Origin of the sequence: Nocardia sp. NPDC059154, from assembly GCF_042755705.1 — a bacterium.
In the GTDB taxonomy this organism is placed as follows: domain Bacteria; phylum Actinomycetota; class Actinomycetes; order Mycobacteriales; family Mycobacteriaceae; genus Nocardia.
Genome location: NZ_JBHZCS010000049.1, coordinates 1 through 56,221 on the forward strand (window position 1 = coordinate 1; position 56,221 = coordinate 56,221).

55 protein-coding genes (1 of these 55 cut by a window edge) are annotated in these 56,221 nt (G+C 68.9%); 34 read left to right on the plus strand and 21 right to left on the minus strand.

Annotated features, from left to right (window positions below; all coding sequences use genetic code 11):
• Window positions 1-1,038 (plus strand): aminotransferase class I/II-fold pyridoxal phosphate-dependent enzyme (locus ACFXN1_RS33910; RefSeq protein WP_379463759.1); only part of this gene is annotated, 1,038 nt, incomplete at its 5' end.
• Here the strand turns inward: ACFXN1_RS33910 and ACFXN1_RS33915 are convergent.
• Complete coding sequence (locus ACFXN1_RS33915) at window positions 992-1,960, minus strand: bile acid:sodium symporter family protein (RefSeq protein ID WP_364609476.1); 969 nt, start codon at window positions 1,958-1,960, stop codon at window positions 992-994. The genes ACFXN1_RS33910 and ACFXN1_RS33915 overlap by 47 nt on opposite strands.
• 104 nt (window positions 1,961-2,064) lie before the next feature.
• On the opposite strand from ACFXN1_RS33915, the gene ACFXN1_RS33920 reads away from it, so the two are divergent.
• Genes ACFXN1_RS33920 through ACFXN1_RS33945 form a run of 6 tightly spaced genes read left to right on the plus strand, consistent with a single transcriptional unit; the run spans window position 2,065 to window position 5,244 of the window.
• A complete protein-coding gene (locus ACFXN1_RS33920; RefSeq protein ID WP_379435456.1) occupies window positions 2,065-3,018 on the plus strand; it encodes a TIGR04222 domain-containing membrane protein in 954 nt (317 codons plus the stop codon).
• Window positions 3,015-3,923, plus strand: coding sequence for a DUF692 domain-containing protein (locus ACFXN1_RS33925; RefSeq protein WP_379435457.1), 909 nt, complete (start codon window positions 3,015-3,017; stop codon window positions 3,921-3,923). Before ACFXN1_RS33920 ends, ACFXN1_RS33925 begins: the two co-directional genes overlap by 4 nt.
• Window positions 3,920-4,270 (plus strand): hypothetical protein, encoded by a 351-nt coding sequence (locus ACFXN1_RS33930; protein ID WP_379435458.1) that lies wholly within the window; start codon window positions 3,920-3,922, stop codon window positions 4,268-4,270. The genes ACFXN1_RS33925 and ACFXN1_RS33930 overlap by 4 nt, the downstream gene beginning before the upstream one ends.
• A complete protein-coding gene (locus ACFXN1_RS33935; RefSeq protein WP_379435459.1) occupies window positions 4,260-4,700 on the plus strand; it encodes a hypothetical protein in 441 nt (146 codons plus the stop codon). Before ACFXN1_RS33930 ends, ACFXN1_RS33935 begins: the two co-directional genes overlap by 11 nt.
• 14 nt (window positions 4,701-4,714) lie before the next feature.
• Window positions 4,715-4,993: a GNAT family N-acetyltransferase gene (locus tag ACFXN1_RS33940; RefSeq protein ID WP_379463760.1), complete on the plus strand. Its 279-nt coding sequence runs from the start codon at window positions 4,715-4,717 to the stop codon at window positions 4,991-4,993.
• Complete coding sequence (locus tag ACFXN1_RS33945; RefSeq protein WP_379463761.1) at window positions 4,990-5,244, plus strand: GNAT family N-acetyltransferase; 255 nt, start codon at window positions 4,990-4,992, stop codon at window positions 5,242-5,244. The genes ACFXN1_RS33940 and ACFXN1_RS33945 overlap by 4 nt, the downstream gene beginning before the upstream one ends.
• 18 nt (window positions 5,245-5,262) lie before the next feature.
• Here the strand turns inward: ACFXN1_RS33945 and ACFXN1_RS33950 are convergent, their stop codons facing one another.
• Window positions 5,263-5,667 carry an SdpI family protein gene (locus ACFXN1_RS33950; RefSeq protein WP_379435461.1) on the minus strand — a complete coding sequence of 135 codons (405 nt, stop codon included), beginning with the start codon at window positions 5,665-5,667 and terminating at the stop codon, window positions 5,263-5,265.
• Between the two features lie 101 nt (window positions 5,668-5,768).
• On the opposite strand from ACFXN1_RS33950, the gene leuS reads away from it, so the two are divergent.
• On the plus strand, window positions 5,769-8,642 hold the full coding sequence (leuS, locus tag ACFXN1_RS33955) for a leucine--tRNA ligase (protein ID WP_379435571.1): 2,874 nt from the start codon (window positions 5,769-5,771) through the stop codon (window positions 8,640-8,642).
• 61 nt (window positions 8,643-8,703) lie between these two features.
• Here the strand turns inward: leuS and ACFXN1_RS33960 are convergent, their stop codons facing one another.
• From ACFXN1_RS33960 to ACFXN1_RS33970, 3 genes are all read right to left on the minus strand, one after another.
• Window positions 8,704-9,498: a polysaccharide deacetylase family protein gene (locus ACFXN1_RS33960; RefSeq protein ID WP_379435462.1), complete on the minus strand. Its 795-nt coding sequence runs from the start codon at window positions 9,496-9,498 to the stop codon at window positions 8,704-8,706.
• Between the two features lie 56 nt (window positions 9,499-9,554).
• Window positions 9,555-10,358: a polysaccharide deacetylase family protein gene (locus ACFXN1_RS33965; protein WP_379435463.1), complete on the minus strand. Its 804-nt coding sequence runs from the start codon at window positions 10,356-10,358 to the stop codon at window positions 9,555-9,557.
• Between the two features lie 139 nt (window positions 10,359-10,497).
• Entirely contained in the window at window positions 10,498-11,202 is a 705-nt protein-coding gene (locus ACFXN1_RS33970) for an SDR family oxidoreductase (protein WP_379435465.1), read from the minus strand.
• Between the two features lie 154 nt (window positions 11,203-11,356).
• Between ACFXN1_RS33970 and ACFXN1_RS33975 the strand changes: the two genes are divergently transcribed.
• A complete protein-coding gene (locus ACFXN1_RS33975) occupies window positions 11,357-12,697 on the plus strand; it encodes a glycogen debranching protein (protein ID WP_354841085.1) in 1,341 nt (446 codons plus the stop codon).
• Between the two features lie 94 nt (window positions 12,698-12,791).
• Complete coding sequence (locus ACFXN1_RS33980; RefSeq protein WP_379435573.1) at window positions 12,792-13,502, plus strand: glycoside hydrolase family 25 protein; 711 nt, start codon at window positions 12,792-12,794, stop codon at window positions 13,500-13,502.
• 40 nt (window positions 13,503-13,542) lie between these two features.
• On the opposite strand, the gene ACFXN1_RS33985 is transcribed toward ACFXN1_RS33980, so the two are convergent.
• From ACFXN1_RS33985 to ACFXN1_RS33995, 3 genes are all read right to left on the minus strand, one after another.
• A complete protein-coding gene (locus ACFXN1_RS33985) occupies window positions 13,543-14,268 on the minus strand; it encodes an amino acid ABC transporter ATP-binding protein (RefSeq protein WP_379402948.1) in 726 nt (241 codons plus the stop codon).
• Entirely contained in the window at window positions 14,265-16,088 is a 1,824-nt protein-coding gene (locus ACFXN1_RS33990) for an ABC transporter substrate-binding protein/permease (RefSeq protein ID WP_379435466.1), read from the minus strand. The genes ACFXN1_RS33985 and ACFXN1_RS33990 overlap by 4 nt, the downstream gene beginning before the upstream one ends.
• An 84-nt stretch (window positions 16,089-16,172) precedes the next feature.
• Complete coding sequence (locus ACFXN1_RS33995) at window positions 16,173-16,949, minus strand: LLM class F420-dependent oxidoreductase (RefSeq protein ID WP_379435468.1); 777 nt, start codon at window positions 16,947-16,949, stop codon at window positions 16,173-16,175.
• 118 nt (window positions 16,950-17,067) lie between these two features.
• Between ACFXN1_RS33995 and ACFXN1_RS34000 the strand changes: the two genes are divergently transcribed.
• Window positions 17,068-18,138, plus strand: coding sequence for an ABC transporter ATP-binding protein (locus tag ACFXN1_RS34000; protein ID WP_379435470.1), 1,071 nt, complete (start codon window positions 17,068-17,070; stop codon window positions 18,136-18,138).
• Window positions 18,139-18,186: 48 nt separating this feature from the next.
• On the opposite strand, the gene ACFXN1_RS34005 is transcribed toward ACFXN1_RS34000, so the two are convergent.
• A complete protein-coding gene (locus tag ACFXN1_RS34005) occupies window positions 18,187-18,699 on the minus strand; it encodes a winged helix-turn-helix transcriptional regulator (protein ID WP_379435471.1) in 513 nt (170 codons plus the stop codon).
• A 123-nt stretch (window positions 18,700-18,822) separates the two neighbouring features.
• On the opposite strand from ACFXN1_RS34005, the gene ACFXN1_RS34010 reads away from it, so the two are divergent.
• On the plus strand, window positions 18,823-19,992 hold the full coding sequence (locus tag ACFXN1_RS34010) for a thiolase family protein (RefSeq protein WP_379384284.1): 1,170 nt from the start codon (window positions 18,823-18,825) through the stop codon (window positions 19,990-19,992).
• A 99-nt stretch (window positions 19,993-20,091) separates the two neighbouring features.
• Here ACFXN1_RS34010 and ACFXN1_RS34015 read toward each other — a convergent pair whose 3' ends face one another.
• Complete coding sequence (locus ACFXN1_RS34015) at window positions 20,092-20,697, minus strand: hypothetical protein (protein ID WP_379435473.1); 606 nt, start codon at window positions 20,695-20,697, stop codon at window positions 20,092-20,094.
• A 633-nt stretch (window positions 20,698-21,330) separates the two neighbouring features.
• On the opposite strand from ACFXN1_RS34015, the gene ACFXN1_RS34020 reads away from it, so the two are divergent.
• On the plus strand, window positions 21,331-22,314 hold the full coding sequence (locus ACFXN1_RS34020; RefSeq protein WP_379435474.1) for an o-succinylbenzoate synthase: 984 nt from the start codon (window positions 21,331-21,333) through the stop codon (window positions 22,312-22,314).
• Here the strand turns inward: ACFXN1_RS34020 and ACFXN1_RS34025 are convergent, their stop codons facing one another.
• Both ACFXN1_RS34025 and ACFXN1_RS34030 read right to left on the minus strand, forming a co-directional pair.
• The gene (locus ACFXN1_RS34025) at window positions 22,315-22,827 is read right to left on the minus strand and encodes a TIGR04338 family metallohydrolase (RefSeq protein WP_379435476.1); all 513 of its coding nucleotides are present in this window, start codon (window positions 22,825-22,827) and stop codon (window positions 22,315-22,317) included.
• A gap of 11 nt (window positions 22,828-22,838) precedes the next feature.
• Window positions 22,839-23,678 carry a DUF2786 domain-containing protein gene (locus tag ACFXN1_RS34030; protein ID WP_379435477.1) on the minus strand — a complete coding sequence of 280 codons (840 nt, stop codon included), beginning with the start codon at window positions 23,676-23,678 and terminating at the stop codon, window positions 22,839-22,841.
• 252 nt (window positions 23,679-23,930) lie between these two features.
• On the opposite strand from ACFXN1_RS34030, the gene ACFXN1_RS34035 reads away from it, so the two are divergent.
• The 6 genes from ACFXN1_RS34035 to ACFXN1_RS34060 all read left to right on the plus strand — a co-directional run bounded on the left by ACFXN1_RS34035 (window position 23,931) and on the right by ACFXN1_RS34060 (window position 30,881).
• Complete coding sequence (locus tag ACFXN1_RS34035) at window positions 23,931-25,235, plus strand: ABC transporter substrate-binding protein (RefSeq protein WP_379437230.1); 1,305 nt, start codon at window positions 23,931-23,933, stop codon at window positions 25,233-25,235.
• A gap of 124 nt (window positions 25,236-25,359) precedes the next feature.
• The gene (locus tag ACFXN1_RS34040) at window positions 25,360-26,334 is read left to right on the plus strand and encodes a carbohydrate ABC transporter permease (protein WP_379437231.1); all 975 of its coding nucleotides are present in this window, start codon (window positions 25,360-25,362) and stop codon (window positions 26,332-26,334) included.
• Window positions 26,334-27,233: a carbohydrate ABC transporter permease gene (locus tag ACFXN1_RS34045; RefSeq protein WP_379437233.1), complete on the plus strand. Its 900-nt coding sequence runs from the start codon at window positions 26,334-26,336 to the stop codon at window positions 27,231-27,233. The genes ACFXN1_RS34040 and ACFXN1_RS34045 overlap by 1 nt, the downstream gene beginning before the upstream one ends.
• A 136-nt stretch (window positions 27,234-27,369) precedes the next feature.
• On the plus strand, window positions 27,370-29,658 hold the full coding sequence (locus tag ACFXN1_RS34050; RefSeq protein ID WP_379437234.1) for a transglycosylase domain-containing protein: 2,289 nt from the start codon (window positions 27,370-27,372) through the stop codon (window positions 29,656-29,658).
• A gap of 334 nt (window positions 29,659-29,992) precedes the next feature.
• Window positions 29,993-30,448 carry an effector binding domain-containing protein gene (locus tag ACFXN1_RS34055; protein ID WP_354841042.1) on the plus strand — a complete coding sequence of 152 codons (456 nt, stop codon included), beginning with the start codon at window positions 29,993-29,995 and terminating at the stop codon, window positions 30,446-30,448.
• Window positions 30,449-30,455: 7 nt separating this feature from the next.
• Window positions 30,456-30,881, plus strand: coding sequence for a GyrI-like domain-containing protein (locus ACFXN1_RS34060; RefSeq protein WP_354841040.1), 426 nt, complete (start codon window positions 30,456-30,458; stop codon window positions 30,879-30,881).
• Window positions 30,882-30,941: 60 nt separating this feature from the next.
• On the opposite strand, the gene ACFXN1_RS34065 is transcribed toward ACFXN1_RS34060, so the two are convergent.
• Together ACFXN1_RS34065 and ACFXN1_RS34070 are read right to left on the minus strand one after the other, a co-directional pair.
• Window positions 30,942-32,039 (minus strand): inositol-3-phosphate synthase, encoded by a 1,098-nt coding sequence (locus ACFXN1_RS34065; protein WP_379400674.1) that lies wholly within the window; start codon window positions 32,037-32,039, stop codon window positions 30,942-30,944.
• Window positions 32,032-32,589 (minus strand): PadR family transcriptional regulator, encoded by a 558-nt coding sequence (locus tag ACFXN1_RS34070; protein WP_040862623.1) that lies wholly within the window; start codon window positions 32,587-32,589, stop codon window positions 32,032-32,034. The genes ACFXN1_RS34065 and ACFXN1_RS34070 overlap by 8 nt, the downstream gene beginning before the upstream one ends.
• A 279-nt stretch (window positions 32,590-32,868) precedes the next feature.
• Here ACFXN1_RS34070 and ACFXN1_RS34075 point away from each other — a divergent pair, with 279 nt between their 5' ends.
• From ACFXN1_RS34075 to ACFXN1_RS34085, 3 genes are all read left to right on the plus strand, one after another.
• Window positions 32,869-33,282 carry a DUF5318 domain-containing protein gene (locus ACFXN1_RS34075; RefSeq protein WP_354841034.1) on the plus strand — a complete coding sequence of 138 codons (414 nt, stop codon included), beginning with the start codon at window positions 32,869-32,871 and terminating at the stop codon, window positions 33,280-33,282.
• Between the two features lie 313 nt (window positions 33,283-33,595).
• Window positions 33,596-36,253, plus strand: a complete 2,658-nt coding sequence (locus ACFXN1_RS34080; RefSeq protein ID WP_379437237.1) for a transglycosylase domain-containing protein — start codon at window positions 33,596-33,598, stop codon at window positions 36,251-36,253.
• A 93-nt stretch (window positions 36,254-36,346) separates the two neighbouring features.
• Entirely contained in the window at window positions 36,347-37,960 is a 1,614-nt protein-coding gene (locus ACFXN1_RS34085; RefSeq protein ID WP_379437247.1) for a glycosyltransferase family 87 protein, read from the plus strand.
• Here the strand turns inward: ACFXN1_RS34085 and ACFXN1_RS34090 are convergent.
• Entirely contained in the window at window positions 37,957-39,519 is a 1,563-nt protein-coding gene (locus ACFXN1_RS34090) for a TerD family protein (protein WP_379437239.1), read from the minus strand. The two genes, ACFXN1_RS34085 and ACFXN1_RS34090, sit on opposite strands and share 4 nt — an antisense overlap.
• Window positions 39,520-39,638: 119 nt before the next feature.
• Here ACFXN1_RS34090 and ACFXN1_RS34095 point away from each other — a divergent pair, with 119 nt between their 5' ends.
• The 5 genes from ACFXN1_RS34095 to ACFXN1_RS34115 all read left to right on the plus strand — a co-directional run bounded on the left by ACFXN1_RS34095 (window position 39,639) and on the right by ACFXN1_RS34115 (window position 43,561).
• On the plus strand, window positions 39,639-40,379 hold the full coding sequence (locus ACFXN1_RS34095; protein ID WP_379400677.1) for a hypothetical protein: 741 nt from the start codon (window positions 39,639-39,641) through the stop codon (window positions 40,377-40,379).
• An 81-nt stretch (window positions 40,380-40,460) separates the two neighbouring features.
• On the plus strand, window positions 40,461-41,462 hold the full coding sequence (dhaK, locus tag ACFXN1_RS34100) for a dihydroxyacetone kinase subunit DhaK (RefSeq protein ID WP_379463762.1): 1,002 nt from the start codon (window positions 40,461-40,463) through the stop codon (window positions 41,460-41,462).
• Entirely contained in the window at window positions 41,462-42,079 is a 618-nt protein-coding gene (gene dhaL, locus ACFXN1_RS34105) for a dihydroxyacetone kinase subunit DhaL (RefSeq protein ID WP_379435993.1), read from the plus strand. The genes dhaK and dhaL overlap by 1 nt, the downstream gene beginning before the upstream one ends.
• Window positions 42,076-42,822, plus strand: a complete 747-nt coding sequence (dhaM, locus tag ACFXN1_RS34110) for a dihydroxyacetone kinase phosphoryl donor subunit DhaM (protein WP_379435979.1) — start codon at window positions 42,076-42,078, stop codon at window positions 42,820-42,822. Before dhaL ends, dhaM begins: the two co-directional genes overlap by 4 nt.
• Window positions 42,803-43,561, plus strand: coding sequence for an isocitrate lyase/phosphoenolpyruvate mutase family protein (locus tag ACFXN1_RS34115; protein ID WP_379435991.1), 759 nt, complete (start codon window positions 42,803-42,805; stop codon window positions 43,559-43,561). Before dhaM ends, ACFXN1_RS34115 begins: the two co-directional genes overlap by 20 nt.
• On the opposite strand, the gene ACFXN1_RS34120 is transcribed toward ACFXN1_RS34115, so the two are convergent.
• From ACFXN1_RS34120 to ACFXN1_RS34135, 4 genes are read right to left on the minus strand one after another with little or no spacing between them, the layout of a single operon-like run.
• Window positions 43,562-44,365 carry an HAD family hydrolase gene (locus tag ACFXN1_RS34120; RefSeq protein WP_364609748.1) on the minus strand — a complete coding sequence of 268 codons (804 nt, stop codon included), beginning with the start codon at window positions 44,363-44,365 and terminating at the stop codon, window positions 43,562-43,564. It abuts the gene before it with no gap.
• Between the two features lie 18 nt (window positions 44,366-44,383).
• Complete coding sequence (locus ACFXN1_RS34125; RefSeq protein ID WP_379435978.1) at window positions 44,384-46,834, minus strand: phosphoribosyltransferase; 2,451 nt, start codon at window positions 46,832-46,834, stop codon at window positions 44,384-44,386.
• Window positions 46,831-48,042 (minus strand): HpcH/HpaI aldolase/citrate lyase family protein, encoded by a 1,212-nt coding sequence (locus ACFXN1_RS34130; RefSeq protein WP_379435989.1) that lies wholly within the window; start codon window positions 48,040-48,042, stop codon window positions 46,831-46,833. Before ACFXN1_RS34130 ends, ACFXN1_RS34125 begins: the two co-directional genes overlap by 4 nt.
• Before the next feature lie 40 nt (window positions 48,043-48,082).
• A complete protein-coding gene (locus tag ACFXN1_RS34135; protein ID WP_379435976.1) occupies window positions 48,083-49,285 on the minus strand; it encodes a hypothetical protein in 1,203 nt (400 codons plus the stop codon).
• Between the two features lie 213 nt (window positions 49,286-49,498).
• Between ACFXN1_RS34135 and ACFXN1_RS34140 the strand changes: the two genes are divergently transcribed.
• A complete protein-coding gene (locus ACFXN1_RS34140) occupies window positions 49,499-50,074 on the plus strand; it encodes a TerD family protein (RefSeq protein WP_379400682.1) in 576 nt (191 codons plus the stop codon).
• A 100-nt stretch (window positions 50,075-50,174) separates the two neighbouring features.
• Window positions 50,175-51,299: a DUF475 domain-containing protein gene (locus ACFXN1_RS34145; RefSeq protein WP_379435975.1), complete on the plus strand. Its 1,125-nt coding sequence runs from the start codon at window positions 50,175-50,177 to the stop codon at window positions 51,297-51,299.
• Between the two features lie 58 nt (window positions 51,300-51,357).
• Here ACFXN1_RS34145 and ACFXN1_RS34150 read toward each other — a convergent pair whose 3' ends face one another.
• Window positions 51,358-52,284: a DMT family transporter gene (locus ACFXN1_RS34150; protein ID WP_379435973.1), complete on the minus strand. Its 927-nt coding sequence runs from the start codon at window positions 52,282-52,284 to the stop codon at window positions 51,358-51,360.
• Window positions 52,285-52,368: 84 nt separating this feature from the next.
• Between ACFXN1_RS34150 and ACFXN1_RS34155 the strand changes: the two genes are divergently transcribed.
• Window positions 52,369-52,929 (plus strand): CGNR zinc finger domain-containing protein, encoded by a 561-nt coding sequence (locus ACFXN1_RS34155; protein ID WP_379435972.1) that lies wholly within the window; start codon window positions 52,369-52,371, stop codon window positions 52,927-52,929.
• Here ACFXN1_RS34155 and ACFXN1_RS34160 read toward each other — a convergent pair.
• The gene (locus ACFXN1_RS34160) at window positions 52,831-54,246 is read right to left on the minus strand and encodes a glycosyltransferase family 87 protein (RefSeq protein ID WP_379435970.1); all 1,416 of its coding nucleotides are present in this window, start codon (window positions 54,244-54,246) and stop codon (window positions 52,831-52,833) included. The genes ACFXN1_RS34155 and ACFXN1_RS34160 overlap by 99 nt on opposite strands.
• Window positions 54,247-54,492: 246 nt before the next feature.
• Here ACFXN1_RS34160 and rpsF point away from each other — a divergent pair, with 246 nt between their 5' ends.
• The 4 genes from rpsF to rplI all read left to right on the plus strand — a co-directional run.
• Window positions 54,493-54,783, plus strand: coding sequence for a 30S ribosomal protein S6 (gene rpsF, locus ACFXN1_RS34165; RefSeq protein ID WP_083869414.1), 291 nt, complete (start codon window positions 54,493-54,495; stop codon window positions 54,781-54,783).
• Window positions 54,784-54,917: 134 nt separating this feature from the next.
• Window positions 54,918-55,469, plus strand: a complete 552-nt coding sequence (locus tag ACFXN1_RS34170; protein WP_356996014.1) for a single-stranded DNA-binding protein — start codon at window positions 54,918-54,920, stop codon at window positions 55,467-55,469.
• Between the two features lie 64 nt (window positions 55,470-55,533).
• Window positions 55,534-55,803 (plus strand): 30S ribosomal protein S18, encoded by a 270-nt coding sequence (gene rpsR / locus ACFXN1_RS34175; protein WP_040814320.1) that lies wholly within the window; start codon window positions 55,534-55,536, stop codon window positions 55,801-55,803.
• A 17-nt stretch (window positions 55,804-55,820) separates the two neighbouring features.
• Window positions 55,821-56,221, plus strand: the 5' portion of a protein-coding gene (gene rplI, locus ACFXN1_RS34180; RefSeq protein WP_354841000.1) for a 50S ribosomal protein L9. The gene runs 55 nt beyond the window's last position; 401 of the gene's 456 nt are visible here — the first part of the coding sequence; its start codon is at window positions 55,821-55,823; its stop codon lies beyond the right edge, outside the window.

Sequence of the window (56,221 nt, forward strand, 5' to 3'; positions counted from 1 at the left end):
AACCCGTTTCCGCCACTGCCTTCGGTGGTCGCCGCGCTCGACGACTGCCTCGGCAAGGCGAACCGGTATCCGGAATTCCTGCCCCGGCGGCTGCCGCGGCTGATCGCCGACCACCTCGGCGTCTCGGCCGACCAGGTGGTGGTGGGTTCCGGCGCGACCGGGGTGGCCATGCAGATCATGCAGACCCTCCCCCGCGCCGGAACCGAATTCGTGTACGCCACACCGACCTTCGACGGTTACCCGATCATGGCGACCATGACCGGGCTGCGGCCGGTGGCGGTGCCGCTGGACGGCCACGGCCGCCAGGACCTGTGGGCCATGGCCCGCGCGGTGAACGAGCGCACCGGGCTGATCGCGGTGTGCCGTCCGCACAATCCGACCGGAACCGTGCTCCCGGCCAGCGAAGTCAAGGCGTTCCTGTGTTCCGTCCCACCCCGCGTGCCGGTGATACTGGACGAGGCGTACGTCGAATTCCTCGGCGCGAGCGACTCTCTCGACGCCGTCGAGCTGGTCGACCGCCACCCCAATGTGCTGGTGCTGCGCACCTTCTCCAAGGCCTACGGACTGGCCGGGCTGCGCATCGGCTACGCGTTCGGAGCGGCGGAACTGGTGCACCGGGTGCATCGGCTGCAACTGCCGTTCGGGGTGCCCGCCCTCGCGGTCGCCGCGGTGCGCGCGTCCTATGCCGCGGAAGCCGAACTGGGTGAACGGATTCTGCGCATCACCACCGAGCGCGAACTACTGCGCACCGAACTGCGGCGCGGCGGCATCCGGGTGCCGCGCAGCAGCGCCAACTTCCTGTACCTGCCCGGCCGCGATATCGCGCCCGCGCTGGCGCGCGCCGGGATCGTGGCCAAGCGCTACCCGGACGGCAGCGCCCGCATCGCGGTGGGCGATCCCGGATCGGACCGGGCCGTGCTGCACGCGCTGGCCGCCCGGCCCTCGGCGGGCACCCGTTCGCTGCGGCGCGACGACAGCCGGCTGCTCTCGCTCACGGCGCGCTACGAGCCCACCGCTGCGCGAGGGCGGCACACGTGATCAGCTGAATCTGGTGGAACATCATGAGCGGCAACACGACCAGTCCCACCGAGTGCCCCGCGAACAGCACCGTCGCCATGGGCAGCCCGGTGGCCAGGCTCTTCTTGGATCCGCAGAACACCACCACGATCCGGTCGGCACGATCGAATCGCACCGCCTCGCCGAGGAATCCGGTCGCCACCAGCACGATGGCCAGAATCGCGCAGCACACCACGGCCAGCAGCAGAATCCGCCACGGCGACATGGCATGCCAGATGCCCTCGACCATGCCCGCGCTGAAGGCGCTGTAGACCACCAGCAGGATGGACCCGCGATCCACCAGCTTGGTGGGCTCGGCGTAGCGGGCCAGGAAACCCTTGACCTTCGGCCGGATCAGCTGGCCCAGGAAGAACGGCACCAGTAGCTGCAGCACGATGTCCACCACCGCGGACGGGTCCACACTCGCCTGCCCGGTGGTGTTCATCAGCAGGATCACGAGTGCGGGAGTCAGGAAGACGCCCAGCAGGTTCGACACCGTGGCGCTCACGATCGCGCCCGCCACATTGCCTTTGGCAATGGAGGTGAAGGCGATCGACGACTGCACCGTGGACGGCACCAGGCACAGGAACAGCACACCGGTGTAGAGATCGCTGGTCAGCACGTGCGGAACCAGCACCCGGGCGGCGAGACCGATCACGGGAAAGAGCACGAAGGTGCAGACCAGTACGGTCAGGTGCAGTCGCCAGTGCTTGAGGCCCGCGATCGCCTCCTGCGGCGCCAGGCGCGCGCCGTAGAGCAGGAACAGAAATCCGATGGCGATCTTCGTCAGCCAGCTCACGACCTCGGCCGCCTCGCCCCGAGCCGGGAAGATACTGGCGAGGACGACCATCGCAAGGATCGACAGGATGAACCCGTCTATGTAGAACTTGCTGAGAAATCGCACCGAAACAGGCTAAACACCATGCTTCCTTGGGATAACACAGCACCCGCGCTGCCGCGATACTGGTGGTGATCGACAGTCACGACGACTCCCGAGGTGGAATCGCCATGGTCCTTCGGACCGACGCGGCCGCGGCCGCAACCGATACGTGGGGGATATCCGGCCCGGCCTTCCTCCTGTTCTATGTCCTCGCCGGCCTTTCGGCCATCGCCTTCGGCTACGCACGGCGCGCGGCGGTGATGCGCGCGGTCGACCCGGCCTGGCCGCCGGCCGGGCCGCTGCGCCCCAGCGAAACCGCCATGCTGGTCGACGACCGGCGTCCGGTGCTGGCCGGGCTGGCGCAATTGCGCGGCCACCAGATCATCGACTCCGCCGGCGCGCCGGTCCGGCCGCTGACCGCCGCCGAGGAACAGCAGCTGGATCCGATCTCCCGCGCGCTGCATGCACACCTGCACAGATCCGGGCAGGCGCGGATGCCCGGCATGCTCGTGGGAACGGCCGGGGTGTCGATGGCGATGCGCGGCGACCTCACCGAGCGCGGCTATCTGTTCGGCGAGAAGCAGCGAAAAGCACTGCGGACAGCGCGGTTTCCGCTCTTCGTATTGCTCGTGCTCGGACTGGTCCGGCTGATCGCGGGCGCGGCCACCCATCATGCGGTCGGCTTCCTGGTGTTCGCCATGATCGTGCTGGCGGTCCTCACCGTCGCGGTGGGCCGGCCGCCGCGCCTGACACAGCGCGGCCGCGACGCCCTCGCCGCCGCCCAGGCCGGCAACCGGCACCTGCGGCCCGCCAACTCGCCCGCCTATTCCGCCTACGGACCCGACAGTGCCGCGCTCGCCGTCGCGCTCTACGGCGGGCTGGTGTTGTGGACCCTCGACCCGGCGCTCGCGGGGGCAGCCAGCGTGGTCGCAGGTGGCGGCGGTGGCGGGAGTGACGGCAGCTCCTGCGGCAGCGACAGCGGAAGCACCTGTAGCAGTAGCAGCAGCAGTTGCAGCAGCGGCAGTAGTTGCGGCAGCAGCAGCAGTTGCGGCAGCAGCTGCGGAGGAGGCTGCGGGGGATGACCGGTTCACCACTTCCCGAGGGGTCGCTGGGCATCGGCTGGCGGCGCGAGATCTGCGGTCTGGTGGCGGCGCTGGAGGGCATCGGATTCTGCGAGGTCATCGCGGAAACGCTGGCGCCCAGGGATTCCGGCGGCCGGGCCGGCGCGTTCCTCCGGCGCGGTCGCGGGTCCCGGCCCGGTGTCGACGTGCCCGAGGAGCTGGCCGCGCTGGTGGCCCGGGGCATTCCCGCGGTGCCGCACGGTATTTCGCTGTCGCTCGGCGGTGCGGAGTCGGTGGACGACCGGCGGGTCGCCCATCTCGCCGACTGCGCGCGGGCCCTGGGTTCGCCGCTGGTGAGCGAGCACATCGCCTTCGTGCGCGCGGGCGGCCTGGAGGCCGGGCACCTGCTGCCGGTGCCGCGCACCCGCGAGGCGCTGGACGCCCTGGAGCGCAATATCTTTCGCGCGAGCCGGCAGTTGGATGTGCCGCTGGCGGTGGAGAACATCGCGGCGCTGTTCGAATGGCCGCACGGCGAGTACACCGAGGCGGAATTCCTGCAGGAGCTCGTCGAGCGCACCGGCGTCCATCTCCTGCTCGATATCGCGAATGTCTATGCCAATGCCCGCAATACGTCACGTGATCCGCTCACGGAGCTGTCGCGCCTGCCCGCCGAGCGGGTGGCCTACTGCCACATCGCGGGCGGCCACGAGTCCGGCGGCCGCTATATCGACACCCATGTCCATCCCGTCCCCGCCGAGGTGCTGGCCCTGGTCGCCGAGTTCACGGCCGGCCGCGCCGTCCCCCTCATGCTGGAACGCGACGGAAACTACCCGCCCGCAGCCGAACTCACCGCCGAACTGAACGCCATCGCCACCGCCTCCGGCCGCCCGCCCATCACCCTGCGCCCGGAGGCGATCCCGGCATGACCATCGAATCGGCCCGGACGGCAGGGACACTCGCCGAACAGCAGGCGGCCGTGGTGCGCGCGCTGGTCGCCGGCGCGCAGCCGCCGCCCGGTTTCGACGCGGACGATCTCGCCGCCACCGCGCACGGCCTGCTGCACAAGCGGGCCGAGGAGGCGGCGCGGCGGTTCCCGCGCCTGGCGCAGGCCGCCGGGCCCGACTTCCGGGCCCGCTACCTGGGCTGGGCGCGCATCCGGCCGAAGACCACCACCAGCGAGGACGCCGCCGCCTTCGCCCGCGACCTCGGACTACCCGATCCGCGGCCGCAACCCGGCAGGCGGCCACGGTGGCCCGGCCGCCGTGGACGATGATGCGTGGGTGGCCTTCCTCACGCGCGATCCACACCACGGCTACCGGCCGAACCCGGCCCCGGCGACCCGGACGGCCAGCCGGATCCTGCTTCGATTCGGGCCGGCACGCTGGGATTTCGTGCTGCGGCAGACGGTCCTCGCGCCCGGCGGGCAGTCCGGGTGGCACTACCACGACGGGACCCTGTTCGTGCTGGTCACCGGCGGTGCGCTGGATCATCCGAAGGCCGATTGCACCCCGGTCACCATCCGGCCGTGGCGGGTCTTCCGGGAGCCGAGCGGTCCCGGGCACGCGCACCTGGCCCGCAACAGCGGCCCGCGACCGGTGAAACTGACCGTCTTGTACGTGAATCCGAAGGGGAGCCCGCTCGCGCGCAGCATTCCGCCGCCCGCGTGCGCGGGCGAACCCTCGGCAAGTGATCCGGATCATTGAGGCAAGCTGGGCCCATGATCGAAGTCGTCACCGTCAGCACCGAGCAGGAACTAGCCGACGCCTATGCGGTGCGCATGAAGGTCTTCGTGGACGAGCAGGGCGTGCCCGCGGACATCGAGATCGACGAACTCGACGAGACGGCCGATCATTTCCTGGCCCGGCTGGACGGCAGGCCAGCCGGGGCCGACAAGGAGGGTACGTCCCCACCACCCTCCACCCAACCGACCTCCAAAAACTGCCCCCCCTTCCCCCCCACGACGGAACACGACGCCCCCCCGGGGCCGGGCGGTTGATCGTACGGGACGGTGTCGGGGTGCTCGGGCGGCTGGCGGTGCTGGCGGACACGCGCGGCACCGGGCTCGGCGTGGCGCTGGTGCGCGCCATCGAGGAGCGGGCGCGCGAACGCGGCCTGGGCGCGGTCGAACTGCATTCGCAGACCCACGCGCAGGGCTTCTACGAGAAGCTCGGGTACGAGGCGTACGGCGAGATCGGCATGGACGCGGGCATCCCGCACATCTGGATGCGCAGGTCGCTCACGAACTGAGACTAGGCGGTCTCGAACCTAGGCGGTCTCGCAGGCGTCCCGCAGCGAGCACGCGCCGCAGGCGCTGCCGCAGCCGCCGACCTTCTCCTCCGGGAACGCGGTGGCGAGCGCCTTCTCGGCGGCGGCCGCACCGGCGCCGAGGGTGAACACCGCGATGACCACGGCCACCACCGCCACGACCAGGGCCGCGATGCCGCCGGCGACCAGCGCGACCGCGCCGGCGGCCGCGAGCAGCAGCCCCGCCACCACGGAGGTCGGCGCGGCCACCCGGTTGGCCAGCTCGAAGGATTCCTCGGACTTCACCGCGGCCTCGGAGTGCACCCCGAAATACCGGTTGCCCGGCAGCGTCCCGGTGAATCCGAGCACGCCCGTGACCACGGCCACAACCGCGAGGACAAAGAGGATCAGCGCCACGACGAACACCCGGTAAACGGTACCCCTACCCTTTTTGGGCTCGGGTGAGGCTACGTTTTACCCTGGTGAGCGACCTTATCGGGGATTGGCTGGACAAAGAAGGCAGGACCGTGCAGGACACCCGTGCATCCGAAACACCCACCGCGACCGCGGATGGGGGCGGCGACGTTCCCGCACACCGCTACAACGCCGACCTCGCCGGCCGCATCGAACAGAAGTGGCAGGGCAACTGGCAGCAGCGCGGTACCTTCTACGCGCCCAACCCGGTCGGTCCGCTGCAGGGCGAGACCCCGGCCGACAAGCTGTTCATCCAGGACATGTTCCCCTACCCGTCGGGTGCGGGCCTGCACGTCGGTCACCCGCTGGGCTACATCGCCACCGATGTCTTCGCCCGCTACCACCGCATGCACGGCCGGAATGTGCTGCACGCCCTGGGTTATGACGCCTTCGGCCTGCCCGCCGAGCAGTACGCGGTGCAGACCGGCGCGCACCCGCGCGACACCACCATGGCGAATATCGCCACCATGCAGCGGCAGCTGGACCGCCTGGGCCTGGGCCACGACCGCCGCCGCACCTTCGCCACCACCGATCCCGAGTACTACCGGTGGACGCAGTGGATCTTCCTGCGCATCTACAACGCCTGGTACGACACGGGCCTGGGCAAGGCCCGGCCGATCGCCGATCTGATCGCCGAATTCGAGGCCGGCAAGCGGGAAGCCGTCGCGGGCCGCGCCTGGAACGAGCTGTCCCCGTCCGAGCGCAATGCCGCCATCGACTCCCATCGCCTGGTCTACCAGACGGATTCGATGGTCAACTGGTGCCCGGGCCTGGGCACCGTGCTGTCCAACGAGGAGGTCACCGCGGACGGCCGCTCCGAGCGCGGCAACTTCCCGGTGTTCCGTAAGCGCCTGTGGCAGTGGATGATGCGCATCACCGCCTACTCCGATCGCCTGGTCGACGACCTGGACGAGCTGGACTGGCCGGAGAACGTGAAGGCCATGCAGCGCAACTGGATCGGCCGCTCGCGGGGCGCGCAGGTCAAGTTCGAGGCCGGCGCGGATCTGATCGAGGTCTTCACCACCCGCCCCGACACCCTGTTCGGCGCGACCTACGTGGTGCTGGCCCCCGAGCACGAGCTGGTCGGCAAGCTGACCGCCGCCACCTGGCCGTCCGGCACCGACGCGCGCTGGACCCTCGGCAATGCCGACACCCCCGTGGAAGCCGTTGCGGCCTACCGGAAGTCGATCGCCGCCAAGTCGGATCTGGAGCGCCAGGAGAACAAGGAGAAGACCGGTGTCTTCCTGGGCACCTACGCCACCAACCCGGTCAACGGCGCACGCGTGCCGATCTTCATCGCCGACTATGTGCTGAGCGGCTACGGCACCGGCGCGATCATGGCCGTCCCCGGCCACGACCCGCGCGACTGGGACTTCGCCACCACATTCGGCCTGCCCATCATCGAGGTCGTCGCGGGCGGCGATGTCGCGGAGGGGGCCCACGCCGGTGACGGTGTCATGGTGAACTCCGGCTACATCGACGGCATGGACATCGAGTCCGCCAAGGCCAAGGTGATCGCCGAACTGGAGGCCAACGGCCACGGCAGGGGCACCGTCCAGTACAAGCTGCGCGACTGGCTGTTCGCGCGTCAGCGCTACTGGGGCGAGCCGTTCCCCATCGTCTACGACGAGGACGGCGCGCCGCACGCGCTGCCGGAATCCATGCTGCCGGTGCGTCTTCCGGAGATGGACGACTTCGCGCCGGTCACCTTCGACGCGGACGACGCCGACTCCGAGCCGTCCCCGCCGCTGGCCAAGGCCACCGACTGGGTGCACGTCGAACTGGACCTGGGCGACGGCGTCAAGAAGTACCGCCGCGACACCAATGTCATGCCCAACTGGGCGGGCAGCTCCTGGTACCAGCTGCGCTACGCGGACCCGACCAATACCGAAACCTTCTGCGCCCCCGAGAACGAACAGTACTGGCTGGGCCCGCGCACGGCCGAGCACGGCCCGAAGGATCCGGGCGGCGTGGACCTGTACGTCGGCGGCGTCGAGCACGCGGTGCTGCACCTGCTGTACGCGCGCTTCTGGCAGAAGGTGCTCTTCGACCTGGGTGACGTGTCCGGCTCCGAGCCGTACCGCCGCCTGTTCAACCAGGGCTACATCCAGGCCCACGCCTACACCGACGCGCGCGGCGCCTACGTGCCGGCCGCGGAGATCGTGGAACGGGACGGAAAGTTCTTCTGGACCAATGCCTCCGGCGTGGAGGAGGAGGTCTTCCAGGAGTACGGCAAGATCGGCAAGTCGCTGAAGAACGCCATCTCCCCCGACGAGATGTGCGATCTGTACGGCGCCGACACCTTCCGCTTCTACGAGATGGCGATGGGCCCGCTGGACACCTCGCGGCCCTGGGCCACCAAGGATGTCGTGGGCGCGCACCGCTTCCTGCAGCGCGTGTGGCGACTGGTGGTGGACGAGGAGACCGGCGCGGTGAAGGTCACCGACGGCGAGCCGTCGGCCGAGGCCCTGCGCCTGCTGCACAAGACCATTGCCGGTGTCGACGACGACTACGCCAACCTGCGCGACAACACCGCGGGCGCCAAGCTCATCGAGCTGACCAACTTCCTGACCAAGAACTACGGCGACGGCGCGCCCCGCGCGCTGGTGGAACCCCTGGTCCTGATGCTGGCCCCGATGTCCCCGCACGTGGCCGAGGAACTGTGGGAGCGCCTGGGTCACACCACGGCCCTGGCCCACGGTCCCTTCCCGGTCGCGGATCCCGCACTGCTGGTGGCGGATTCGGTCGAGTACCCGATCCAGGTCAACGGCAAGGTCCGCAGCCGCGTCAGCGTCGCCGCCGACGCCGACCAGGCCGCGGTCCAAGCCGCCGCGCTGGCGGACGAGAAGATCGCGGAACTGCTGGGCGGCAAGGCGCCTCGCAAGATCATCGTGGTGCCCGGCCGTCTGGTGAACATCGTCGCCTGAGGTGACCGCGTTCGGCCCGGTGCGCACCGCGCACCGGGCCGAATTCATGTGCGGCGCAGTCCTACCGGGGTGGGATCAGGACGTCGTCGAGGGTCACCAGCTGCAGGCTGCGTTCCCGGATGATGTCGGTGAGCTGGTCGTAGAGGTGGGTGACCGTCGGCCGGTTGGCGTGACCGATGACGATGGACTGGGCCCGGAACCACTGGCGCGCGGCATCGAGGAGCATGCCGTCGTTGATCACCGGATTGGTGTCGTTCAGGGTGCCGTACCACATGGTCGGCACGGTGTAGCCGCAGTCGGCGGCCACGGCGTCGACGCTGCCGTTGTGGTGGCCGTAGGGCGGGCGGTAGTAGGGCGTGCCGTCGGTGCCGTACTGGTTCCAGAGGAAGTCCTTGCACCGCTCGAGCTGGTCGGCGATGGCGCCGCCGGACAGCTTGGTCAGGTCCGGGTGGTCCCAGGTGTGGTTGCCGAGCTGGACCTGGCCCGAGTCGACCAGGGGGCGCAGCACATCCCGATGGTCGAGCCAGCCGGGATAGTAGGCGGTCACGAAGAAGGTCAGCCGAGCCCCGGTGTCCCGGGCGAAATCGATGAAGCCGCGGATGGTTTCGGAACTGGCGCCGTCATCGATGGTGAGCGCCATATGGTTTCCGGCACCGGGCAGCGCGGTGATGGTGCCCGGCCCGATCGGCGTCTTGGGTCCGAAATCCGGTGTCACCTGCGGTATCCCGGGCAGCTGGGGAATGATCCCGCTGCCGGATCCGGTGTCGAAGGGGAAGTCGGCGCGCGATTCGCCCGTGCCCAGCAGGGTGGCGGCCGTACCCGCCGCCAGCATCGTCAGCAGCCGTCGTCTGTCCATTGCGACCCTCATTCAATTCACTACGGTTGAAACTTCCGCTCCCCGGCGAAAACCGGCTACGTCGGCGAGACCAGCACATCGTTGAGCGTCACCATGGACAGGTTGCGCTCCCGGATGATCTCGGCCAGACGGTCGTAGCAGTGCGTCACGGCGGGATGATTGGCATGTCCGATGACAATGGCCTGCGCGTTGAAATACTTTCGCGCACACTCGATCAGGTAGTCCTCGGTAATGACACCGGAGTCGGACAGCGAGCCGTACCACATGGTTGGGACGGTGTATCCGAGATCCGCTGCCACCTTGTCGACCGTAGCATTGTGGCGGCCGTAGGGAGGACGGAAATACGGCGTCCCGTCCACGCCGAAGGTGTTGCGCAGGAACGTCTTTGCCTGGGTGAGCTGCGTGGCCACCTCGGTGGCGGACAGTTTGGTGAGATCCGGGTGGTCCCAGGTGTGATTGCCCAGCTGGATCTGCCCGGCGTCCACCAGCGGCCGCAGCTCGGCCCGGTGCGTGGTCCAGGAGTCGTAATTCGCGGTGACGAAGAAGGTGAACCGCGCGCCGGTGTCCTTGGCGAATTTGATATACGCGCCGACCACGGCCGGATCGGCGCCGTCGTCGACGGTGAGTGCCAAATCGTTGCCGGTGCCGGGCAATCCGGTAATCGTCCCGGCGGGAATGCGGGATTTCTGCGCGGCCGGCGGCGCGGCGAGCACCTTCGGAGTCGGTGCCGTCGACGGCGTTCCGGCGGATCCGCTGATGCGTGGCGTCACCTTGTGGGAGGGGCCGGACTCCACAGAGCAGCCGGTCAGCGCCGCCGCAGTGCCCGCGGCGAGCATCACGAGCAGCTGTCGTCTATCCATCTCTGTCGTTCACTCCGAAGATATATATTTCTCTGCCTCGCCTCCCTCGCAGGGCCTACCCGTTATATCTACGCGCCGTGAACTGAGCACCAATTCTGTGCGAAATGATCGAAATTCAGGACGGAATTTAAGGCTGCTCTCAGTGTGGGATGGGGCGCAGCACGATTTCGGTGGGATGCGCGTCACGCGGGGTCTCGACGGCCTGCCGCACGGCACGGGCAACCGTTTCGGCCCTGAGGAATTCGCCCGGCCGGTACTCGCGGTCCTCCCCCGCGATGATCTCGCGCTGCATGTCGGTGTCGATGCGCCCGGGATGCACCGAGGTCACCCGCAGCGCGGGCTCCTCCAGGCGCAGTGCGTCGCCGAAGGCGCGCAGCCCGAACTTGCTGGCCGCGTACACGCCCCAGCCCGGATTGGCCCGCAGCCCGGCTCCCGAATTGATCAGCACCACATGGCCGTTGGCGGCGCGCAGCGCCGGCAGCAACACCCTGGTCAACTCCGCGACCGCGATCAGGTTGGCTTCCAACGTATTCCGCCACTGCGCCACCGAGGAATCGGCTATCGTTCCCAGGTCGGCGATTCCGGCATTGTGCACCAGTACATCCAGCCGTTCGATGCCCGCTACGGCGCGCGCTACGGCGGCGTAGTCGGTGAGATCCACCGGCCATCCGGCGCTGCCGGGCAGTTCACGCAGTATCGGTTCCAGGGCCCGGGGCGTGCGCGCGCCCAGCAGCAGCCGATGCGTGGGCGCCAGTTCGCGGGCAATGGCCGCGCCGAGCCCCCGGCTGGCTCCGGTGATCAGCGCGGTCGGCTGGTCGGTGCTGGACTTCGCGGAATTCGCCATGTGATGACCGTAACCGCGTTACCTCGGCCTGCGATGCTCCGGTCGGGCACACCACCGCTAGCTGATCCACGAGAAGGCGAACGAAGTGCAATCTGGCGATCAGGACCCACCCGTCCATCGCGCATACCTGCGGGTGGGGGCGCAGAATAGGGCGATGACACACCCGGGATTCACGCCCACCCAGCTCGCGGCCCGCGCCGCCTACCTGCTGCGCGGCAATGACCTGGGCACCATGACCAGCGCCGCGCCCAAGCTGTATCCGCACATGTGGAGCTGGGACGCGGCCTTCGTGGCGGTCGGCCTGGCCCCGCTCAGCGTGGAGCGCGCCGCGCTCGAACTCGACACCCTGCTCTCGGCGCAGTGGCGCAACGGGATGATCCCGCACATCGTCTTCGCCAATGGCGTGGACGGCTACTTCCCCGGACCCGCGCGCTGGGAATGCCGCCGCCTGGCCGCCGACGCCCCCGACGGCCCGGACACCTCGGGCATAACCCAGCCGCCCGTGCATGCCATTGCGGTGCAACGGATTCTGGATCACTCCCGCCGGCACGGCCGCAGCACCCGCGCGGTCGCCGAGGACTTCCTGAACCGGCGCTGGCCCGATCTGATGCGCTGGCACCGCTGGCTGGCCTACGCCCGTGACCCCAAGCAGCACGGCCGGATCACGCTGTACCACGGCTGGGAATCCGGCATGGACAATTCGCCGCGCTGGGATCGCGCCTACGAGAACGTGATTCCCGGTCCGGACCTGCCGCCCTACGAGCGCGCCGACACCCAGGTGGTGGGCGATCCCACACAGCGGCCCTCGGACCGCGAGTACGACCGCTACCTGTGGCTGGTCGAGCAGATGCGCCGGGCCGGCTACGACGACTACCAGCTGGCCTCGACCATGAGCTTCGCGGTCGAGGACGTGTTCGTGACCGCCATCTTCGCGCTGGCCTGCGATGTGCTGGCCAATATCGGCGAGGACTACAAGCAGCCGCACGCGGATGTGCGCGAGCTCTACGAGTGGGCCGACTACTTCCGCGCGGGCGTGGTCGCCACCACCGACGCCCGCACCGGCGCGGCGCGCGACTTCGATGTGCGCGCGGACCAGTGGATCGACACCGAGACCCTGGCCCTCTTCGCACCGCTGCTCAGTGGCGGGCTGCCGCGCGATGCCGAACGACGGCTGCTGCGCCTGTTCGAGGGCCCGCGCTGGTGCGGGCATCCGGATCTGCGCTACGCGCTGCCGCCCTCGACCTCCCCGGTGTCCAGGGACTTTCGCCCACGCGAGTACTGGCGCGGGCCGGTGTGGCCGGTGATCAGCTGGCTGTTCTCCTGGGTCTTCGCCCGTCGCGGCTGGGCGGAACGCTCGTTCATGCTGCGCGCCGAGGGGCTGCGGCAGGCCAGCGACGGCAGTTTCGCGGAGTACTACGAGCCCTTCACCGGCGAGCCGCTGGGCAGCATGCAGCAGTCCTGGACCGCCGCGTCGGTGCTGGACTGGCTGGGCTGATTCGAGTTAACGATTGGCAAACATCACCGCCCTGCCTTCCCGGCCATAGCGGGCGATCGGCCTAGCCTTTCGGGGCATGACCGGACGCAGCCTGATGAAAGCGCTAACAGTCGCAGCTACAAGCATCCTCATGGCAACCCCGGTTGGGGTGGCCGCCGCCGATATCGACGGCCCAGATGTGGCCTCCTGGCAACACCCGGGAGGCGGGGGCATCAACTGGTTCGCGGTGCGCGGAGCCGGATACGAGTTCTCCATGCTCAAGGCCACCGAGGGCCTCAGCTACGTGAACCCGTTCTTCGTGCAGGACAGCCTGGCCATGCGGGTGGCCGGAGTCGCGCGCGGCACTTACCATTTCGCGCGCCCGAACCTGCCGCCGGAGCCCCAGGCCGCCTTCTACTCGACGATGGTGCTCGGCCAGAACGGGATGCTCGACCTACCGCCGGTGCTGGACCTCGAAGACTCCGGCGGGCTGCCGCCCGCCGCGCTCATCGACTGGACCCACCGCTATCTCAACACGGTCCGGGCCCTGACCGGCCGTATGCCGATCATCTACACCTATCCCCGCTTCTGGCAGACGGCCATGGCCGACACCAATCAGTTCACCAACTACCCACTGTGGATCGCCGACTACCGGGGCAATGACAAGCCCGAGGTGCCGGGCGGCTGGCCGGCGTGGACGTTCTGGCAGACCACCAGCTCGGGCAATATCCCCGGCATCGGCGGAGCCGTGGACCTCAATGTCTACAGCGGCGCCCAGGGTGATTTCGCGCGCTTCGCGAACATGCCCTTCAGCGGCAGCAGTTAGCCGCACCCGCAGGCGCGGTGATCCCCGCCCCTGGCGTCGTTCACAGCACCTGCGACAGGAACTGGCGCAGCCGCGGGGTTTCGGCGTTCTCGAAAAGCGCCTCGGGCTTGCCGGTTTCGACCACCTGGCCGTGATCCATGAACACCACCTGGTCGGAAACCGAACGGGCGAAGCTCATCTCGTGGGTCACCACGATCATGGACATCCCGCCCCCGGCGAGCTCGGACATGAGCGCGAGCACGCCCTTGACCAGTTCGGGATCCAGGGCCGAGGTGGCCTCGTCGAAGAACATGATGTCCGGCTTCATGGCCAGCGCCCGCGCGATGGCCACCCGCTGCTGCTGACCGCCGGACAGGTTGGCCGGGCGCACATCCGCCTTGCCGGCCAGGCCGACCGCCTCCAGCTGCTGGACCGCCAGCGTGCGCGCCTGCTCCTTGGACAGGCCGTGCAGTTTGCGCGGGCCGAGCGCGATATTGTCCGCGACCGTCATGTGCGGGAACAGGTTGAAGTGCTGGAACACCATGCCGATCCGCTGCCGCAGCCGGTCCGGGTTCTCGCCCAGCACCGACTTACCGCCGAGCAGGATGTCGCCGGAATCGGGTTCGTGCAGGCGGTTGAGCACCCGCAGCAGCGTGGATTTGCCGGAGCCGGACGGCCCGATCACCGTGGTGGTCTTGCCGGCATCCACGTGCACGTCCACGCCGCGCAGAATCTCGTTGCGGCCCAGCGTCAATCGCAGGCCGGTGCCGGTGAGGGAGGCACTCATGCTCCACGCCCTTCCGTGATGACGGCCTGTTCGACCGGGTCCGCGGGATCGTGCCCGCCCTGGGGACGGCCCTCGCGCATGCGCTTGTCGATGTAGTTGACGAGGTGGGTGAGCGGCACCGTCAGCAGCAGGTACATCAGGCCCGCCGCCACCAGCGGCGACAGATTCCCGGTCTGCGCGTTGAGATCCCGGCCCACCGCGAACAGTTCGCGCTGGGTGGCCAGCAGGCCCAGGAAGTAGATGAGCGAGGAATCCTTGATCAGCGCGATGAACTGGTTCATCAGCGCGGGCAGCACCCGGCGCACGCCCTGCGGGATCACCACCAGCGTCATGGCCTGCCGGTAGCCGAAACCGATGGCGCGGGCGGCCTCCAGCTGTCCGGCTTCCACCGACTGGATGCCGGAGCGGAAGATCTCACCGATGTAGGCGGCGGCCAGCAGCGCCAGCGCGATCGCGCCCAGCCAGTAGGGATTGTTGCCGGTGACGTTCTTGACCACCGGTCCCACGCCCAGGCCGATGATCAGGATGATCACCACGGCGGGCAGGCCGCGGAAGATGTCGGTGTAAACCCGTGCGGGCCAGCGCAACCAGCGGGTGCGGGAGATGCCCGCCACCGCGAGCAGCATGCCGAGCACGCTGCCCAGCAGGCCCGAGACCAGCGCCAGGATCAAGGTATTGGGCAGACCGGTCTTGATCAGGTCCGGGAAGGCCTTGCGGTACAGCGACCAGTCGAAGAAGGTGTCCTTCAGCTGCTGCAGCGTGGATTTCGGTTGCACCGCGCTGTTGTCGGGCCGGTTGCCCACGTTCTCGGCCGCGATCTTGGCGAAGTCCGGCAGCTGTGGCGCCGCAACGGCTTTGGAGCCCGGCTTCCAGCCCGGCGGCAGCTCCCGCGGCACCCAGTCCTCGTACAGCTTGGCGTAGGTGCCGTCGGCGATCACCGCGTCCAGCCCGGCATCGAGCGCGTCGGTGAGCGGCTGATTGCCCTTGCGCACCGCCCAGGCGGTGAAGTTGTTGACGCTGAAGGTGTTCTGCACGATCGAGGTCGGATCACCCGGCTTGATGGCGCCGATGGCCTGCTGCGACGGCGCGACCCAGGCATCGATCTGGCCGGTCTTCAGATTCGCGTAGGCGGTGTTGTAGTCGGGGAACTTCACCGGGTCCAGGTGCAGTTCGTTGACGACGTACTCGTCCTGCACGGTGCCCTGCACGACGCCGACCCGATTGCCCCGGTGCAGACCCGCGAAACCCTTGATGGCACTGCCGTTCGGCACCACCAGCGAGAAGTAGCCGAAGTCGTAGCCATTGGTGAAGTCGACCAGCTGCCGCCGCGCGTCGGTGGTGGTGATGCTGGAGGAGCCGATGTCGAAGCGGCCGTTGGCGACCTGGGCCAGCAGGCCGGCGAACTCGGTGCCGGTGAACTCCACCTGCAGGCCGAGCTTCGCGCCGATGGCCTTCAGCAGCTCGTTGTCGAAGCCGGTGAACACGCCCTTGGAGTTGACGCAGATGCTCGGCGGCGCGTCGGAGAGGGTGCCGACGCTGAGCTTGCCGGGCGTCAGCAGGCCCAGCTTGCTGATATCGATCTTGGCCGGCGGCTCGGTGGTGGCGGTGGTGAACCGGTCCGCGCCCGCGTTCTGCTGCCCGGAGGCCAGATTGGTCGGTGCGGCGCTGGCCGCGGCCTGGCCGGGCGGCGAACACAGATCGCGATCATCGGCACCGGCACTGCCCGCGAGCGTCGCGATGCCGAGCAGACCGACCAGCACAACTCCTGCCAATGCCGGCAAGCGCGGGGGACGATCTGGGCGCTGCCGCAAGGAAACCATGGCAGACCACCCTAGTGGGGGTGGTCTGCCAGGCCAGAGTTAGCCTCGGCCTGATTCGGCGGAAATCACAGTTCAGGCGCGTCCCTACCGCTGATTGAAGCCGTCCCGCCAGGCCACGGCCTCCTGGATCCGGCTCATGTCGTAGTCCGGCCCGCCCGAGCTCACGGTGAACAGTGTCACGCCCGCGTCCGCGTAGCCCTCCACCTGATCCAGGCCCGGCCAGGCCACGGACTTCTCGATGGCGGTGGGGTCGGTGCCGACCTCGGCGCAGTGCTCGCCCAGGATGCCGATCTTGCGCTGCAGCTCGCCGATGTCGGAGAAGCTGTGCCAGATATCGCCGTACTGGGCGACCAGCCGCAGCGTCTTCTTCTCGCCGCCGCCACCGATCAGGATGGGGATGTCGCGCACCGGCTGCGGGTTCAGCTTGGCCAGCCGGTCGGTGAGGCGGGCCATGGAATCCTTCAGCAGCGCCAGCCGACTTCCGGCCGTGCCGAATTCGTAGCCGTACTGGTCGTAGTCCTTCTGGAACCAGCCCGCGCCGATACCGAGAATGAGGCGCCCGTTGCTGATGTGGTCCACGGTGCGGGCCATATCGGCCAGCAGATCCGGATTCCGGTAACCGCCGCCGGTGACCAGCGCGCCGAGCTCCACCCGCTCGGTCTGCTCGGCGATGGCGCCCAGCATGGTCCAGCACTCGAAGTGCGCGCCCTCCGGGTCCCCGTACAGCGGATAGAAGTGGTCCCAGTTGAAGACGATGTCGACGCCGATGTCCTCACACCGCCGCACCGCGTCCCGGATCAATCCATAGTTGGGCGCGTGCTGCGGCTGCAACTGAACTCCGATACGAACCGGTCGGCTCATGAGGTGCTCCTCCGTCGGTGATCACTGCGCCCCATTCTGCCCCTCGGCTACGCTCTGGGCCGACCCTCTACTACGGATCGTCCGGCACGTTCCTGCCGGTGAAGGGAAGTGTGAAACCGTGGCAACGGTGACTTTCGACCAGGCCACCCGGCTCTACCCGGGCTCGGCCAACCCCGCCGTCGATGCCTTGAACCTGGAGATCGCCGACGGCGAATTCCTGGTTCTCGTCGGCCCTTCCGGCTGCGGCAAATCCACCTCGCTGCGCATGCTCGCGGGGCTCGAGGAGGTGAGCGACGGCCGAATCCTGATCGGGGACAAGGACGTCACGCACGCCGAGCCCAAGGAACGCGATATCGCCATGGTGTTCCAGAACTACGCGCTCTACCCGCACATGAGCGTGGCCGAGAACATGGGCTTCGCGCTGAAGATGGCCAAGGTCGCCAAGGAGGAGCGGCAGCAGCGCGTGCTCGAGGCCGCCAAGCTGCTCGACCTGGAGCCCTACCTGGACCGCAAGCCCAAGGCCCTGTCCGGCGGTCAGCGCCAGCGCGTGGCCATGGGCCGTGCCATCGTGCGCCAGCCACAGGTCTTCCTCATGGACGAGCCGCTGTCCAACCTGGACGCCAAGCTGCGCGTGCAGACCCGCACCCAGATCGCCCAGCTGCAGCGCCGGCTCGGCACCACCACCGTCTATGTCACCCATGATCAGGTCGAGGCCATGACCATGGGCGACCGGGTGGCGGTGCTCAAGGACGGGCTGCTGCAGCAGTGCGCCTCCCCGCGCGACCTGTACCGCGACCCGGCCAACCTGTTCGTCGCGGGCTTCATGGGCTCGCCCGCCATGAACCTGTTCACGCTGCAGGTCGGCAATGGCTCGGTCACGCTGGGCGGCTGCCCGCTGCCGTTGCCGCGGTCGGTGGCGGCGGCCACCGGCGAGCGGGTGGTGGTCGGCATCCGGCCCGAGCACCTCGACTCGGTCGGCGACGGGGCCGGGATCGCCATGGAGGTGGATGTGGTCGAGGAGCTGGGCTCCGACGCCTACATCTACGGCCGCACCCTCGGTGACGGGGAAACCATTGTGGCGCGCGCGGATTGGCGCAACCCGCCCGCGAAGGGCACCAAGCTCGCGCTGGTCGCGGACTCGGACCACACGTACTTCTTCCACCCCGAGGACGGACGCCGCCTGAACTGACCTTCGGTCAGTTCCAAGGGGTTCCGGGGGCCGAGCCCCCGGGCCCCCTTATTGACGGGCGCGGGGGCTCCGCGTCTGCTTCCGCCGCCATTCGTCGTTCACCCGGATGCGCAGATTCTCCAGGGGGACTTCGTTTCCCGACGCGCTGCGCAGTTCCGCGCGCACGGGTTCGCCCGTGGCATCCTCGAGCCGCTCCAGTGGCGCGGTGCCGTTCTGCAGGTACTTGTCACCCCACTGCCACAGCGCCACGACCGCGGGCAGCAGATCCAGACCCATCGGGGTGAGCACGTATTCGTTGCGGGTGCGCTTGCCCTCTTCCTGGTAGGGCCGCTTCTCCAGCAGTCCCGCATCGACCAGTTTGCGCAGCGCGCTGGAAGCCGCCGCGTCGGTGATGCCGATCCGCGCCGCGAAGCCGTCGAACCGCGTCGTGCCGTAGTACGACTCGCGCAGGATGAGGATCGCCGAGCGCGTCCCGACGATGTCCATCGCCTTCGCGATCGAACAGGCCTCGGGCTTCCACGAGCCCAGATCGCTGAGTTTTCCCTCCAGTACTGCCGACATGACACACATCATACAACGCTGACTTGCCTTCACTATGGTCAGCTCCTACTCTGACTTTAGAGCGATCAAGTCAGACGCCGTTGTCGGACTCGAATCCGGGGCGGCGCGCCTGGAAGGAACGTCATGAGAGACGCAGTCATCGTCGAAGCGGTCCGCACCCCCATCGGCAAGGGCAAGGCCACCGGCGCCCTGCACGGTGTGCACCCCGCCGATCTGCTCGCCCACAGCCTGCGGGAGGTGGTGCGGCGCACCGAGATCGATCCGGCCCTGATCGACGACGTGATCGGCGGCGTGGTCACCCAGGTCGGCGAGCAGGGCTCCAACCTCACTCGTCGCGCGGCCCTGGCCGCCGGCTATCCCGAATCGGTCCCGGCCACCACCGTGGACCGGCAGTGCGGCAGCAGCCAGCAGGCCATCCACTTCGCCGCCCAGGGCGTCATCGCGGGGGCCTACGACATCGTGGTCGCCGCGGGCGTGGAGTCCATGAGCCGGGTTCCCATGGGCGCCAACCTGATCGGGGCCGAGGACATCGCGGGTGCCGGCTTCGCCGAACGCTACCCGGAGGGCCTGGTACCGCAGGGCATCAGCGCCGAACTCATCGCCGCCAAGTGGGGCCTGAGCCGCACCCAGCTCGACGAGTTCGCCCTCGCCAGCCACGAGAAGGCCGCCGCCGCAACCAAGAACGGCTCGTTCGAGGCCCAGCTCGCCCCCTACGCCGGGCTCTCGCACGACGAGGGCATCCGCGTCGGCAGCACGCTGGAGGCGCTGGCCGGGCTGCGACCCGCCTTCTACAGCGAGGAGATGGCGGCCCGTTTCCCGCAGATCGGCTGGAACATCACCGCCGCCAACGCCAGCCAGATCAACGACGGCAGCGCCGCCACCCTCATCATGACCAGTGAACGCGCCGCCCAGCTCGGACTGCGCCCGCTGGCCCGGCTGCACAGCTTCTCCGTCGCCGGCGACGACCCGCTGCTCATGCTCACCGCGGTCATCCCCGCGACCCGGAAGGTCCTGCAGCGCTCCGGACTCGAACTCTCCGACATCGACCTGTTCGAGGTGAACGAGGCCTTTTCCTCGGTGGTCCTGGCCTGGGCGCAGGAGACCGGGGCCGACCTGTCGAAGGTCAATGTGAACGGCGGCGCCATCGCCCTGGGCCACCCCCTGGGCGCCTCCGGCGCGCGGCTGGCCACCACGCTCGTGCACGCCATGCACGAGCGCGGCGCCCGCTACGGCCTGCAAACCATGTGTGAGGCAGGCGGTCTCGCCAACGCCACCATCTACGAGCGCCTCTGACCCGGTCCGGGCGGCCTGGCAATCCGCGGCCGTGATCGGCGGTCGCCGCTACCCGGCCACCCTTCCAGGATGCCGGGTGCTGGGCAGCAGCGCTGGAGGTCAGTTGACGGCGGTGGCCACCAGGATGTGCCCCGCCCCGCCCGCGACGAGAATCACGGGCAGCGCCATCGCGGTCCAGATCCAGCCCCGGCGGCCCGTCATGGCTGCCACCGAGGCCAGCACCAGCGCGCCGACCAGGGCCAGGAACATGCCCCCACCGCCGATCAGCAGGCCCCACAGCGCCGATGCGGGTGGGCGGATCACCACGCACTGCACCGAGAAGTCCTTCTTCGCGGTGCAGCGATTGTGGATCAGGTCGAACAGCTTCGCGAACAGGTCGTAGGCCCAGCCGAAGGCCATGGCGACCCCCGCCAGATACAGCACCGCCGAGATCAGAATATCCTTGCGGTGCAGCGGCTTACGATCCGGCGCGGCACTCGGCGGTGCCGCCGCGGCCGCCTCCGCCGGGGGCAGTGTGGCGGGCATGGTCCGATCGGCCTCGCCGGGCGCCTGCGCGGAACCGCCGCCGACCACGTACTGCGGACCCGAAGCCCACGGCTCCGGCAGCGCCTCGGTGCCCATGGGCGGCGGGACCACTCCGCCGGGCGGCGAGTAGTTCCCGCTCGGCGGGCGGGGGGAATGCTGCTGCGGCCCAAGGGAGCTCACGGGCGCCTGCCCCGGATGACCGGGACCGGCGGGCGATCGTGGTGCGCCGCCCGACACCGAGTGCGGGCGCGGATCCTGCGGCGAACCGACCGGTCCGCCCGGCCGCGGCGGGGCACCGGCATTCCCGTGAGCCTGGGGCGGTACCGGCGGTGGTGGGCTCTGCCGCCCGGCCTTGGGCACGGTTGGCCCGGCCGGGTCCATCGCGCCGGGCCGCGGCGCACCGGCGGGCGGCTGCGGTGGCGCGGGCGGTGGGGGCGGACCCTGGCGGCTCCCACCGGGCAGGGTCGGTCCCGCCGCATCGATCGGTTCCCCGGACCGCGAGCCCGGCGCGGGTGGCTGCGAACGTCCGGGTCGCTGCGGCGATCCCGGACCCGCGGGATTCCGTGGTCCCCCCGGCGGCGCGGGCGCGTGTGGCTGACCCGGCGCACGCGGCGGAGCCGGGGAGAAGCCGGGATCGGACGGAGAATGATCGTCGCGGCCCGGACGGCGGGGCTCGTTGGGCGGGTTCATGTTTGCGGTCTCCCCCAAGGCGCAGGTCTATGGAGCCGGGATCGGCTTCATTCGGCATTGTCGCCGGGCCCGGGCCGCGCCGCCACCTCTTACCGGAACGAGGCGGTGAGTAGGGTGCGGTGGATGAGCGACAGCGGCGATGCGGTGGATTTCGAGTCGGCGGTGGTCTACGCGATTCCCATGCGAACCCGGTTCCGCGGGATCACCGTTCGCGAGGGCATGCTGATTCCCGGTCCCGCCGGCTGGGGTGAGTTCTGCGCCTTCCCCGAGTACGACGACCGCGAGGCGGCGGCCTGGCTGGCCACCGCGGTCGAGCAGGCCGCGGCCGGATGGCCGGATCCGGTCCGGGATCGGATTCCGGTGAACTGCATCGTGCCCGCGGTCGGCCCGGAGCGGGCGCGGGAGATCGTAACCGGATCGGGCTGCCGCACAGCCAAAGTGAAGGTCGCCGACCATCCGGATTCCCTGGCCGAGGATCTGGAACGGGTGGCGGCGGTCCGCGAGGCGCTCGGGCCGGACGGCGCGGTGCGCGTCGACGCCAATGCGGTCTGGGATGTGGACACCGCGGTCGACCGGATCCGGCTGATCGACCGCGCCGCAGGCGGTTTGGAATACGTCGAGCAGCCCTGCCGGACCGTCGAGGAGCTGGCCGCCGTCCGCAGGCGGGTGGACGTGCGCATCGCCGCCGACGAATCCATCCGCCGCGCCGAGGACCCGCTGCGGGTGGCGGTGGCGGGTGCGGCCGACGTCGCCGTCCTGAAATGCACTCCGCTGGGCGGGGTCCGGCGCGCGCTGGAGGTCGCCGCGGCCGCCGGACTCCCCTGCCTGGTGTCCTCGGCCCTGGAAACCAGTGTGGGCCTGGCCGCCCAGGTCGCCCTCGCCGGCGCTCTCCCCCACCTCGACTTCGCCTGCGGCCTCGACACCCTGTCCCTGCTCACCGGCGATGTGGTGACCGAGCCGCTGCGCCCGGTGAACGGCTACCTGCCCGTCCCGCGCACCGGGCCGGCACCCGATCCGGACCTGCTCGAGCGCTACCGGCACCCCGACCCGGAACGGACCGACTGGTGGCGGCAGCGCCTGGCCCGGGTCCGGAAACTTCTGCCCTGATCAGGCAATTCGCACGCCGCACGAATACATGGTGGTGCGCAGCAGCAGCGCGGCCTCCGGCCCGATGACGCCGTCCGTCAGTTCGAGGTAGCGACCGCAGAATTCGGGCCCGTGCGGCGCGACCCCGGTGTGCTCCGGCTCGAGGTGGTGGGCGAGTTCGTGCAGGATCACCAATTCGCGCAGGGCCCAGGCGGTTCCATGGGCGTGCAGCGGCACCGCGAGCACCGAACCGGCCGTCTCGTAGTGCGCCGCCTGCGCCCCGGCGCGCGCTCGCACCGTGACCGGCCGCGCCGCCGCGTCCCACCGGGCGCGCACCCAGTTCAGCGCGAGTACCCGATCCACGTACGCCTGTACCGATTCCACCGACGCGAACCGCCGCTCGATCGGCAGCGTGAGATGGGACCCGTGCACTTCGACGGTTCGTGCGCCGAATTCGTCGGCGCGATCGAACATTCCGCGCACCAGCCCCTCGGCGTCGTACACCCGGGACCGCTGCGCATCGCGGACGGCCATGCGCGCGTTCGCTATTCGCCCGCGCCGCGGGGCAGCTGTCCCCGCACGCCGCCCAGCTCCGGCGAATCACCCAGCCGCGCGGCCTTGCCCGCCCGGTCACCGGCCCGCCGCGCGGCCGCCGAGTACCCGGCCGAGGCCTGCGGGCCGCGCCAGGTACCGCGCGCCTCGGAGGTCCGGGTGTAGAAGTCGGTGAGCGCGAGCTCCTTGTCGCGCAGGGCGAGCGCCGTTCCGGTGGGCACGGATTCGGCGGCGTCGGCCCGCACCGCCTCGGTCTCCACATCCGCCTTGACCTCGGCCAGGCGGCGGCCGATGCGGGCGGCGAAGGCCATCTGGAAGTTCAGGCGCGCGGTCACCGCGGCCACCGGCACCTCCACCGGCCGGTGGAAGGTGCGGCCGTAGCGGCGCTCGATCACGACCTTCTCGGTGGTGGCCGAACGGTAGGCGCCGGACTTGATGTACTGGTCGGAGGCACGCACCATCTGGATCAGCAGGCTGGTGTAGAGCGCCTCGCAGGTGTCGATATCGGTGTCGAATCCGTAGGCGTACACCGTCGTCGACGATCGGGCCACATCGCAGCGCACGTCATTGGCCGCGGCGATGGCCACGAACAACTGCACATAGGTTCGCAGCCCGCGCTTTCCGGCCGCGCCGATCGGAATCACCCGCTGCGCCGGCGTGGGCCGCCGCTCCCGATTCGCGATATGTGCCCGCGCCACCGCCAGATCCACCGACGAGCTGGTCGCGAGCCGCTGCGCGGCGGCCAGGAAGGCCTCAGCCTCGTGCTCGTTGTCGGTCGATTCGGCCTGCCGCAGCAGTCCCCCGATCCGGGTGAGCTTCTTGTCTGTATCCAATGGCCCTCCGCTTCGCTCCGGGCGGGTTCGCGGCCCCGAGGTCTCGATTCTTCCCTCCTCCGCTCCTCCGCTTCGCTCCCCCGCTCCAAGGCGGAGGTCTATTCCAGCCGCAGTCCAGAATCGAGACGGCCGCGAACCTCTGGGATGATCAACAAGGTAGCCCCGGCGGACGATAGCGTCACCATGTATCTTGCCTTGTGCACCCCCGGCTGAGTGTGCCACTGGTCACTCATCAACCCTGGAGTATCCGCGATGGCTTTGAAGAAGGTGTCGTCCCTACGATCGACGCTGGTTCCGCGTGCCGTGCTGGCCGTGACCTCGGCGGCATTGCTGACGGCGACATTCGCCAGCGGTTGCTCCAGCAGCAACAGCGGCAGCAACTCCACCGCCGAAAACCTCACCGGCCGTGGGCCGATCACCTATGTCGAGGGCAAGGACACCACCGAGACCGGCGCCGTCAAGCAGCTCATCGAGCGCTGGAACGCCGCGCACCCGGACGAGAAGGTGACCTTCAAGGAGCAGTCCAACGACGCCTCCCAGCAGTACGACGACCTGGTGCAGCACCTGCGCGCCAAGGAATCCGACTACGACGTGGTGGCACTCGACGTGCCGTGGACCGCGGAGTTCGCCGCCAAGGGCTGGATCCAGCCGCTGAAGGACTCCTTCTCCATCGACACCTCCACGCTGCTGTCGCCGCCGGTGGCCTCGGCCACCTACAACGGCACGCTGTATGCGGCCCCGCGCAACACCAACGGCGGCCTGCTGTTCTACCGCAAGGACCTGGTGCCCGAGCCGCCCAAGACCTGGACCGAGCTGCTGGCCGACTGCCCGAAGGCCAAGGACGCCGGAATCGGCTGCTACGCAGGACAGTTCGCGCAGTACGAGGGTCTGACCGTGAACACCGCCGAGGTCATCAACGCCTTCGGCGGCAGCTTCGTCGGCTCCGACGGCAAGACCCCGACCGTGAACAGCCCGCAGGCCAAGCAGGGCCTGCAGACCCTGGTCGACGCCTACAAGAACGGCGACATGCCGAAGGAAGTCATCACCTTCAAGGAGCCGGAGTCGCAGAACGCCTTCGTCACCGGCAAGGTCATGTTCATGCGCGGCTGGCCGTCCTCCTTCGGTGAGGCGGGCTCCGACGCCTCCGCGGTCAAGGACAAGTTCGGGGTCGCCCCGCTGCCCGGCAAGGACGGCATCGGCGCGTCCACCCTCGGTGGCTACAACGCCGCCATCAGCGCCTTCTCCAAGAACAAGGCCACCGCGCTGGACTTCCTGCGCTTCCTGATCAGCGAGGACGCCCAGCACATCGTGGCCGCCGGCGCGCTGCCGCCAGTGCGGGCCTCCGTGTACGACGATCCGGCCCTGATCGCCAAGATGCCGTACCTGTCCGCGTTGAAGGACTCCATCGCCTCCGCGGTGCCGCGGCCGGTGACCCCCTTCTACCCGGCGGTGTCGAAGGCCATCCAGGACAACGCCTATGCTGCGATCACCGGAACGGAATCTGTCGACGCCGCGATCGATGCCATGCAGAAGGGCATCGAAACCGCCGGATCCTGAGCCGCGCTCGCACCCGATGCGCGCACCACGATCCATCGCGTAGCCCCGTAGGAGAGAAGAAAAGGTGTCACGTCCTTCGGGAGCGACCGATGTCGCGCCGCCACCCGACCTGACGGAACAAACAATGCGAAACGGACAGCCACGACCGAAACGCCGCGGGGCCGCCCTCGGGGTTTCGGCTCGGGCGTGGCTGTTCGTCACCCCGGTGCTGCTCGCACTGACGGTTGTCATCGGGTATCCGGTGGGCCGGGCAGTGTGGATGTCCTTCCAGAAGGACGCGGGCCTGGACAAGTCCACCGGCATGTTCGTCGAAGGCGGCAGCGCCGGATTCGGCAACTACAGCCACTGGCTGCTGCAGCAGTGCACCAACTCGCTCGGCGAGACCGTGTCCTGCCCGCCCGGCAACACCGGCTCCCAGTTCTGGGCCGCCGTCGGGGTCACGCTGCTGTTCACCGTGGTCACGGTGGCGCTCGAGACCACCATCGGCCTGGGCATGGCGGTCATCATGGGCAAGACCTTCAAGGGCCGCGCGCTGCTGCGCGCCGCCGTGCTGATCCCCTGGGCCATCCCGACCGCGGTCACAGCGCGGTTGTGGGAGTTCATGTTCCAGTACAACGGCGTGGTGAACCGGGTGCTCGGCACCCACATCCTGTGGACCGCCGACGCCTGGCCCGCCCGCTTCGCGGTGATCATCGCCGACGTGTGGAAGACCACCCCGTTCATGGCGCTGCTGATTCTGGCCGGCCTGCAGGTGATCCCGGAGGACGTCTACGAGGCCGCCCGGGTCGACGGCGCGTCCGCCTGGCAGCGCTTCGTCAACATCACGCTGCCGCTGCTGAAACCCGCTCTGCTGGTGGCGGTCCTGTTCCGCACCATGGACGCGCTGCGCCTGTACGACCTGCCCGCCATCATGACGCGGAACCTGGCCGCCACCCGCACCGTCTCGATGCTGGTGACGGAATCGAAATCGCTGCCCAACAGCGCCTCCGCGCTGTCGGTCATCACCTTCCTGCTCATCTTCACCGTCGCGTTCTTCCTGGTGAAGGTGATGGGGGCGAACGCCGTTCGCACCCAGGAAGAGCAGCGGGAGGCGCACTGATGAGCATCGAACTCACGAAGGATGTCGCGGCCGAGCCGAAAAAGCCGATCCGGCAATCGGTTTCGTGGACCAAACGCCTGGCCTCCGGGCGCGTGTACGTGGGCGCGCTGATCGTGCTGGTGTGGGGGCTCGGCCCCTTCTACTGGATGGTCGTCACCGCCCTGCGCGATCCGGCCTACACCTTCGACAACACCCCGTGGCCCACCCACGTCACCCTCGAGAACTTCCGCAACGCCTTCGACACCAGCCGCGGCAACAACTTCGGCCGGGCCCTGGTCAACAGTGTGATCATCGGCAGCGCCACCACGGCGGCCGCGCTGATCCTCGGCGTGATGGCGGCCTACGCGCTGGCGCGGCTGACCTTCAAGGGCAAGTACCTGGTGTCCGGGCTGGTCCTCTCGGCCTCCATGTTCCCGGCCGTCGTGCTGGTGACGCCGCTGTTCCAGCTGTTCACCAATATCGGCTGGATCGGTCAGTACCAGGCCATGATCATCCCGAACATCTCGTTCGTGCTGCCCATGACGGTGTACATCCTGGCCTCGTTCTTCGCGGAACTGCCATGGGAATTGGAGGAGGCCGCCCGCATCGACGGCGCGTCCCGCTTCCAGGCGTTCCGGCTGATCATGCTGCCGCTGGCCGCGCCGGCGGTGTTCACCACCGCGATCCTGGCGTTCATCGCCGCGGTCAACGAGTACCTGCTGGCCTCCCTGCTCTCCAGCGACAAGACCGAACCCGTGACCAAGGCGATCGCCCGCTTCTCCGGCAACGATCCGCTGGTGCCGCCGTACACCGCGATCATGGCCGCGGGCACCATCGTCACCATCCCGCTGGTCATCATGGTGCTGCTGTTCCAGCGCCGCATCATCTCCGGACTCACCGCCGGCGGCGTCAAGAGCTGAGTGTTCGGGTAGGTGGTTCGGGGCCGTTGTCCCCGAATCACTTACCCGCTTCGTCCGGGCGCGTCGATTAGCATTGGTCCCGCCGCGCGGGGTGGTCGCGGCCGTCTCGAAAGCTTTGTCGACGCTCCGGAAGGAGATGCTCGTGAGCTCGTCCCGCAGCAGGCGGCGTGGAAGATCCGCGTCATCGGCCGGCACCGCCGGGGCGTCATCGAGCACCGCCGGGTGGAACGAGCTGGCCACAGCGGCCGCGCATCGGCAGCGTCCCCACCCGCACAGCCGGCCCCGGCGCCGCCCGAAGCCGCCCCGGGATCCCGACCAGCCCGAACCCGCGCCGAAACCGCCCCGCACCCGCGGGCAGCGCATCCGGCGACTGCTGCTGGCACTGTTCCTGGTCCTGGTGATCATGCCGACCACCCTGGTGGGCATCGCCTACTGGAGCGCCGAGATCCCGGACCCGGATACGGTGCAGACCAACCAGATCGCCACCATCCTCGGCTCCGACGGCACCACGGTGATCGCGAAGGTCGTTCCGCCGAAAGGCAATCGGGTGCCGGTGCCGCTGACCGACGTACCCCTGCAGGTGCGCCGGGCCGTGCTGTCGGCCGAGGACCGCAACTTCTACCGCAATCCGGGCTTCTCCACCGCCGCGTTCCTGCGCGCGGCCCGCGACAACCTGCTCGGCCGCGACGACGCGGGCGGCGGCTCCACCATTACCCAGCAGTATGTGAAGAACGCCTTCCTGACTTCGGAACGCACGCTGAGCCGCAAGATGCGCGAACTCATCATCTCCGCGAAGATGGCCCGCGAATGGAGCAAGGACGACATCCTCGCGGCCTACCTCAACACCATCTACTACGGTCGCGGCGCCTACGGCATCGCGGCCGCGGCCAAGGCGTACTTCGGCAAACCCGCGCCCGAACTGACCCTGGCCGAGGGCGCGGTCCTGGCCTCGGTGATCCGCACCCCCTCGCTGCTGGATCCGGAGACCCACCTCGACCAGCTGCGCGCCCGCTGGGGATACGTCCTCGACGGCATGGTCGAGATGGGGGTTCTGAACCGCAATGACCGTGCCGCCACCCAGTTTCCGGCCATCGTCCCGGTCGCCCAGGTGGACGACAGCACCCCGCGCGGCCCCGAGGGGCTGATCCGCGCGCAGGTCCTGCGTGAACTGCGCGCCTCCGGCATCAGCGAAAGCGAGCTGAATACCGGTGCGCTGCAGATCATCACGACCATCGATGCGAAAGCACAGCAGGCCACCCTGAACGCGGTCGGCAAGGTACTGGGCGGGCAGCCGGGCGAACTGCGCACCGCAGTGGTGTCGATCGACCCGCGCTCGGGGGCGGTACGCGCTTACTACGGCGGACCCGACGGCACCGGCTTCGATTTCGCGCAGGCCCCGCTGCAAACCGGTTCGGCCTTCAAGACTTTCGCCGTGCTGGCCGCACTCGAGCAGGGCATTTCCCTGTCGTACCGGCTCGACAGCGCACCCCTGACCGTCAATGGGGAGAAGATCCAGAATGTGGACGGCGAGTCCTGCGGCATCTGCTCGCTCGGCGAAGCGTTCAAGCGCTCTCTCAACACCAGCTTCTACCGGCTGGCCCAATCCCTGTTCGAGGGCCCGAAAGCCATTGCGAACGCGGCACATCAGGCCGGTATCCCCGACCAGATCCCGGGCATGCCCGGCAAGACACTCACCGAGGACGGCGGCGGCCCACCGCTGCCCGCCATCGTGCTGGGCGCCTACTCGGTGCGCCCCATCGACATGGCCTCGGCCTACGCCACCCTCGCCGCCTCCGGCACCTACCGCGCCCCCTATTTCGTCCAGAAGGTGGTGACCGGCGACGGCCGCGTCCTCCTCGACCGCGGCGCCGACCCGAACAAACCCGACCAGCGCATCCAGTCCTCGATCGCCGACACCGTCACCCAGGCCATGCTCCCCATCGCCGCCTACTCCAACGGCCACACCCTGGCGGGCGGCCGCCCCTCGGCCGCAAAGACCGGCACCACCCAGCTCGGCGACACCGGCCAGAACAAGGACGCCTGGATGGTCGGCTACACCCCCACCCTCTCCACCGCCGTCTGGATGGGAACCGAACAGTCCCAGCCCATCCGCACCGCCCGCGGCGCCCCGATCTACGGCTCCGGCCTCCCCGCCGACCTGTGGAAACAAACCATGGACGCCGCCCTCGACGGCACCCCCATCGACCAATTCCCCAACCCCACCCCCAACTCCACCCCCAACAACCTGATCCCCAACCAGCCCCCCGACCCACCCTCCGGAACGCCCCCCGGCAACGGCAATTACGACATTCTCAACCCACCCACCCCGTCCCCCCAACAGCAACCAGTCCTCGTCATCCCCCCAGCCCCCACCCCCAAACAAGTAGAAATCTTCCCCGGCCTCAGCGTCCCCGTCCCGGGCTAGGCCAAGTTCGGCTTCCAGCCAGGTGGTTCGTAGTCGTATGCCAAGGCGCCAACTGATTTCGCAACGGTCGGGGTAACTCACCGGGTACGACCAAAATGGATTCGGCTCCCAACCGCCGGCACGCGTCCTCAACTCCAGCGGCTCTCTGCGATGCGCTGAAGTCTCGGAGAGGCGGGGGAGCATGATCATGTTTCGCGCCTCCTTGCCCATCTCCGCGCGGCCGCGGATATTGTGGAAGCCGCCACCGGATTCAGCGACTCCGAATGCCGGTGGCAGGATGCGGGTTGGGAGCAGGGTGGGGTCGGAGACAGCACGAGACATAGGGGCGACGCCGGTGGAATTCAATGTCGTTGAACGCCACGAAACGCTGGTAGCCGGAACGGTGCTACGCAGTCCGGCACTCGCGGTCGAAGGGCCGCGCCGCGCGAAGGTCGAGGAGGCTTGGAAACGTAATCTGGCACGCGATCTGCCCGGCCCGCCGGCGACCGCCTATGTGGATCATGCACCCGAGATCGGTTCGTATCTGACACATATCGTGGGCTACGAATGCAACAAGGCGGACGACCTATTGCCCGGCGATGTACTCGCCCGTATCCCGGCCGGAAAATTCGCCCGCTTCAATCGCACCGGCGACAATCTCGGCGACACCATCGTGTCGATCTGGCGCACGGTCTGGGACCTCGAGGCGGCCGGCACCCTGGTGCGCGCCTACACCGGGGATTTCGAGCACTATCCGGACAACCGGACGGTGGAGGTTTTCGTCGCGCTGGATCTGAGCGCGGAGGGGTAGGGGAGCTGTGGACTTCGAAATCGTCACCCTGGATGAGTTCCTGGTCGGCGGGCTGACCATTCCCCTGGCGGGCCGCGAGGTCACCGCCCGCGACCTGGACCTGGTCAACTTCACCTGGGACCGCTACCTGGCCCGCGAGAAGAGCGTCGAACGCGTCGCGGCCTACATCGGCCAGAACGACCACGCGGTAGCCGTTCTGGGATACGAGCTTTCGAGCATGGCCGACCTCGACACCGGCGATGTGATGACCCGCATCCCGTCGGGCCGCTACGCGAAATTCGTTGTCTCCGACAAGCCTTACGACCTGCTGCGCACCGCGTGGGCGAAGGTCGCCAAGGCCGAGAACGCGGGCACCATCACCCGCTCCCACACCGCGGAGATCGAGCGCTACACCGGCCCCACCTCGGTCGAGGTCTACGTCTCCCTCGACTGACATCGAACGACGAAGGGCGGCATCGCGATTCGCGATGCCGCCCTTTGCGTTGCAGGGTTCCTACTCGGCCCCGATGATGAACGCCTCGAGCTGGGCCCGGGCGACGTCGTCGGCGAGCTGCTTCGGCGGGGACTTCATCAGGTAGGCCGACGCCGGGAGGACCGGGCCGCCGATGCCGCGGTCGCGGGCGATCTTGGCCGCGCGCACGGCGTCGATGATGATGCCGGCCGAGTTCGGCGAGTCCCACACCTCGAGCTTGTACTCCAGGTTCAGCGGCACGTCACCGAAGGCGCGACCCTCGAGCCGGACGTAGGCCCACTTGCGGTCGTCGAGCCACTCGACGTAGTCCGACGGGCCGATGTGCACGTTGCGGTCGTATACCTTGCCCGAGAGCGGGCCCTCGAGGTTGGAGGTCACGGCCTGGGTCTTGGAGACCTTCTTCGACTCCAGCCGCTCGCGCTCGAGCATGTTCTTGAAGTCCATGTTGCCGCCGACATTGAGCTGGTAGGTGCGGTCCAGCACGACGCCGCGGTCCTCGAACAGCTTGGCCATCACGCGGTGGGTGATGGTCGCGCCGACCTGGGACTTGATGTCGTCACCGACGATCGGCACGCCGGCGTCGACGAACTTCTGGGCCCACACCGGGTCGGAGGCGATGAACACCGGCAGCGCGTTGACGAAGGCCACACCCGCGTCGATGGCGCACTGGGCGTAGAACTTGTCGGCCTCTTCGGAACCGACCGGGAGGTAGGAGACGAGGACGTCGACCTTGGCATCCTTCAGCACCTTGACGACGTCGACCGGCTCGGCCTCGGACAGCTCGATGGTCTGCGCGTAGTACTTGCCGATGCCGTCCAGCGTCGGACCGCGCTGCACGGTGATGCCCGACGGCGGCACGTCGGAGATCTTGATGGTGTTGTTCTCGCTGGCGAAGATCGCGTCGGACAGGTCGAAGCCGACCTTCTTGGCGTCGACATCGAACGCGGCGACGAACTTCACGTCGCGGACGTGGTAGGGACCGAACTTCACATGCATGAGCCCGGGAACGGTCGAATTCTCGTCCGCGTCCTTGTAGTACTGCACGCCCTGAACCAGGGAAGATGCGCAGTTACCCACGCCGACGATGGCCACCCGAACTTCGGTGTTGATCTCACTCATGGCCGATATTTCCCTCTTTCTGTGGTGCCGCCTTCGTCGATTGCTCCGCAGCAATCAACTCGTTGAGCCAGCGCACTTCGCGCTCGCTTGATTCGAGACCGAGTTGATGGAGCTGGCGGGTATAGCGGTCCAGTTGCCCGCTGGCGCGTTTTATCGCTTCCCGCAGTCCTTCTCGGCGCTCCTCGACCTGCCTCCGCCGCCCCTCCAGGATTCGCATCCGCGCTTCCGCGGGGGTGCGGCCGAAGAAGGCCAGATGAACGCCGAAGCCGTCGTCGGTGTAGTTCTGTGGTCCGGTGTCGGCGAGCAGTTCGGCGAACCGCTCCCGCCCGGTGTCGGTCAGGTTGTAGACCCGCCGCGCACGGCGCGTTGCCAAGCCCTGCGGACTCTCCTCGGCGATGAGGCCGTCGGACTGCATGCGCCGCAGGGTCGGATACAGCGACCCGTAGGAGAAGGCCCGGAACGGGCCCAGCAGACCGGTGAGCCGCTTGCGCAACTCGTAGCCGTGCATCGGTGATTCGAGGAGCAGCCCGAGGATTGCCAACTCGAGCACGGGCTTCACCTCCTGACTGTTCTGTTCAGACCTAACCGATGGATGCAGTTCCAAACTATATCGCGCCGATATATTTTGCACGCGCCATGCGGCGTATCCCAAGGTGACGACCGATCTCCGCCCGATCGGGGTAACTCGCCGGGTATCCCCCGAGATCGGGTTGTCACCCGACCGCCGGCACGGGTGACCAGTGCCGACGGCTTCCGGCCGCCCGCAAAAGTTCCGGGGAGGCGGAACAGCGCGTGCGGGCTCCGGGGGCCCGCAAGTACTCTGGGTCCCGTGCGAATACAGCGGCAGGTAGTGGACTATGCGCTCCGGCGCCGGTCCCTGCTGGCCGACGTCTACGCGGGCCGGGTGGACGTCGCCGAAGTGTGCGATGCGAATCCGTACCTATTGCGTGCGGCGAAGTTCCACGGGCGGGGGAGCGAGGTCACATGCCCTATCTGCAGGAAAGAGCAGCTGACTCTCGTATCGTGGGTCTACGGCGACGGGCTCGGTCCCGTGGCGGGCTCCGCCCGCACGCCGGAGGAACTGGTCCGGTTGGCCGAGACTCGGGAAGAGTTCTCGGTGCATGTGGTCGAGGTGTGCCGGACCTGTAGTTGGAACCATCTGGTGCAGTCCTATGTGCTGGGGCTGGCCCCGGCGCCGACACGCCGCCGGCGCACCAGCGCCCGGCGCACGGCTGCCGAGTGAGAGGCCACGTCGACTGCTGAACAGCGGGCAGGAGCCTGCCCGCCGCGGTGCACGCGCGTGACCGCATCGAGCCACCCGGACCGTATCGACCTAGTTATTGGAGAGCCAGGCTGTGACATCGCCCTATGACGACGGACCGCACGGCGGCCGCCCCCGTGGCGGTTCGCAACCCGGCCCCGGCGGCTACCCGCCGCAAGCGCAGGGAGGTGGAGCGAGACCGGCAGGACCGCCGCCCGGGGCACGTCAGCCCGCGGGACGTCCCGTACCAGGGAATGGTGTCCCGCAGCGCGGACCCGCGGGCGGTCCGGGTGGTATGCCGCCGCGCGGGCCCAATGGGCAGCCGCAGCGCGGACCCGCGCCGCAGGGCGGTCAGCCGCCGCGGCGTCCGGGGCCGCCGCCCCAGCGTCCCGGCAATCCGGATGCGACACGCAAGCTTCCCAATCCCGCCAATTCCGGCCCGAACGAGCGGGTGAATACCGGAGCGCGCCAGGCGGTTCCGAATCACATCTCGCGGGCGGCCACCTCCGACCGCACCCAGCGGATCGACGATCGTGCGGTGCGCTCGGGCGCGGGCACCGGCACCCGGCCGCGCCCGGGCGAGGACCACACCCGTCCGCCGTCGGGCGCGCAGCCCGCGGCCCGGCGCGCGCAGGGCGGCACCCCCTCGGGTCCGCCGCCGCGGCGGCCCGGTGGCGGCTCCGGCGGAGGCGGCGGCCAGGGCGGCAAGGGCTCCCGCAAGACCTCGTATTGGCGGCTGGCCCGGCGCCTGGTCTACATCGGCATGGCGCTGGTGCTCGGGCTGGCGAGTTCGGTATTCCTGTACGCGTATTCGACGGTGAACGTGCCGCAGCCCGGCGACCTGAAGAACAATCAGGTGGCCACCATGTTCATGAGCGACGGCACGTCGGTGCTGGCGAAGGTCATTCCGCCGGAAGGCAATCGCACCGACGTCACGATCGACCAGATCCCGCCGCATGTGCGCAATGCGGTGATCGCCGCGGAGGACCGGTCCTTCTACACCAACCCGGGCTTCTCCATTCAGGGCTTCGGCCGCGCGTTCGTCGGTCAGCTGACCGGCAATACGGACGCCGGTGGTGGTTCGACGATTACCCAGCAGTACGTGAAGAACGCGATGGTCGGTAACGAGCACTCGCTGACCAGAAAACTGCGCGAGCTGGTGATCTCGGCCAAGATGGCCAAGCAGTGGTCCAAGGATCAGATCCTGGCCGCGTACCTGAACACCATCTACTTCGGCCGTGGCGCCTACGGTATCGACGCGGCGTCCAAGGCGTACTTCGACAAGAAGGTCCAGGACCTGTCGGTGGCCGAGGGCGCGGTGCTGGCCGCGACCATCCAGCAGCCGTCGAACCTGGATCCGGAGAAGAATCCGCAAGGGGCGCAAGCGCGCTGGAAGTACGTGCTGGACGGCATGGTCGACGGCGGCAACCTGCCCGCGACGGACCGCGCGAACATGCAGTACCCCACCGTGATTCCGGCGGCGCAGGCGCAGAAGGACAAGACGCTGGACTCCGGGCCGGAGGGCCTGATCAAGACCCAGGTGCTCAAGGAGCTCGAGGCCGCCGGCATCACCGAGCACGATCTGAACACCGAGGGCCTGCAGATCACCACGACCATCGACGCCAAGGCGCAGCAGGCTGCCGTGGACGCGGTCACCAAGGTGATGGACGGCGAACCCGACAAGCTGCGCGCCGCGCTGTCGTCGGTGGATCCGAAGACCGGTGCGGTGCGCGCTTACTACGGCGGCTCCGACGGTCAGGGCCTGGACTACGCGAATCAGGGTCTGCCGCCGGGCTCCTCGTTCAAGGTGTTCGGTCTGGCCGAGAACCTGGAGATGGGCAAGCCGCTCTCGACGCTGTACGACTCCTCGCCGGTCACCGTGCACGGCATCACGATCACCAACGTCGAGGGCGAGCAGTGCGGTATGTGCACCATCGCCGAGGCGCTCAAACGCTCGCTGAACACCAGCTTCTACCGCATGGAGCTGGACATGACGGGCAACGGCCCGCAGAAGATCGCCGATATGGCGCACAAGCTCGGTATCCCGGACACCATTCCGGGCGTGGGCAAGACGCTGGTCGAGCCGGACGGCAGCCCGCCCAACAACGGCATCGTGCTGGGCCAGTACCGGGTGCGCACGCTGGACATGGCCTCCGGGTACGCCACCCTGGCCGCCTCGGGCATGTATCACGCGCCGCACTTCGTGCAGAAGGTCGTCGCCTCCGACGGCACGGTGCTGCTGGATCGCGGCGAGACCGCGGGTGAGCAGCGGGTCTCGGCGGCGGTGGCGGACAACGTGACCGACGCGATGAAGCCCATCGCGGCGTGGTCGCGCAACCACCAGCTCGCCGGCGGCCGCCTCTCGGCCACCAAGACCGGTACCAACCAGAAGGACGGCAGCAACGAGAACCGCGACGCCTGGATGGTGGGCTTCACCCCGTCGCTGTCGACCGCGGTCTGGGTGGGTACCGATCAGGGTGACGCGCTGCGCAATGCCAGCGGCGGCATGATCTACGGCTCGGGTCTGCCGGCCGACATCTGGAAGGCCACCATGGACGGCGCCCTCAAGGGCACGCCCAACGAGAACTTCCCGAAGCCGGCCGTGATCGGCGGTCAGGCCGGTGTGCCGTCGTGGTCGGCGCCGTACACTGCGCCCTCGACCACCGAGCAGCAGGTGGCGCCGCCGGTGATCACCACCAGCCAGATGCCGATCCCGGGTCTGCCGTGGTCGATTCCGGTTCCGGGGCTGGCGCCGAATCCGCAGAACCAGCGGCAATCCCAGCCGGAGACCCAGGATCAGGGCAATGGCAACGGGAACGGCAATGGGACCGGTCCGATGCCGGGTCAGCCGGTGGCGCCGGCCGACGGTTCGACACCGACGACCGCACCGAACGGCGGCTATGGAAACGGCAATGGGACCGGCAACGGCAACGGACGGCAGCAGACTCGGTAGCCTGCTGCCGTGATCGAGCAGGAACTGGTGCACCGGCCGGGCGCCTCTGGCGCGCCGGCCGGTGACGCGCTGAAGCCGGGGGAGGCAGCTGGAGTGGAAGATGCTGGCGCACAGCGCGATACGCCGGTGGTCTACGAGTCGCCGGAACCACTGGCGGCCGATCTGCGGTCGGCCGACGACCGGGACAAGCCCAGTCGCACCGATACGCTGACCGCGCAGCTCTGCGATCTGATCGGCGGGCCGGTCGGCGACCACGCAGTGATCGGCCGGGTGCGTTTCTGGACCCCCATGCGGGTGCTGATGGCGTTCGCGGTGCTGTTCCTGGCGTTCAGCTGGTTCGGCAAGGCGGGCTGCATCCAGCAGCGGCCCGACGCCAACGGCGTCATGGGCCTGGATTGGAACAACGGCCGCCAGTACATCGCCATGTGCTACTCCGACACCGTGCCGCTGTACGGGGCCGAGCATCTCAACGAGGGCGCCTTCCCGTACAAGAAGCAGTGGGTGGAGTTCCCCGACGGCCGCCCGCAGGTCCGGTACATGGAGTATCCGGTGCTGTCGGGCCTGTACCAGTACGTGTCCATGGGAATCGCCAAGGCGTGGAAGCTGTCTCCGCTGCCGGGACACAAGGCGCTCGAGGTGGTCATCTACTTCGATGTGGTGGCCATCGGGCTGTCGCTGGCCTGGCTGGTGACCATCTGGGCGACGGCACTGACGGCCGGGCGGCGGGTCTGGGACGCCGCGCTGATTGCGCTGTCGCCGCTGGTGCTGGTGCATGCGTTCACCAATTTCGACACGCTGGCAACGGCTTTCGCGGCGGGCGGGCTGCTGGCCTGGGCGCGACGGCGGCCGGTGCTGGCGGGCATACTGCTGGGCCTGGGCGGGGCGGCGAAGCTGTATCCACTGCTGCTGCTGGGGCCGATCCTGATCCTGTGCGCCCGCGCCGAGCGACTCGGTGAGGACGAGGCGGCGTGGGGCGGCATCCGCCCGCTGCGCGCGGCGGGCGGGGCCATCGCGGCGGCGGCCATCACCTGGCTGGCGGTGAACGCGCCCATCGCGGCGCTGTATCCGAACGGCTGGTGGGAGTTCTTCCGGCTCAATACCGAACGGCATGCCGACCCGGATTCGGTCTACAACGTGATCACCTCGTTCACCGGCTGGACCGGCTTCGACGGGATACTGAGCGCGCAGCAGGCGCCCACGGTGCTGAACGCGGTGTCGCTGCTGCTGTTCCTGGCGGCCTGCGCGGGCATCGGCTGGATCGGCCTGACCGCGGCGCGCCGGCCGCGCCTGGCGCAGTTGGCATTCCTGGTGGTGGCGGCGTTCCTGCTGACCAACAAGGTGTGGAGCCCGCAATATTCGCTGTGGCTGGTGCCGCTGGCGGTGCTGGCGCTGCCGGAGCGGCGAATCCTGTTGGCGTGGATGACGATCGACGCCCTGGTCTGGGTGCCGCGCATGTTCTATTACCTGGGCCAGGACCACAAGGGCCTGCCCGAGCAGTGGTTCACCGGCACGGTGGTGCTGCGCGATCTGGCGGTGATCGGGCTGTGCGTCCTGGTGATCCGGCAGATCTACCGTCCGGATGAGGATCCGGTGCGCCGCGACGGCGCCGACGATCCGGGGGGCGGCATCGTCGACCGCGCCCCGGATCCTTCGCATGCCTGGTTGCCGCCGTTGCTGCAGCCCAGGCAGCCGATGCCGGTGCCCTAGAGGAAGCGGGCCAGCTGCGGCACCGCCTCGCCGGGGTGCTTGGCCTGGAATCCCTCACCGAGGGCCTGGAGCTTCCAGTCCGCGCCCGGGGCCGGGCGGTACACCTTGGCCATCGCCATGGCGGTGAAGGACATGCCGCCCGCGAGGGTGAAGCGGGCGAGTTCGGCATTGGTGGCGCTGTCGACCAGGCGGCAGTAGGCATTGGCGATCTGCTCGAACGTGTGGCCCTTGTAGGAGGTCACGATGAACAGCAGCGTGGTGACCTGGGCCGGGATGCGGGAGAGATCGACCATGATCTCCTCGTCGTCGCCGTCGCCCTCGCCGGTCAGGTTGTCGCCCTGGTGGCGGATGGCCCCGTCCTTGGAGTTGAGGCTGCCGTAGTAGACGACATCGACGGGGCTGTGGTCGGCGAAGAGCACCACCGAGGCGTCCAGGTCCACGTCGACGGACTTGTTGCCGAAGATGCCGCCGCGCTTGACCGGATCCCAGCCCAGGCCCATCTTCACGTAACCCAGTGCACTGCCGCCTTCTTTGCGCAGGTTGATGCGCTGGCCCTTGACCAGGCTGACGGCGTGGCCGACCGGCAGATCGCGATCCTCCTGCGCCGGCCGCGAGTAACCGCCGGCCGGCGGGGGAAAGTCGCCGACGGGCTGCTGGTAGGCGGGCGGCGGATACGACTGTCCCGGAGGCGGATACCCCGTGCCCGTCGGCGGCGGGTAGCCGCCCGCGGGCTGGTACTGCTCGGTCGGTGCGGGCGGCGGGTAGCCGCCGGTGGGCGCGTATTGCGCGGGCGGCGGCGGATAGCCCCCGGCCGGCGGGTACTGGTCGGTGGGCTGTGGATAACCCTGTCCCGGCGCGGGCGGCGGGTAGCCGCCGGTCGGCATGTAGTTGCCGGTGGGCGCGGGGGCCGGGTATCCGTTCGGCGCGGGCGCGAATTGTTCGGGCGCGGGCGCGAATTGCTGTGGCGGGGAGGTGAATTGCTGCGGCGCGGACGCGAACTGCTCAGGGGCGGGCGGGGCCGGCGGGGCCGGGGACGGCGCGGGGGATTGCGGGGCCTCGTTCACCTGGACGCCGTGGTCGGTGACCAGCGCGGCGAATCCGCCCGCGTAGCCCTGTCCGACGGCGCGGGCCTTCCATCCGCCCTGGCGCCGGTACAACTCCAGTGCGATGACGATGGATTCGCTGCTGAGGCCCTCGATCCGGTACTCGTACAACGCGTTTCCGGCCGCATCGCTGACCTGCGCGACCGGCACGGGCAGCTGTCCGAAGCTGGCGGTGGCGTCGTCGAGGGTGATGACGGCCCGAAGCTGTTCGATATCAGCGGGAATCGCGTCCAGCGACACGGCGAGGACGGCGGGCCGACCGGGCGGGCCCGGCCGCAGGGTCACACCGGGCCCGGAGGGTTGGTTGAAGAACACGAAATCGGCATCGGAGCGCACCGTGCCTGCGGTGGTGACCAGCAGTGCGGACAGGTCGGCCGGTGCGCCCACCTGCACGCTGATCACCAGATCATGGACGCTCAGAGGGCCGTTCTGGCCCTTCACCAAAACTGTGGACAAGATCGACCCTTCGTTGTCGGTGCTGTCGTTGCCACTCTACGAGAACATGGCGACACGGACCCGCGGCGTGGTTGCGGTGGTGTCCGGGGATGCCCGGACGGCGTGGCAGTATCGGCTGGGTGAGCGACGGTGAGGTCGATCCCGCGGAAGCGCACGAACAGTATCTGCGAGCCTTCCGGCACCCCGCCGTGTCCCGAGACCAGCTGCGCGACCTGCTCGATGCCGTGAACGCCTTCCTGGACACCATCACCCCCAAGCGTGGCGAGTACGTCCCCAGCGGCGGCTGGGCCCCCGAGTCCACCGCCATGGCCTTTCAGATCGGCCGCGCGGTCGAGCAGGTGCTGTCCGAGCGGGAGGACGCCGATCGGGAGCTGGTGCGCCGCCGCGATATTCGCGACCGCCTGGTGGCGGCCCTGGACGCGGTGCTGGATTGCCTGCGCACCCTGCCCGACCTGGCCGACGCCGAGGTGAAGCTGGGCACCATCTGCGTGAACGAGGGCTTCCAGGTCTACGAGGACGGGTCGGTGCGTACCACTCCCATGCAGGAGGCGGGCGCCGATGCCGGGCTGCTGGAGCGCCGCCGCGCCGAATTGGACGAGCAGATGACGGCCGCGGTGGCCGCCCGGGCCGACCTGGTGGACGACACCACCGACCTGATCCGGGAGCGGCTCGGGGTGGCCGAGGTGGGGATTCCCTGGGTGATCCTGGCCGCCACCCATGGCGGGCTGGACGTGTCCGAGCCGTTCGAATTCGCGGCCGAGCACCTGCCCGACTGCGAATTGCGGGATCTGATGGTCCAGCTGGTGACCGATATCGAGCTGGCCCGCACGCTGGAGGAGCCTGCCGAGCCACAGCATTAGCCGGAATCGCCACCAAAGCCGCACCGGCGGTGCGAGTCTGGCTCGCAGGGACCCGAACCGGCCTTCCGAGGGGAGAATTCGGTGAAGAAGCTCATCAATGATCCGGCCGAGGTGGTGGCTGCCGCGCTGGCCGGACTGGCCGCGGCGCATCCCGAACTGCGGGTGGATGTGAAACAGCGCATCGTGGTGCGTGCAGACGCGCCGGTTCCGGGCAAGGTGGGCCTGGTCTCGGGCGGCGGTTCCGGTCACGAGCCGCTGCACGGCGGGTTCGTCGGGCTCGGGATGCTGGACGCGGCCTGTCCGGGCGAGATCTTCACCTCGCCGGTGCCCGATCAGATCCAGGCCGCCACCGCCGCGGTGGACGCCGGGGCGGGTGTGCTGCACATCGTGAAGAACTACACCGGCGATGTCATGAACTTCGAGATGGCGGCCGAGCTGGCGGCCGCCGAGACCGGTACCGAGGTGCGGTCGGTGGTGGTGAACGACGATGTGGCCGTGCAGGACAGCCTGTACACCGCCGGGCGGCGCGGGGTGGGTGCCACGGTGATCCTGGAGAAGGTGGCGGGCGGGGCCGCCGAACAGGGCCGGCCGCTGGCGGAGGTGGCGCGCGTCGCGGAGGCGGTGAACGCGCGGTCGCGCAGCATGGGCATGGCGCTGACCTCGTGCACGGTCCCGGCGGTCGGGCATCCGACCTTCGAGCTGGGCGAGCACGAGATGGAGATCGGCATCGGCATTCACGGCGAGCCCGGCCGGGTGCGGGTGCCGCTGGCCCCGGCGCGGGATGTGGCGCAGATGCTGCTGGAGCCGATCCTCGCGGATCTGCCCTTCGCGCAGGGTGATCGGGTGCTGTGCTTCCTCAATGGGATGGGCGGCACGCCGCTCATCGAGCTGTATGTGATGTTCGACGAGGTGTCGCAGATCCTGCGCGGGCACGGGATCCACGTCGAGCGCTCGTTGGTCGGCCCGTACCTCACCTCGCTCGAAATGGCGGGCTGTTCGATCACGCTGACCAGGCTGGACGAGGAGCTGACGGCGCTGTGGGACGCGCCCGTGCGGACTCCGGCGCTGCGGTGGGGGATCTGATGGCGGCGGTGGACACGGCCGCGTGGGTGCGCGATTTCGCGGCGCTGGTCGACGAGAACGCCACCGAGCTGACCGCGCTGGACGCGGCGATCGGCGATGCCGATCACGGCACGAATATGCAGCGCGGCATGGCGGCCGCCGTTGCGGCGCTGGATGATTCGACGCCGGACAGCCCCGGTGAGATCTGCAAGCAGACCGCCATGGTGTTGATCCGCACCATTGGCGGTGCCAGCGGTCCCCTGTTCGGGACGTTCTTCCTTCGCTTCGCCGCGGCGATCGAAAGTGGTTCCGATATAGCCGATTTCGCGCGCGCGTTCCGGGCCGGGCTGGACGGTGTGATCGCGCGCGGCAAGGCCGAGCCCGGCGACAAGACCATGGTCGATGCGCTGGGACCTGCGGCCGACGCCCTCGAGAAGCAAGTGGCGAGTGGCGGGTCGGCACAGCAGGCTCTCGATGCCGCCGTGACCGCCGCGGAGGCCGGGCGGGACGCCACCACGCCGCTGGTCGCGCGCAAGGGGCGGGCCTCGTATCTGGGCGAACGCAGTGCGGGACACCAGGATCCGGGTGCCACCAGTGCGGCGCTGCTGGTCCGGGCCGCCGGACAGGCGCTGCGATGATCGGCCTGGTGGTGGTCTCGCACAGCCGGGCGCTGGCCGAGGCCGCGGTGGCGATGGCCGCCGGGCTGCTGCCCGATCAGGGCGTGCCCGTCCGGATCGCGGCGGGACTGTCCGGCACCGAACTGGGTACGGACGCCGTCGCCGTCGCCGAGGCGATCACCGCCGCCGATTCCGGGGACGGCGTCCTGGTGCTGATGGATCTGGGCAGCGCGGTGCTGTCCGCCGAGACCGCGCTGGACCTGCTCGAATCCCCCGTCGCCGTGCGGCTTTCCGCCGGACCGCTGGTCGAGGGCCTGGTGTCGGCGCTGGCCGCGGCCGGTGGTGGCGGCGATCTGGACGCGGTCGCGCGGGAGGCCGGGAACGCCCTGGCCGCCAAACACGCACAGCTCGGCGACTCCGCCGGCACCGGCCTCCCCGGCGATCCACAGTCATCCACAGCTGTGCAGCCTGTGGATGATTCGGCGATCACCGAAATCATCGAGGTGACGAACGAACACGGCCTGCACGCCCGCCCGGCCGCCGAGCTGGTCTCGGCCCTGCGCGAGGTCGAGGCGGTGGTGGCCCTGCGCAATGCCACCACCGGCGCCGGTCCGGTCCCGGGCGACAGCCTGACCCGGGTGCTCACCCTCGGCGTGCATCCCGGCCAGCGGCTGGAAGTCAGCGCGACCGGACCCGAAGCGGCGCGGGCGGTCGCCAAAGTCCGCGCCCTGACCGAGAATCGAGATCATGACCAGCCTCGCTGAGAAAGCCACGACGTTCCTGTCCCTGCACCAGCCCGGGAATCCGGTGATCCTGCCGACGGTCTGGGATTCCTGGTCCGCGAAACTGGTGCAGGACGCCGGATTCGGGGCGCTCACCATCGGCAGCCACCCGCTCGCCGATTCCATGGGCAAGCCCGACCAGGAGGGCATGACCTTCGCCGAGGTGCTGGGCCGGGTACGGGAGATCACCGCCATCGTCGACGTTCCGGTGTCGGTCGACCTGGAGTCCGGTTACGCCGAGAAGCCCTCCCGGATCATCGAGGGCCTGCTCGAGGCGGGCGCGATCGGCTTCAATCTCGAGGACTCCGTGCACAGCGAGGGCGGGCGCCTGCGCACCCCGCAGGAGCATGCCGACCTGGTCGCCGAGCTGCGCGCCGCCGTGGACGCCACCGGCGTGCACGTGGTGATCAACGCCCGCACCGACGTCTTCCTGCGCCCGGACACCGGCGCCCCGGCGGAGCGACTGGAAAGCGCGCTCACCCGGCTGCGGCTGGCCGCCGAGGCGGGCGCGGACGTGCTGTACCCGGTGGGCCGGCACGAGCCGGACGTGCAGCGCACGCTTACCTCGGAACTGCCGTTGCCGGTCAATGCCATCGGCCTGCCCGATCAGGGTTCGCCCGCCTACTTCGCCGAACTCGGCGTGGCGCGAGTCAGTTTCGGCCCGTTCCTGCAGCGCGCCCTCACCGAGGCGGCGAACACCCTGCTGGCCGGTTGGCGCTGATCAGGACCGGACCCGCAGGAAGTAGTCGAGGATCTCCTCCGCGGCGCGGATGCCCGACGCCGCGGTGACGGCCACGCGCGGGTGGTTCCAGTTCCGTTGTTCCAGTTCGCCGTGGCGGGGCCGGATGGCGACGTCGGCGGTGCGCAGCATTTCGGCATCGAGCGCACCGTCACCCGCGGCCAGCAGGCGCGATTCGGGATGCAGTTCGCCGGCGTCGAGCAGGCGGCGGCGCACCTCCTGCACCGCGCGGCTCTTACAGACCGGCGCGGGCATGGTGTAGATCTTGCGGCCCTGCTGGGAGACCGTCCAGCCGCGCGGGCGGCACCACGCGTCCCAGTCGGCGAGGAAGCCGGCGGGCACCCGCTGCGGATCCACCACCAGGTAGCAGAACAGGTCGTCGGCCTCGCGCAGGCGCAGCGCGAAGGATTCGTCCACGCGCGCACGCAGTTCGGTGCGCACCTCGACCAGGGTGGCGCATTCGGCGCGCACCCGCGCGTCCAGCGCGGAACGCCAGCGCCGGTCGGGGAGCCCGTTGCGCAGGATGGTGCCGCCATTGCTGGTGACCGCGTAGGGCAGGGGCCCGCCGGGCAGCCGGACCCGGTGGTACTGCTCGATGGTGCGGGTGGTGACCGGAACCACGGCCGCCGCCGACGCGAGCCTGCTCAGCCGCTGCGCCGCGACGACCGTCATGTACGACAGCGGCTGTCCCTCATGGTGTTCCACGCACACCGTGTCCGGTTCGGTGTTCCCGAAGGCCGCCCGCGTGTAGATCACCGTACGATCCAGATCCGTCGCCACCATCATCCCGTGCTGCCGCACCGGCTACCCCTTCACTTCCTTGATCAAGCCCATACAGGCATACGCCAAATCCGGTACCGTCTCGACCGGCACGCCGCGTGCCGCGGCGAGCAGGCGGATATGGGCGTGTTCCGCCGCGTGCGGATCCCGCACCAGCACCCGCCACGGCACCCGGCGCAACAGCACCCGGGTCGTCTCTCCCACACCGGGTTTCACGAAATTCACGCTGGAGATCCCGTAGGCCGCCCGCACCCGCTCCACCGACTCCCAGCCCGCCCAGGTCGGGGTCCGGTCAGCGGTTTGCAGGTCGCGTACCCGCGCGTCCACCAGCGGCCGCACCCGGTCGAAGCAGGCGCTGACGGTGTCGAGCAAATGGCCGGACACATCCTGGCCCGCGAGTTCGCGATAGAACTTGGCCCCGTGGAACTGTCCCGGCCCGATCAGGCCGGCATTGAGCACGGTGCGCGAAACCAGTCCCGACACAGTGGAATTCAGGCAGGCCGAGGCGATCAGGAAGTCGTCGCGGGTGCCGTAGGTTCGCACACAGCTGCCCGGATCCGCGAGCACCGCGAGGCCGGGGTCGAACCGCGCCCCGCCCGCCGCATGATGGGCATCCAGTGCGGCGGTCAGTTCCCGGGTGATCGCGCCTTTGCCGGTCCATCCGTCCACGAACACGACCTGCGCCGGATCATGATGCCGGGCAAGATAATCCAGCGCCGTCGCGTCGATCCCCCGATCCCGCACGATCGACACCGCGTAGTGCGGAACCTCGATCCCCCGGCTTCCCAGCCAGCGTCGCATGAGCACCCCCACCGGCGTCCCGGCCCGAGCCAGCGACACCAGCACCACGTCGCGACCCCGCTCGCTGATCACCAACTCCGACACCGTCGCCACCGCCAGCGCCAGCCGCTCGGCGCTCTCCGCCAGCACCCGCTCGAACAACTCCCGATACGCCGCGTCCGGCTGATACTCCACCGGCAGCGACTCCGCGTAATGCGCCACCCCTGCCTGAATCCGCCGTTCCCGCTCCGCTACATCGGCTTCCAGCGCCACCCCGGACAGATCGGTCAACAGCCACGCCACCTCATCCCGCGCATACGACCCGAACTCCGGCCCGTACAACGGTTCCGGCAGCTCCGGCGCACGGCTCGAGCGGGCGGCGAGGGCGCGGGGGTCCGCGTCGGGGAGCACGGCCAGCAGCACGTCTGCGCCCGACGCGGTCAGGACATCGACGAGTCCACCGGCAGCCGTGAGCTTTTCGGTGTCCGCCGGGCTGTCGATGATGACGAGCAGGATCGGGTCGGCGGGGGTCTCGGTGCCCGGCCAGCGCGCGTTGTAGAGGAAGCGCGGGCTTTCCTCGCCGAGTTCTGGTGCGGTGAAACGGAATCCGCGGCGCAGCGGGTAACCGGCCTCGTCCAGGACGTAGGCGGGGGAGCGCGTCGTGGTCTGATATCGGGTGGGGATTCCACGGTCTGCCAGGGCTGCGGCGATACGCAGCGGCAGGTACATGAGTTCCTCGTGGGCGATGACGATCACGGGGCGCCGAGGGTCCGTCGAATCGGTCACTGTCGCGAGAGCACGGGTCAGCTCGGCCACCGCGTGGGTGAGCGCCGCATCGAAGGGCGCGGCATCCGAGTCGAGGAAACCGTGGCGGCCGCCCTCGGGAACCTGTTGCGGCCAGGGCAGTTCGACGCGGAGGCAGGCGCCGGTGCGATCCGCGATCGGGTTCAGTACCGGTTCGGGCAGGGCGGTGACAGCGTCGATCAGGCCCGCCGGCAGGCGGGTGCTGCCGCTGGCCAGGCAGACGGTGTCGATACGGGCGCCGAGTTCGGCCGCCGCCGTGTCGAAGGCACGGCGGTCGGCCTCGGTGCGCATGTCCACCAGCGAGGCCAGGATGTAGTGGCTGCGGGGAGTGTGCGCGTGCAGGGCCCGGATGGCGTCCAGAGCGGTTGCGCCGGTCGAAATCTCGTCGTCGACGAGCACCATGGGCAGGTCGTTGTGGAAGATCGCGGCAGGCATCGGCTGCAGCAGGTGGGAGGTGGCGTGCGAGTGGCCCTCCTCGAAACCGGCGAGGGTCTCGGCGGTGGGCACGTCGCGGCGGGTGGAGTGCAGGTAGCAGCGCGCGCCGAGGCGGGCGGCCACGGTGTGGCCGAGTCCGGTCGCGGTTTCGGCGAAGCCCAGCACCACCGCGGCAGTGACCGGCCGATTCCGCTGCGACGCAACATCTCCCGTGAGCAGCTCGCGCACCAGGTCGCCGAGCCGGTTGCCCGCGTCGAGCACGCGATGCGGGTCGGTCGGGAGGTGTTTCCCCAGCACGGTCGAGACCAGCAGGTGCGCGCGGCGGGGATTGCGGCGCAGGCCGGGTTCGACGAGCGTGTCGATGCGCCAGTCGGGTTCCAGCAGTGCGGAATCGGTGTGGCGGAGGGTGAGCCCGAGGTGCCGGGTGGCCCAGGGTAGGGCGGGATCGGCGGTCACGATTCGACCAGGGCCTTGAGCAGGTCCACGAAGGAGACTCCTTGATTGGCGACGCCGAAGACCTTGGCGCGCAGCATGATCTGGTGCGCCCAGCTGCGGTGCGGGCGCATTTCGTTCATCTTGTTCCGGTACTCGGAGGCGGCGACACCGCCCGCGGCGGTGCTCAGGATGTCGACGGCATCGGCGTATTCCTCGTGGGTGACGATCGAGAGGGCGTGCACGACGGCCACGTGCGAGGGGTGGATGACGGTCTTGCCCTGGATCCCGTTGGCGCGGTCCAGGGTGATCTCCCGCAGCAGCCCGTCCATATCGCGGCTGACCAGCGACTGCCGGAAGGGGACGGCGTCCACCTCGGCGAACGGCGAGGTGCGCAGCAGCGGCCGGAACATGCGGGCGTGGTCGGCGAAGTACTCCCAGACCGGTCCGGTGATGGTGAAGCCGGTGCCGTCGGCGCGACCCAGGTAGTTGACGATATCGGCGATCACGTCGGCGACCACCCGCACGTCGTAGATGGTGAGGTCACGGTCGCGGCGAATCCCGAAGGTGGAGCACATGTCCGTGGCCCCGATCCGCACGGCGAGAATCCGTTCGCGGTGCTCGGCGAGCAGCGCGCCGATGCGGCGGAGTTCGCGGTCGCGGGTCTCGCGATGGACCAGGGCGGGGGATTCCAGCACCGGCATCCCGAAGACGGTGCGGCCCAGGCGCTGTGCGGCCAGGCCCAGCGCGTGCAGGTAGTCGGCCGCGCAGGAGCTGTCGAATTTGGGCAGCACGAAGCCGGTGAGCGCCGCCGCCCCGGGCCCGAGCCGGTCGGCGATCTCGCCGATGCTGTGCGGGTCGCGGACCCGCACGAACAGCAGCGGGTAGCCCTCGCCGCTGCCGGCCAGTTCGCCGACGGTCCGGGCGGCCTGCCATTTCGCGGCTTCGACGGCGTGGTCGGCGACCGCGTCCTCGAGGTCGATGACCATCGAGCACACGCCGCGTTCGGCGCGGCGCAGGATGGTGGCGGTCAGATCGGGCCGGGTGGCGGGCACGTACAGGGTCGCGCCCAGCGCCATGGCCAGCAGGTGGCGGTCGACGGAGCCGCCGAAGGGTTCGGGCAGCCGGTGGAACAGCCGCCGCAGCTCCGGGCCCGGCACCTGCCGGAAATGCCGCAGCGGGAAGCGTTTCCGCAGGGAGACCGGGGCGACATCCGGATCGCTGGTGATCATCGCGGTCATCGTCGCGGTCGTCCTCCTGCTGACTTTCGGTCTATCTGTCGGTATTTCGCATGCGCTCGACCACTCCGGCGACGAACGCGGAGATGGCGTCGAGTTCGGACACGTAGGCCCAGTAGTCGGGGTGGCGTCCGGTCAGGCCCGCGCTCGCGCGATCCAGGCGTTCCGCCTGGGCGTCGAGCACCGAACCCCATTGCGGGACCACGCCTTTGTTGACCGCGAGCATCTGCGCGTCGCGCAGTTTGAAGCGGACGGCCTTGGCGCGCTCGGCCGGCTGGTCGCGGACCGCGCGCAGCAGGGCGAGCCGATCGGTCACGGTCTCGGCGCGCTCCTCGGCGGTGGCGAGGTGGGCGCGGGCGGTGGTGGTCAGGTCGAGCGCGTCCTCCGGGTCGTGGTTGGCCAGGGCGGCCCGGGCGCGGGCCAGATCCGCGTCGGCGGCCGCGACGGCCTCCCGGGCTTGTCGCTCATTGTTGGCCAAATCGTTCGACGACGCAGCCGCGAATTCCCGCAGCAGCGCCGACATGGCCGGAGCGATGCGGTCCAGGCGGTTGCGAGCGGCGTCGAGCCGGGTGGCGGCGGAGGCGAGCGCGGTGGTGGCCGAATGCTGTTTGCCGGGTGCGGCTTCCAGGGCGGTGGACAGGTCGCGGTTCAGCGTCTCGAGCCGGGTGGCGGCGTCGCGGGTGGCGCCGCCGGCGCCGGTGGCCACCGCGGCCTCGAGTGTGAGCAGTCCCTCATCCACGGCGGCCGCGCATTGCCGGATCGAGGGGTAGGCGGCGTGGGGTGAGGCGTCGGCGGTCTGCCGCAGCTGTGCCGCCTGCGCCCGCACCTGCGAGACCAGTTGCGGCACCGAGCCGTACACCGCGACCGCATGCTCGAGGTGGGGCTGATTGCCCCGGTAGAACTCGTCGACCCCGCGCGCGGCGTCGGCGAGTCTCCGGATGACGGTGTCGATCTCGGGCTGGGCGACCGGGCCGCCGTCCTCGCGTTCGGCCTGCTCCAGGCGGTCGTTGAGGGCGAGGTAGGCGCCGGAGGCGTCATAGCAGCGGGCGCGCACCGGTTCCCAGCGCGCGGCCATGCCGCGCTCGGGGAACAGCGCGGCGGATGCCGTGACGGCGGCCTCGGCAATGGTCTGCCGCTGGTCCATATCCAGGAATGCGGTCGTCAGTACCTGCCGGGCCTGCTGCACCCATTCGTTGTTCCGGGGTGCCCGGAACCATCCGCGTCGACGGCCTGCCACGCCCCCGATGGTAGGAGAAGCGGCTCGTCGGGGCGACAACGGCGAGGCGTTGTGAAAATCTGTCAGATGACAGTTGCTTCCGCACGCCAGGGTTGACCCTTCCCTACCCAAGACTTGGGAAAACCATTACTGTCGAGGCGGCGGAACCGACACGCAGGACACGCCGTTAGCCAAGAAACACTTCAAACGCGCTACAACGGAAGGATTCCCGTAATGGGTGTCAGTTTGTCCAAGGGCGGCAACGTTTCACTGACCAAGCAGGCTCCGAACCTGACCCAGGTGGCCGTCGGCCTCGGCTGGGACGTCCGGACCACCACCGGCACCGACTTCGACCTGGACGCCAGCGCCATCGCGACCGGCGCGGAGAAGAAGGCGCTGTCGGACAAGCACTTCATCTTCTTCAACAACCTGCAGTCCCCGGAGGGCACCATCGTGCACACCGGCGACAACCTGACCGGTGAGGGCGAGGGCGACGACGAGGTCATCAATATCGACCTGGCGAACACCCCGCCGGCCATCGAGTCCATCTTCTTCCCGGTGTCGATCTACGACGCCGACTCGCGCGGCCAGAGCTTCGGCCAGGTCCGCAATGCCTACATCCGGGTCGTGGACCGCGCCAACGGCGCCGAACTGGCCCGCTACGACCTCTCCGAGGACGCGTCCACCGAGACCGCCATGGTGTTCGGCGAGCTCTACCGCAACAATGGTGAGTGGAAGTTCCGTGCGATCGGCCAGGGCTATGCCTCCGGCCTCGCGGGCATCGCTCGCGACTTCGGCGTCAATGTCTGAATCGAACAACTAGCGACACGAAGAGGGCTCGGTCGCACGAGCCCTCTTCGTGTGTCCGCCGACCCCGTCCACGACCCGGCACAACGAAAGGCCCGCTGCGGTGCGAATATTCGGCCTCTCCATCATCGTCACCGTACTGTCGCTGCTCGCGGCCCTCGTGTACGGCGGTCCCACGGCCCTGCTGCTGTGCGCCATCCTCGGCGTCCTCGAGGTCTCGCTGTCCTTCGACAACGCGGTGATCAACGCCAGCATCCTGCAGCGGATGAGCGAGTTCTGGCAACGGATCTTCCTCACCGTCGGCGTGGTCATCGCGGTTTTCGGTATGCGCCTGGTATTTCCGCTGGCCATCGTGTGGATCACCGCGGGCCTCAACCCGGTTCGCGCCTTCGACCTGGCCATGAACCCGCCCGCCGACGGGGCCCTCACCTTCGCCGACGGCAGCCCCTCCTACGAGAAGCTGCTCACCGACGCGCACCCGCAGATCGCGGCCTTCGGCGGCGCGTTCCTGCTGCTGCTGTTCTTCAACTTCATCCTCGAGGAGCGCGAGGTCACCTGGCTGGGCTGGATCGAACGCCCGCTGGCCAAGCTCGGCAAACTCGACATGCTCGCGGTGGTGCTCACCCTGGGCGGCATCGTCCTCGCGGCGGAATTCATCGCGGCCGACGACGACCGGTCCACCGTGCTGCTGGCCGGCATCCTCGGCGTGATGACCTACATCCTGGTCGACGGGCTCGGCTCGCTCTTCCATGCCGAGGAACACGCCGAAGAACAGGCCGCGGGCGGGCCCTCGGCCATCGTGAAGGCGACCGGCAAGGCGGCGTTCTTCCTGTTCCTGTATCTGGAAGTGCTCGACGCCTCGTTCTCCTTCGACGGCGTGATCGGCGCGTTCGCCATCACCTCCGACCCGATCCTGATCGCCCTGGGTCTGGGCCTGATCGGCGCCATGTTCGTCCGGTCCATCACCGTCTACCTGGTGCGCAAGGGCACGCTCTCGGAGTACGTGTACCTCGAGCACGGCGCGTTCTGGGCCATCGGCGCACTGGCGGTCATCCTGCTCATCACCATCGGCGTGCACGTCAACGAGGTGATCAGCGGCCTGGTCGGCGTGGCCTTCATCGGAGCGGCGTTCATCACCAGCGTGATCCGCAACCGGCGCGAGCAGGCCGAGTCCGACGAGGACGAGGACGACGAACCCGCAGGCCTGGAGCCCACCCCGGTCGGCTGATCCACCGAGACAGGAAAGCCCGCCACACCAGCGCGTGTGGCGGGCTTTCCTGCGATGGTCACACCCGCGCGGGCTGCGGCATCGAGAGGTGGCGGCGGGCAGTCTCGGGCTCGGCCTGGGCGGGATTCGGTGTGGCACGACGGGAGGCCAGGACCATGCCGACCAGTCCCACGCCCAGACCCGCAACTGTCAACGGGCGCAACGGCTGATCGATGACGAGCCAGGCCATCACCGCGGTCACCGCCGGGATGGCGAAGAAGAAGCGGCTGACGCGGGTGGTGTCCCAGCGCTGCAGCATGGTGTTCAGCAGCAGGAACGCTCCCATGGAATTCACCAGCACCATCCAGACCATGGAACCCGCGAAACGGGCCGGGTCCGCGATGTGGAAGTCGCCGCCCGCCACGGCCATCGCGCCCGCGAAGGGCGCGCTGACCGCCACGTGCAGAGCGGTGCCGGCCCGCGGATCGATCGCGGGGTTGAAGCGCTTCTGGTACACGGTGCCGAGGCTGAGGCCGAGCAGGCCGACCACGCACAGCAGCAGGCCCACCAGCGAGAAGCTGGACTGATCGACCACCGCCAGGCCCACCCCCAGACCGCCGACCCCGAAGCCCAGCCACTGCCGGGCGCTCACGGATTCGCCCAGGCCACCGGCGAATACGGCGATCACCACCGGGCTCAGGCCCTGCACCAGGGAGATGACGGCGGCGGTGACGTGCTCGTGCATGGCGGTGTAGAAGGCCCCGAACTGCACCATCTGCATGAGCAGGCCCGCCACCAGCGTGTGCGCGAGGAACCTGCCGCGCGGCCAGACCGCCCGCGCCAGTAGGGCATACGCGATGAGCAGCAGGCCGGCGATGCCGAAGCGGGCGAACAGCACCAGCATGGGCGGCGCCGCGCCCACGCCGATGATGCCGGCGATGAAGGCGCTGCTCCACATGAGGATGAGGGCCGGCGGGCCCGCCACTTCGAAAAGCCGGTTGTCCATGATTCCTCCACGCCGCTAACCGGTTCAGGTGGTTATACGGTGGCACCTTCTTGAATAACCTGTCAAGGGGGTTACTATGAGGACATGTCCACCTTCGCCGATCCGCACCTGTTCGTCAGCGGCAATCTCGCGCTGAACTTCATCGGTACGGCTCAGGAACGACGCACCACCTTCATCGACCGGCTCAGCACCGACGACGAACTCGCCGAATGGGTAACGGCGGCAGGCATCCTCGACACCGCACCGGACTGCACCGGTGCCCTCGCGCGGGCCGTGAAGCTACGCGAGGCCGCCTGGCGGCTGATGCTGGCCACCCTCGACGGCGAACCCGCCGCCGACGCCGACCGGCGACTCGTCAACCGGCACGCTCACGACACCCCGCCCGAGCTCACCCTGCGCGCCGACGGCAGCGTGCACCGTAGCGGGACACTCGATTCCGCGCTCGCGGCCATCGCACGCTCCGCCATCGAACTGCTCGGCAGCCCCGGCCGGGACCGCATCAAGGAATGCAGGCGAGACGCCTGCACCCGCCTCTACATCGACACCTCACGCGGCGGTTCGCGCCGCTGGTGCGATATGGCGGTCTGCGGAAACCGGGCCAAGAGCAAGGCGTTCCGCGCCCGGAACACCGAGCCCGCCGGCTGACCGCGCCCGCGCCGTCACGAACAGGAAGAAGAACACCACCAGCAGCGCGGCCCGGCCCCACACGCCGATCTGCACGATGCTCTGCTCGAATCCGGCATCACGGCCCGCACCCAGGGCATAGAAGTAGCGGAAGACACCGATCCCGATACACGCGTCCGCCATCAAGTAGGTGACGGTCAAGCTCCACGGCACCTCCAGCAGCACCAGGAACGGGATCAGCCACAGCGTGTACTGCGGCGAATGCACCTTGTGGAACAACAGGAATCCACACAGCATGGCGCCGCTGACACCGATCCACGGATACACCCCCGCCAGCTGATACCGCCGCCAGCCCAGCCAGCAGGCCAGCCCGAAGGACCCCAGCACCAGCAGCGGCGAGGCCGCCGACACCACGGCCTGGAACGTCGACTCGCCCTCGCTGGTCTGGGCGAACAACGGGCGTAAACCCCAGTACCAGATGGAATTCGTGGTGATGTCGGCCTGCCGCAGCTGCTGGAAGGTGATCGACGCCCGCCAGCCGTCATAACCCGCCAGCGCGAACGGCAGATTGATCGCGACCACCGTGCCGACAGCGGTGCCGGCCACCATGAGCGCGCCGCGCACATCGAATCGCCGCTCCCGCAGCGGGTTTTCACCGAGCAGCACGTAGATCAGCAAGGGCAGCACGAAGATTCCGGGATACAGCTTGAAACAGAAGCCGATCGCCAGGAATACCGCCGCCGCTATCGCCCGGTCCCGCAGGGAATATCGCGTCAGCACGGTCATCACGTAGAACGCGGCCACCGCGGTGGCCACCACCGGCAGTTCCCAATTGTGAAAGGCATAGAGCACCAGGGGCGGACCGGCCGCCCACAGCAGCGCCGCCGGGCCGGCCATCCGGGCCAGCAGATACGCGGTGAGCAACGCGAACGGGGCCAGCAGCAGCGCCGAGTGCAGCAGGAAGTCCGCATCGGTGTGCGCGCCGATGCCGCCGATCCACATGAGCAGACCGCTCAGCACCGGATACTCGACCGCGCCGCCGGTCAACTGGCCATCGGGTGTGATGCCGCCCGTTATATACGGAAAGACGTGTTCATTGATACCGCGGCCCAGCCACAGGTACTGAATATCGGAATAGCAGACATTCGAGTCCTTGATGACATCGAAAACGGCGCTGCGACCCGACTCCTCGAACGGCCCACCGGCACACCGCGCCTTGTTCACATACGCGATCAGCAGGGTGACCCCGCACACCAGCGTCGACGTGACCGCGATCATCGACCGGCCCACCTCGCGGCGGTGAGCGACCGCTGCGCTGGCGACGGGTCGGTTCGGCATGCGCACCACCATAGGTCTCTCTTCGGCGTGTCCGCGTGTTCAAGCTCGGGACTGGCCCGATTTCGCAGGCCATGCCCATCTATCGCCCGGCCGCCGCCGGCGTGAACACGCGAGCAAGAGCCTCGATACCCCGGCGCGGAGCACCGCGTTCCCTCATGTAGCCTTGTCGGGTTGCTGACGCAACGAACCCTCCTGCCCACGGACAGTCCGTGGGCCGTTCACAGTCCACAGGAGGTGATGAGGTCCGTGCGTCATTATGAAGTGATGGTTATTCTCGATCCGCAAATGGACGAGCGCACCGTCGGCCCGAACCTGAACAACATGTTGGGTGTTGTCGGTGCCGAGGGCGGCAAGGTCGACAACGTCGACATCTGGGGCCGCCGTCGTCTCGCCTACGAGATCGCCAAGCAGGCCGAGGGCATCTACGCGGTCGTCACCCTGACCGCCAAGTCCGAGACCGTCAGCGAACTCGATCGCCAGCTGGGCCTGAACGAGTCGGTGCTGCGCACCAAGGTGCTGCGCCTCGACAAGAAGTAGTCCAGTCCTCCCGCAAGGTCGCTCGTAACCGTCGGTGCCTATCTCTAGGCTGACTGGCAAACCGTGCACTGAGCCCATGATCGGGCGTGCACGGGCGAGCGCATTGCGGACTGCACCGGAAAGCAGGAGGAACCATGGCCCAAGGCGACACGGTCATCACCGTCATCGGCAATCTGACGGCTGACCCCGAGCTTCGATTCACGCCCGCGGGAGCGGCCGTCGCGAACTTCACCGTCGCGTCGACTCCCCGCGTGTTCGACCGTAATACCAATGAATGGAAAGACGGCGAAGCGCTTTTCCTGCGCTGCAACATCTGGCGTGAAGCTGCGGAGAATGTGGCCGAGAGTCTGACCCGTGGCTCGCGAGTGATCGTGAGCGGACGACTCAAGCAGCGCTCCTACGAAACCCGCGAGGGTGAGAAGCGCACGGTCGTCGAACTCGAGGTCGACGAGGTGGGTCCCTCCCTGCGGTACGCGACCGCGAAGGTCAACAAGACCACCCGTGGCGGTGGTGGCGGCGGCTTCGGCGGTGGCGGACAGGGCGGCGGCCAGCAAGGCGGCGGCTTCTCCGGTGGTGGCAGTGGTGGGGGTCGTGGCGGCCAGAGCGCCGGCGACGACCCATGGGGCAGTGCCCCCGCGGCCGGCTCCTTCGGGGGCGGCGCGATGGACGACGAACCGCCGTTCTAGACAACGGCTTTCCCCGGAATCCGCCCCGACGGCTGGGTTCCCGAAATTACGGAGTTGAAAGACCATGGCCAAAGCACCGGCACGCGAAAAGGTGCTGAAGAAGAAGGCTTGCACCTTCTGCAAGGAAGACAAGGCTGGCAAGAAGAACAACACGGCCGGCGCCAAGATCGACTACAAGGACACCGCGCTGCTGCGCAAGTACGTGTCCGATCGTGGCAAGATCCGCGCTCGCCGGGTGACCGGCAACTGCGTCCAGCACCAGCGCGATATCGCTGTCGCCGTGAAGAACTCGCGTGAGGTCGCTCTGCTGCCTTACGTGTCCACCGCCCGCTGAGAAAGGAAGGCACAGCAATGAAGCTCATCCTCACCGCTGATGTCGACAACCTCGGTGCGCCCGGCGACACCGTGGAGGTCAAGGACGGCTACGGCCGTAACTTCCTGCTGCCGCGCGGCCTGGCGATTGTCGCCACCCGTGGCGCGCAGAAGCAGGTCGAGGGCATTCGCCGGGCGCAGGATGCCCGCCGCGTGCGCGACCTGGACCACGCCAACGAGCTGAAGCAGGCCATCGAGGGCCTGACCGGCGTGTCGCTCGCGGTCAAGACCGCCGGCACCGGCAAGCTCTTCGGTTCGGTCACCGCCGCCGATGTCGCCGCGGCCATCAAGGCCGCCGGTGGCCCGGTCGTCGACAAGCGCAGCATCGAGCTGCCGAAGGCCCACATCAAGAGCACCGGTAAGCACGGTGTCGTGGTGCA

Bases quoted from the DNA above. Each gene is read 5' to 3' on its own strand.
- ACFXN1_RS34035 (WP_379437230.1), top strand. From the start codon at position 23,931: ATGGCTTTGAAGAAGGTGTCGTCCCTACGATCGACGCTGGTTCCGCGT.
- ACFXN1_RS33985 (WP_379402948.1), bottom strand. From the start codon at position 14,268: ATGAGTGCCTCCCTCACCGGCACCGGCCTGCGATTGACGCTGGGCCGC.
- ACFXN1_RS33940 (WP_379463760.1), top strand. From the start codon at position 4,715: ATGATCGAAGTCGTCACCGTCAGCACCGAGCAGGAACTAGCCGACGCC.
- ACFXN1_RS34080 (WP_379437237.1), top strand. From the start codon at position 33,596: ATGCCGCCGCGCGGGCCCAATGGGCAGCCGCAGCGCGGACCCGCGCCG.
- ACFXN1_RS33970 (WP_379435465.1), bottom strand. From the start codon at position 11,202: ATGGCGAATTCCGCGAAGTCCAGCACCGACCAGCCGACCGCGCTGATC.
- ACFXN1_RS34050 (WP_379437234.1), top strand. From the start codon at position 27,370: ATGCTCGTGAGCTCGTCCCGCAGCAGGCGGCGTGGAAGATCCGCGTCA.
- ACFXN1_RS34005 (WP_379435471.1), bottom strand. From the start codon at position 18,699: ATGTCGGCAGTACTGGAGGGAAAACTCAGCGATCTGGGCTCGTGGAAG.
- ACFXN1_RS34130 (WP_379435989.1), bottom strand. From the start codon at position 48,042: ATGATCACCAGCGATCCGGATGTCGCCCCGGTCTCCCTGCGGAAACGC.
- rpsR (WP_040814320.1), top strand. From the start codon at position 55,534: ATGGCCAAAGCACCGGCACGCGAAAAGGTGCTGAAGAAGAAGGCTTGC.
- ACFXN1_RS34040 (WP_379437231.1), top strand. From the start codon at position 25,360: ATGCGAAACGGACAGCCACGACCGAAACGCCGCGGGGCCGCCCTCGGG.
- ACFXN1_RS34025 (WP_379435476.1), bottom strand. From the start codon at position 22,827: ATGGCCGTCCGCGATGCGCAGCGGTCCCGGGTGTACGACGCCGAGGGG.
- ACFXN1_RS33960 (WP_379435462.1), bottom strand. From the start codon at position 9,498: ATGGACAGACGACGGCTGCTGACGATGCTGGCGGCGGGTACGGCCGCC.
- ACFXN1_RS33920 (WP_379435456.1), top strand. From the start codon at position 2,065: ATGGTCCTTCGGACCGACGCGGCCGCGGCCGCAACCGATACGTGGGGG.
- ACFXN1_RS34010 (WP_379384284.1), top strand. From the start codon at position 18,823: ATGAGAGACGCAGTCATCGTCGAAGCGGTCCGCACCCCCATCGGCAAG.
- ACFXN1_RS34065 (WP_379400674.1), bottom strand. From the start codon at position 32,039: ATGAGTGAGATCAACACCGAAGTTCGGGTGGCCATCGTCGGCGTGGGT.
- ACFXN1_RS34120 (WP_364609748.1), bottom strand. From the start codon at position 44,365: ATGATGGTGGCGACGGATCTGGATCGTACGGTGATCTACACGCGGGCG.
- ACFXN1_RS33930 (WP_379435458.1), top strand. From the start codon at position 3,920: ATGACCATCGAATCGGCCCGGACGGCAGGGACACTCGCCGAACAGCAG.
- ACFXN1_RS33995 (WP_379435468.1), bottom strand. From the start codon at position 16,949: ATGAGCCGACCGGTTCGTATCGGAGTTCAGTTGCAGCCGCAGCACGCG.
- dhaM (WP_379435979.1), top strand. From the start codon at position 42,076: ATGATCGGCCTGGTGGTGGTCTCGCACAGCCGGGCGCTGGCCGAGGCC.
- ACFXN1_RS34170 (WP_356996014.1), top strand. From the start codon at position 54,918: ATGGCCCAAGGCGACACGGTCATCACCGTCATCGGCAATCTGACGGCT.
- ACFXN1_RS33980 (WP_379435573.1), top strand. From the start codon at position 12,792: ATGAAAGCGCTAACAGTCGCAGCTACAAGCATCCTCATGGCAACCCCG.
- ACFXN1_RS34160 (WP_379435970.1), bottom strand. From the start codon at position 54,246: ATGCCGAACCGACCCGTCGCCAGCGCAGCGGTCGCTCACCGCCGCGAG.
- ACFXN1_RS34140 (WP_379400682.1), top strand. From the start codon at position 49,499: ATGGGTGTCAGTTTGTCCAAGGGCGGCAACGTTTCACTGACCAAGCAG.
- ACFXN1_RS33965 (WP_379435463.1), bottom strand. From the start codon at position 10,358: ATGGATAGACGACAGCTGCTCGTGATGCTCGCCGCGGGCACTGCGGCG.
- ACFXN1_RS34020 (WP_379435474.1), top strand. From the start codon at position 21,331: ATGAGCGACAGCGGCGATGCGGTGGATTTCGAGTCGGCGGTGGTCTAC.
- ACFXN1_RS33925 (WP_379435457.1), top strand. From the start codon at position 3,015: ATGACCGGTTCACCACTTCCCGAGGGGTCGCTGGGCATCGGCTGGCGG.
- ACFXN1_RS33990 (WP_379435466.1), bottom strand. From the start codon at position 16,088: ATGGTTTCCTTGCGGCAGCGCCCAGATCGTCCCCCGCGCTTGCCGGCA.
- ACFXN1_RS34045 (WP_379437233.1), top strand. From the start codon at position 26,334: ATGAGCATCGAACTCACGAAGGATGTCGCGGCCGAGCCGAAAAAGCCG.
- ACFXN1_RS33975 (WP_354841085.1), top strand. From the start codon at position 11,357: ATGACACACCCGGGATTCACGCCCACCCAGCTCGCGGCCCGCGCCGCC.
- dhaL (WP_379435993.1), top strand. From the start codon at position 41,462: ATGGCGGCGGTGGACACGGCCGCGTGGGTGCGCGATTTCGCGGCGCTG.
- ACFXN1_RS34150 (WP_379435973.1), bottom strand. From the start codon at position 52,284: ATGGACAACCGGCTTTTCGAAGTGGCGGGCCCGCCGGCCCTCATCCTC.
- ACFXN1_RS34155 (WP_379435972.1), top strand. From the start codon at position 52,369: ATGTCCACCTTCGCCGATCCGCACCTGTTCGTCAGCGGCAATCTCGCG.